Origin of the sequence: Clostridium cavendishii DSM 21758 (assembly GCF_900141845.1) — a bacterium.
In the GTDB taxonomy this organism is placed as follows: Bacteria; Bacillota; Clostridia; order Clostridiales; family Clostridiaceae; genus Clostridium_AG; species Clostridium_AG cavendishii.
The window spans coordinates 115,343-173,013 of record NZ_FQZB01000004.1 but is presented as its reverse complement, the minus strand read 5'-3'; the positions used below and the strand labels follow the sequence as shown (position 1 = coordinate 173,013).

General features: G+C 26.6%; 48 protein-coding genes, 1 tRNA gene, 1 pseudogene and 1 other annotated feature (2 of these 51 running past the window's edge). Of the genes and pseudogenes, 40 read left to right on the top strand and 10 right to left on the bottom strand.

The genetic code is table 11. The features are described 5' to 3' along the window. The 5 genes from BUB01_RS02820 to BUB01_RS02800 all read left to right on the top strand — a co-directional run. Positions 1–1,403, top strand: partial view of an ABC transporter ATP-binding protein gene (locus BUB01_RS02820; RefSeq protein ID WP_072985096.1) — the 3' portion only. It extends 460 nt beyond the left edge of the window; the window shows 1,403 of its 1,863 coding nt (coding positions 461–1,863); its start codon lies beyond the left edge, outside the window; its stop codon occupies positions 1,401–1,403. Between the two features lie 376 nt (positions 1,404–1,779). Continuing rightward, positions 1,780–1,977 (top strand): DUF4250 domain-containing protein, encoded by a 198-nt coding sequence (locus BUB01_RS02815; protein ID WP_072985094.1) that lies wholly within the window; start codon positions 1,780–1,782, stop codon positions 1,975–1,977. A gap of 39 nt (positions 1,978–2,016) precedes the next feature. Then, a complete protein-coding gene (locus BUB01_RS02810; RefSeq protein WP_072985092.1) occupies positions 2,017–2,970 on the top strand; it encodes a carbohydrate kinase family protein in 954 nt (317 codons plus the stop codon). 245 nt (positions 2,971–3,215) lie between these two features. Then, the gene (locus BUB01_RS02805) at positions 3,216–5,102 is read left to right on the top strand and encodes a sensor domain-containing protein (protein WP_084108226.1); all 1,887 of its coding nucleotides are present in this window, start codon (positions 3,216–3,218) and stop codon (positions 5,100–5,102) included. Positions 5,103–5,222: 120 nt separating this feature from the next. Continuing rightward, positions 5,223–5,471: a binding site (T-box leader), on the top strand. A gap of 131 nt (positions 5,472–5,602) precedes the next feature. Beyond that, positions 5,603–6,112: a tryptophan transporter gene (locus BUB01_RS02800; RefSeq protein WP_072985090.1), complete on the top strand. Its 510-nt coding sequence runs from the start codon at positions 5,603–5,605 to the stop codon at positions 6,110–6,112. 75 nt (positions 6,113–6,187) lie between these two features. Here BUB01_RS02800 and BUB01_RS02795 read toward each other — a convergent pair whose 3' ends face one another. Next, on the bottom strand, positions 6,188–6,490 hold the full coding sequence (locus tag BUB01_RS02795) for a hypothetical protein (protein ID WP_072985087.1): 303 nt from the start codon (positions 6,488–6,490) through the stop codon (positions 6,188–6,190). 220 nt (positions 6,491–6,710) lie between these two features. Between BUB01_RS02795 and BUB01_RS02790 the strand changes: the two genes are divergently transcribed. Together BUB01_RS02790 and BUB01_RS02785 are read left to right on the top strand one after the other, a co-directional pair. Further along, the gene (locus tag BUB01_RS02790) at positions 6,711–7,859 is read left to right on the top strand and encodes a DUF2334 domain-containing protein (RefSeq protein ID WP_084108212.1); all 1,149 of its coding nucleotides are present in this window, start codon (positions 6,711–6,713) and stop codon (positions 7,857–7,859) included. Positions 7,860–7,992: 133 nt separating this feature from the next. Further along, positions 7,993–8,994: an N-acetylmuramoyl-L-alanine amidase gene (locus tag BUB01_RS02785; protein WP_072985083.1), complete on the top strand. Its 1,002-nt coding sequence runs from the start codon at positions 7,993–7,995 to the stop codon at positions 8,992–8,994. Between the two features lie 108 nt (positions 8,995–9,102). On the opposite strand, the gene BUB01_RS02780 is transcribed toward BUB01_RS02785, so the two are convergent. Continuing rightward, positions 9,103–9,609: an amidase domain-containing protein gene (locus BUB01_RS02780; protein WP_072985081.1), complete on the bottom strand. Its 507-nt coding sequence runs from the start codon at positions 9,607–9,609 to the stop codon at positions 9,103–9,105. A 100-nt stretch (positions 9,610–9,709) separates the two neighbouring features. Continuing rightward, complete coding sequence (locus BUB01_RS02775) at positions 9,710–10,441, bottom strand: polysaccharide deacetylase family protein (RefSeq protein ID WP_072985079.1); 732 nt, start codon at positions 10,439–10,441, stop codon at positions 9,710–9,712. Positions 10,442–10,674: 233 nt separating this feature from the next. Here BUB01_RS02775 and BUB01_RS02770 point away from each other — a divergent pair, with 233 nt between their 5' ends. Both BUB01_RS02770 and BUB01_RS02765 read left to right on the top strand, forming a co-directional pair. Next, complete coding sequence (locus tag BUB01_RS02770; protein WP_072985077.1) at positions 10,675–10,941, top strand: hypothetical protein; 267 nt, start codon at positions 10,675–10,677, stop codon at positions 10,939–10,941. 34 nt (positions 10,942–10,975) lie between these two features. Further along, positions 10,976–11,860: a LysR family transcriptional regulator gene (locus BUB01_RS02765; RefSeq protein WP_072985075.1), complete on the top strand. Its 885-nt coding sequence runs from the start codon at positions 10,976–10,978 to the stop codon at positions 11,858–11,860. Between the two features lie 99 nt (positions 11,861–11,959). Here the strand turns inward: BUB01_RS02765 and trhA are convergent, their stop codons facing one another. Continuing rightward, positions 11,960–12,622 carry a PAQR family membrane homeostasis protein TrhA gene (gene trhA / locus BUB01_RS02760; RefSeq protein WP_072985074.1) on the bottom strand — a complete coding sequence of 221 codons (663 nt, stop codon included), beginning with the start codon at positions 12,620–12,622 and terminating at the stop codon, positions 11,960–11,962. A gap of 231 nt (positions 12,623–12,853) precedes the next feature. On the opposite strand from trhA, the gene BUB01_RS02755 reads away from it, so the two are divergent. From BUB01_RS02755 to BUB01_RS02685, 15 genes are all read left to right on the top strand, one after another. Continuing rightward, a complete protein-coding gene (locus BUB01_RS02755; RefSeq protein ID WP_072985072.1) occupies positions 12,854–13,438 on the top strand; it encodes a DUF1836 domain-containing protein in 585 nt (194 codons plus the stop codon). A 114-nt stretch (positions 13,439–13,552) separates the two neighbouring features. Then, positions 13,553–14,278 carry a SpaA isopeptide-forming pilin-related protein gene (locus BUB01_RS23415; RefSeq protein ID WP_072985070.1) on the top strand — a complete coding sequence of 242 codons (726 nt, stop codon included), beginning with the start codon at positions 13,553–13,555 and terminating at the stop codon, positions 14,276–14,278. Positions 14,279–14,608: 330 nt separating this feature from the next. Next, positions 14,609–15,478 carry a methionyl aminopeptidase gene (locus tag BUB01_RS02745; RefSeq protein ID WP_072985067.1) on the top strand — a complete coding sequence of 290 codons (870 nt, stop codon included), beginning with the start codon at positions 14,609–14,611 and terminating at the stop codon, positions 15,476–15,478. A gap of 880 nt (positions 15,479–16,358) precedes the next feature. Continuing rightward, positions 16,359–17,282 (top strand): DUF2935 domain-containing protein, encoded by a 924-nt coding sequence (locus tag BUB01_RS02740; protein ID WP_072985065.1) that lies wholly within the window; start codon positions 16,359–16,361, stop codon positions 17,280–17,282. 668 nt (positions 17,283–17,950) lie between these two features. Continuing rightward, a complete protein-coding gene (locus tag BUB01_RS02735; protein WP_200802828.1) occupies positions 17,951–18,277 on the top strand; it encodes a PadR family transcriptional regulator in 327 nt (108 codons plus the stop codon). Beyond that, entirely contained in the window at positions 18,274–19,452 is a 1,179-nt protein-coding gene (locus tag BUB01_RS02730; RefSeq protein ID WP_072985063.1) for a DUF2812 domain-containing protein, read from the top strand. The genes BUB01_RS02735 and BUB01_RS02730 overlap by 4 nt, the downstream gene beginning before the upstream one ends. 121 nt (positions 19,453–19,573) lie before the next feature. Further along, a complete protein-coding gene (locus tag BUB01_RS02725) occupies positions 19,574–20,107 on the top strand; it encodes a YcxB family protein (protein WP_072985061.1) in 534 nt (177 codons plus the stop codon). Between the two features lie 156 nt (positions 20,108–20,263). Next, positions 20,264–21,820 carry a tetratricopeptide repeat protein gene (locus tag BUB01_RS02720; protein WP_072985059.1) on the top strand — a complete coding sequence of 519 codons (1,557 nt, stop codon included), beginning with the start codon at positions 20,264–20,266 and terminating at the stop codon, positions 21,818–21,820. Between the two features lie 93 nt (positions 21,821–21,913). Next, a complete protein-coding gene (locus BUB01_RS02715; RefSeq protein WP_072985057.1) occupies positions 21,914–22,147 on the top strand; it encodes a TIGR04540 family protein in 234 nt (77 codons plus the stop codon). A gap of 8 nt (positions 22,148–22,155) precedes the next feature. Then, positions 22,156–22,485, top strand: coding sequence for a hypothetical protein (locus tag BUB01_RS02710; RefSeq protein WP_072985055.1), 330 nt, complete (start codon positions 22,156–22,158; stop codon positions 22,483–22,485). Between the two features lie 365 nt (positions 22,486–22,850). Then, positions 22,851–23,753, top strand: coding sequence for an SPL family radical SAM protein (locus BUB01_RS02705; RefSeq protein ID WP_072985053.1), 903 nt, complete (start codon positions 22,851–22,853; stop codon positions 23,751–23,753). A 633-nt stretch (positions 23,754–24,386) separates the two neighbouring features. After that, positions 24,387–24,626 carry a DUF3892 domain-containing protein gene (locus tag BUB01_RS02700; protein ID WP_072985050.1) on the top strand — a complete coding sequence of 80 codons (240 nt, stop codon included), beginning with the start codon at positions 24,387–24,389 and terminating at the stop codon, positions 24,624–24,626. Between the two features lie 198 nt (positions 24,627–24,824). After that, on the top strand, positions 24,825–26,975 hold the full coding sequence (locus tag BUB01_RS02695) for a YhgE/Pip domain-containing protein (protein ID WP_072985048.1): 2,151 nt from the start codon (positions 24,825–24,827) through the stop codon (positions 26,973–26,975). Positions 26,976–26,988: 13 nt separating this feature from the next. After that, positions 26,989–29,139 carry a YhgE/Pip domain-containing protein gene (locus BUB01_RS02690; protein ID WP_072985046.1) on the top strand — a complete coding sequence of 717 codons (2,151 nt, stop codon included), beginning with the start codon at positions 26,989–26,991 and terminating at the stop codon, positions 29,137–29,139. A gap of 75 nt (positions 29,140–29,214) precedes the next feature. After that, the gene (locus BUB01_RS02685) at positions 29,215–29,865 is read left to right on the top strand and encodes a peptidylprolyl isomerase (protein WP_072985039.1); all 651 of its coding nucleotides are present in this window, start codon (positions 29,215–29,217) and stop codon (positions 29,863–29,865) included. 669 nt (positions 29,866–30,534) lie between these two features. Here BUB01_RS02685 and BUB01_RS02680 read toward each other — a convergent pair. Further along, entirely contained in the window at positions 30,535–32,577 is a 2,043-nt protein-coding gene (locus tag BUB01_RS02680) for a methyl-accepting chemotaxis protein (protein WP_072985037.1), read from the bottom strand. A gap of 196 nt (positions 32,578–32,773) precedes the next feature. On the opposite strand from BUB01_RS02680, the gene BUB01_RS02675 reads away from it, so the two are divergent. Next, entirely contained in the window at positions 32,774–33,493 is a 720-nt protein-coding gene (locus tag BUB01_RS02675; RefSeq protein WP_072985035.1) for a hypothetical protein, read from the top strand. A 277-nt stretch (positions 33,494–33,770) separates the two neighbouring features. On the opposite strand, the gene BUB01_RS02670 is transcribed toward BUB01_RS02675, so the two are convergent. Next, positions 33,771–35,813 (bottom strand): methyl-accepting chemotaxis protein, encoded by a 2,043-nt coding sequence (locus BUB01_RS02670; RefSeq protein ID WP_072985033.1) that lies wholly within the window; start codon positions 35,811–35,813, stop codon positions 33,771–33,773. A 758-nt stretch (positions 35,814–36,571) separates the two neighbouring features. Then, the gene (locus tag BUB01_RS02665) at positions 36,572–38,290 is read right to left on the bottom strand and encodes a methyl-accepting chemotaxis protein (protein ID WP_072985031.1); all 1,719 of its coding nucleotides are present in this window, start codon (positions 38,288–38,290) and stop codon (positions 36,572–36,574) included. 260 nt (positions 38,291–38,550) lie between these two features. Here BUB01_RS02665 and BUB01_RS02660 point away from each other — a divergent pair, with 260 nt between their 5' ends. The 9 genes and pseudogenes from BUB01_RS02660 to BUB01_RS02620 all read left to right on the top strand — a co-directional run bounded on the left by BUB01_RS02660 (position 38,551) and on the right by BUB01_RS02620 (position 49,678). Beyond that, positions 38,551–39,714: an iron-containing alcohol dehydrogenase gene (locus tag BUB01_RS02660; RefSeq protein WP_072985029.1), complete on the top strand. Its 1,164-nt coding sequence runs from the start codon at positions 38,551–38,553 to the stop codon at positions 39,712–39,714. 202 nt (positions 39,715–39,916) lie between these two features. Then, the gene (locus BUB01_RS02655; protein WP_072985027.1) at positions 39,917–45,229 is read left to right on the top strand and encodes a diguanylate cyclase; all 5,313 of its coding nucleotides are present in this window, start codon (positions 39,917–39,919) and stop codon (positions 45,227–45,229) included. 222 nt (positions 45,230–45,451) lie between these two features. Continuing rightward, complete coding sequence (locus BUB01_RS02650; protein ID WP_207649970.1) at positions 45,452–46,225, top strand: nitroreductase family protein; 774 nt, start codon at positions 45,452–45,454, stop codon at positions 46,223–46,225. 159 nt (positions 46,226–46,384) lie between these two features. Beyond that, positions 46,385–46,459 (top strand) — tRNA-Glu (locus BUB01_RS02645). A gap of 369 nt (positions 46,460–46,828) precedes the next feature. Continuing rightward, positions 46,829–47,845 carry an Ig-like domain-containing protein gene (locus tag BUB01_RS02640; protein ID WP_072985025.1) on the top strand — a complete coding sequence of 339 codons (1,017 nt, stop codon included), beginning with the start codon at positions 46,829–46,831 and terminating at the stop codon, positions 47,843–47,845. Positions 47,846–47,911: 66 nt separating this feature from the next. Then, positions 47,912–48,114, top strand: a pseudogene (locus BUB01_RS02635) (BhlA/UviB family holin-like peptide). Between the two features lie 15 nt (positions 48,115–48,129). Beyond that, positions 48,130–48,852: a peptidoglycan recognition protein family protein gene (locus tag BUB01_RS02630; protein WP_072985023.1), complete on the top strand. Its 723-nt coding sequence runs from the start codon at positions 48,130–48,132 to the stop codon at positions 48,850–48,852. Between the two features lie 27 nt (positions 48,853–48,879). Next, positions 48,880–49,197, top strand: coding sequence for a hypothetical protein (locus tag BUB01_RS02625; RefSeq protein ID WP_072985021.1), 318 nt, complete (start codon positions 48,880–48,882; stop codon positions 49,195–49,197). A gap of 13 nt (positions 49,198–49,210) precedes the next feature. Then, the gene (locus BUB01_RS02620; RefSeq protein ID WP_072985020.1) at positions 49,211–49,678 is read left to right on the top strand and encodes a hypothetical protein; all 468 of its coding nucleotides are present in this window, start codon (positions 49,211–49,213) and stop codon (positions 49,676–49,678) included. Positions 49,679–49,787: 109 nt separating this feature from the next. On the opposite strand, the gene BUB01_RS02615 is transcribed toward BUB01_RS02620, so the two are convergent. Continuing rightward, positions 49,788–50,168, bottom strand: a complete 381-nt coding sequence (locus tag BUB01_RS02615) for a hypothetical protein (protein ID WP_072985018.1) — start codon at positions 50,166–50,168, stop codon at positions 49,788–49,790. Positions 50,169–50,758: 590 nt separating this feature from the next. Between BUB01_RS02615 and BUB01_RS02610 the strand changes: the two genes are divergently transcribed. From BUB01_RS02610 to BUB01_RS02595, 4 genes are all read left to right on the top strand, one after another. Further along, complete coding sequence (locus tag BUB01_RS02610) at positions 50,759–51,799, top strand: Ig-like domain-containing protein (RefSeq protein ID WP_072985016.1); 1,041 nt, start codon at positions 50,759–50,761, stop codon at positions 51,797–51,799. 184 nt (positions 51,800–51,983) lie between these two features. Next, positions 51,984–52,484, top strand: coding sequence for a hypothetical protein (locus BUB01_RS02605; RefSeq protein WP_084108203.1), 501 nt, complete (start codon positions 51,984–51,986; stop codon positions 52,482–52,484). A gap of 74 nt (positions 52,485–52,558) precedes the next feature. After that, entirely contained in the window at positions 52,559–53,068 is a 510-nt protein-coding gene (locus BUB01_RS02600; RefSeq protein WP_072985014.1) for a DUF3267 domain-containing protein, read from the top strand. A 167-nt stretch (positions 53,069–53,235) separates the two neighbouring features. Then, positions 53,236–53,439, top strand: a complete 204-nt coding sequence (locus BUB01_RS02595) for an alpha/beta-type small acid-soluble spore protein (protein WP_072985012.1) — start codon at positions 53,236–53,238, stop codon at positions 53,437–53,439. A gap of 610 nt (positions 53,440–54,049) precedes the next feature. On the opposite strand, the gene BUB01_RS02590 is transcribed toward BUB01_RS02595, so the two are convergent. Then, entirely contained in the window at positions 54,050–55,189 is a 1,140-nt protein-coding gene (locus BUB01_RS02590; RefSeq protein ID WP_072985010.1) for a metallophosphoesterase, read from the bottom strand. 327 nt (positions 55,190–55,516) lie between these two features. On the opposite strand from BUB01_RS02590, the gene dut reads away from it, so the two are divergent. Together dut and BUB01_RS02580 are read left to right on the top strand one after the other, a co-directional pair. Next, positions 55,517–55,954: a dUTP diphosphatase gene (gene dut / locus BUB01_RS02585; RefSeq protein ID WP_072985008.1), complete on the top strand. Its 438-nt coding sequence runs from the start codon at positions 55,517–55,519 to the stop codon at positions 55,952–55,954. Between the two features lie 139 nt (positions 55,955–56,093). After that, positions 56,094–56,531 carry a hypothetical protein gene (locus tag BUB01_RS02580; protein ID WP_072985006.1) on the top strand — a complete coding sequence of 146 codons (438 nt, stop codon included), beginning with the start codon at positions 56,094–56,096 and terminating at the stop codon, positions 56,529–56,531. 87 nt (positions 56,532–56,618) lie between these two features. On the opposite strand, the gene BUB01_RS02575 is transcribed toward BUB01_RS02580, so the two are convergent. After that, positions 56,619–57,671, bottom strand: partial view of an ABC-F family ATP-binding cassette domain-containing protein gene (locus BUB01_RS02575; protein ID WP_072985004.1) — the 3' portion only. Its footprint extends 867 nt past the window's final position; only the last 1,053 of its 1,920 coding nucleotides appear in the window; the start codon falls outside the window, past its right edge; it ends in the stop codon at positions 56,619–56,621.

Here is a 57,671-nt window from a genome sequence, read left to right as displayed (position 1 = left end):
ACCATGGTGAAGTGTTATCTCGTGTTACTAATGATGTTGATACACTTAGCCAAACTCTTAATCAAAGTTTAAGTCAGATTATTACTTCAGTTGTAACTGTAGTCGGAATACTTGGCATGATGCTTAGTATTAACTGGCAATTAACCCTTGTAGCACTTTGTGTAATTCCGTTATCAATGATACTTATAGGGGTCATAGTTAAGAATTCTCAAAAGTTTTTTAAGCAACAACAAGATTATCTTGGAAATTTAAATGGTCATGTTGAAGAAATGTATAGTGGCCATGTTGTAATGAAAGCTTTTAATGGTGAAAAAGAGAGTGTTAAAAAGTTTAATAAGATGAATGATAAACTTTTCACTGTAGCATGGAAATCACAATTTTTAACTAGCATAATGATGCCTCTAATGGGTTTTGTAGGAAACTTAGGTTATGTAGCAGTATGTATTTTTGGAGGATGGCTTGCAGCAAAAGGAACTATACAAGTTGGTGATATTCAGGCGTTTATTCAATACGTGCGTCAGTTTAATCAGCCTTTAACTCAAATTGCAAATATTTCAAATATACTTCAACAAACAGCAGCTTCTGCTGAACGTGTTTTTGAATTTTTAGAAGAAAATGAAGAAGTTCCTGAAACAACTAATCCAGAGGCAACTGATAATATTTCTGGAAGTGTTGAATTTAAAGATGTACATTTTGGATATAATGAAGATAAAATTATAATAAATGATTTTTCAGCTTCAATAAAACCAGGGCAAAAGGTTGCTATTGTAGGACCTACTGGTGCTGGTAAAACTACTATGATAAAACTATTAATGCGTTTTTACGATGTAAATAGTGGAGAAATCCTTATAGATGGTCACAATATAAAAGATTTTACTCGTAATGATTTACGTTCAATGTTTGGTATGGTTTTACAAGATACTTGGTTATATAATGGCACAATCATGGAAAATATTCAATATGGACGTCTTGATGCAACTAAAGAAGAAGTTATAACAGCTGCAAAGGCTGCACATGTTGACAGTTTTGTTCATACTCTACCAGATGGATATGACATGGTATTAAATGAAGAAGCTTCTAATGTATCACAAGGTCAAAAACAATTATTAACTATAGCAAGAGCTATACTTGCTGATCCTAAGATACTTATTCTAGATGAAGCTACAAGTTCTGTTGATACTCGTACTGAAGTACAAATTCAAAAGGCTATGAATAATCTAATGAAAGATAGAACAAGTTTCATAATAGCTCATCGTTTATCAACAATACGTGATGCAGATTTAATACTTGTTATGGCTAATGGAGATATTGTTGAACAAGGCACTCATACTGAGCTTCTAGCTAAAGAAGGTGTATATGCTAATCTTTACAATAGCCAATTTGATATTGAGGAAGCTATTTAATTAAATTTAATTTTAAATATAGAGGCCCTATAAAGTAGAAGTTTTCATTTTTACTTTATAGGGTATAATTAATATAGGATAAAATATTAGTTATATATTCTAATGTATAGCTTATTATACATTAAAAATGCTATTGAATTAATAGAAATTTAATAGTGTTTTTTGTTAGTAATAATTAAATTTAGAGAAATAATAATATATAGAACTATGTTCAGATTCATTTTTGGCTATTAAAAGTTTAAATAGTCTTGTATTTTATATATTTTTATATAATAATTATATTAATAAATGAAACTCCTATTCACTATTATTCATAGGAGTAAGTTCAAATAGTAAAATTAAAATTTGGATTTTTACTTATAGTTGGGAGGTAATTATGTTAAACAATGAAAATATTGGGACTATGGATATAAATATATTATTAAGCATTGTTAATATGAAGCTTAGGGATAATTATCCTTCTATTGAAGCTTTATGTTATGATATGGATATAAGTGAAGGAACTTTAATCAATAGGTTAAATGAAGATAAATACATATATCAAAAAAGTAATAATCAATTTATAAAAAAATAGCAATAAAAAAGGCTAGCATTTTTAGGAGGAATTTTGGACATGAACGTAAAAGAGCCATATTTATTAGTTTTCGGAGCATCAGTTGTAGATATTTTTGGATTTAGTAGTGCAAACTATAGACCATATAACTCTACACCAGGAAAGGTTAAAATGTCATTTGGAGGAGTTTGTAGAAATATTGCTGAAAATATGGCAAGAGTAGGCGTAAATACACAATTTATATCTATATTAGGAGATGATGAAACCGGGAAGAATATGTTAGAGCATGGAGCTGAAATTGGTTATGATATGACTAATTCTATGATAATAAAAGGAAAATCAACACCTACATATTTAGCTATATTAGACGAAAGAGGTGAAATGGTTTCGGCTATAGCTGATATGAGTAGTATAGATGCTATGACTACAGAATTTGTAGATTCTAAGAAAGAGCTTATAGAAAATGCAGAATATACTTTTTTAGATGCAGATAATCCTGTTATTATGGAGTATTTACTTACTAATTTTAGACACAAAACAAATTTTGTTTTAGATCCTGTTTCTGCAGAAAAGGCTAGTTGGGTTAAACATTTAATAAAATATTTTCATACAATAAAGCCTAATAGACATGAAGCGGAGATACTTGCAGGTTTCCCAATACAAGATGATGATGATTTAAAAAAGGCTTGTGAATATTTTATAGGATTAGGAGTTAAAAAGGTATTTATATCTTTAGATGAGGATGGAATATTTTACTACGATGGAAAAGAATGTGGTAAGACTAAAGCTAAAAATGTAACAGTGAAAAATGTTACAGGTGCAGGAGATTCTTTTGTTGCAGGTCTTGGATATGGATATATGAATGAACTTAGTATTGAAGATACAGTTAAATTTGCTATAACTATGTCTAACATAACTATTTCGCATGAAGAAACTATACATCCTAGTATGAGTTTAAAGTTTGTAGAAGAGAGTATGGGCAATTTTGAGTGGATATCTAAAAAGATATTATAAAATTTATGTTAATTTATTGAAGTATCATTTTAATATATTAAATTTTTTACTATAATTAAATTATGGAAAGGAGTGAATTTTATGAAGGTGAAAAAAGGAAAATTGGCATTATTAGTATTAGCATCTACAGCATTAGTTGTATCATTAATTGAAGATAAGAAAAAGAAAAAGAACTCCGAAAAATAGGGTTAAGATAGATTGATATTAAAATTGATTTACTAAAGGATTTATGTGGAGGGACTATTTTGAATAATGAGAGTAAAAAAGTAATGGCATTAATTTTTATAATTATAGTTCTTACAGGAGTTTTATGGGAAACAAAAGGCGATAGTCGTTATATTATAATAGAAAGTATTCTTATCTTGATTGTGATGTGTTTATATATTTTAAAGTTATACAATGAAAAGAAAATGTTAAAAAATTCAAATGATAAGTTGTTAGAACAAAATAATAAATTCATACAAACTATTGATGGTATAGGAGATACTCTAGTATATTGTGATAAAGCCAATGGCAATTTTGATATAAGTTATAATGTTAGAGAATTACTTGATATAGATGAAAACGACAATTTAAATATGACTTGTTGTGAAGATTGGTTTAAATATGTAATAGAAGATGATAGAGTTAAATTAGAAAAATATTTTTATAAATTTTGTAATGATAAAGAAGGAACCTTATTTGAAGATAATCACAGAATAACTACTAATAAAGGTGAAATAAAATGGATTAGGCTTAAAGTTAATGCTAGAAGAGATGAGTTTGGTAAGGTTACTAGTATATCAGGAAGTTTATATGATATAACAGAAAAAAAAATGAATGAAGATAAAATATTATATATGAGTTATTTCGATGGAATTACTGGTTTATATAATAGAAATTATTTTAAAAAACATGCAAAAAAATTTATAAAGAAAAATAAGGGGAAAAAAGCAGCATTAATATTTATAGATATTGACAATTTTAAATATGTAAATGATTCTTATGGGCATGATTACGGTGATGAACTTCTAAAGAAGATAGCAACAAGTTTTGAAAAAATGATAAATAAAGATAAAGATATGCTTTGTAGATTTGGTGGAGATGAGTTTGTAATATTTATAAAGGATTTTGATGATATATCGGAGATTCATGCTGTAGCGAAAAACCTTATAAATATATTTAATAGACCTATTAAGATAAAAGAAAAATCAATTTATAGTTCAGCAAGTATAGGTGTAACACTTTTTCCTACAGATGCAGATAATTATGATATGCTTTTAAAACAAGCTGATGCAGCTATGTATAAGGCGAAAGGAAATGGAAAAAGTAGATATCAGTTTTTTAATGATGAAATTTCAGAGGAGCTTGCTAGAAATTACAGTTTAGAAAAGGGATTAAGAGACGCTTTAGAGGATGATGAACTTTATGTTCAGTTTCAACCTAAGGTAGTGTTAGAAGACGGGAAAATAAGTGGATTTGAAGCCTTAATTAGATGGAATAGTAAGGAACTTGGGTTTGTAAGTCCATCAGAATTTATTCCAGTGGCCGAAAATACAAGATTAATAGTTCCTATAGGTAGATTTGTTATAGAGGAAGTATTAAAAAAATGTAAAGAATTAATTGAAATTGGATATTCTGATTTTAAAATAGCGTTAAATCTTTCTGAGATACAATTAAGAGATGGTAATATAGTAGAAGATTTTAGAATTTTGTTAGATAAATATGAAGTAGACCCTAGTTTTATTGAGGTAGAAATTACAGAAAGTATACTTATGAAGTCATTTGATGAAAATATAAAAACATTGCTTAAAGTTAAAGAATTAGGTATGAGTGTAGCTTTAGATGATTTTGGAACAGGGTATTCTTCACTTAATTATTTGACTAAATTACCTATAGATGTTTTAAAGATAGATAGAAGCTTTGTTACTGAGATAGGTGATAATGCTAAAGGTAAATGTATAGTTGAAAATATAATACAACTTTCGCATAAGCTTGGGATACAAGTTGTAGCTGAAGGAGTAGAAATAAGAGAACAAGTAGATTATTTGAAAGATATGCTATGTGATTTTGTACAAGGGTATTATTATAGTAAACCTCAAAATTTCGATATAATATTAAACCTTATGGAAAAAGGATATATAGAAGGTTAGTACATATAAAGTGAATTGTTATTGTGTTAAACAATTCACTTTTTATTTGATATTATTTAAAAAATAAAATGAATTATTGACAAAAAGATAAAATGAATGTATAATAAAGTAAATTAATAAAGAAATCCAGTGATGAGGAATAGTAATTATGAAGTTAGCTTTAAGAGAGCTTGGGATGGTGTGATCCAAGTAGTTTTAATTAATAATGAATGGACCTTCTAGGAGTAAATCGAAATCCAAAGGGAGAGTAGTGGTTATCGTAAGTCCTACGTTATAAGGAATAGGGTATGTTAGTACCTGAAAGAATTAAGAGGCATATTTTATATATGCAAATTAGGTGGCACCACGGATAATATCTCCGTCCTATTAGTTTAGGACGGAGTTTTTTTATTTGGTGAAAAATTATAAACTTAAGGGGGTGATAGTAATGCCATGAAATATAAGTTCTTTTATAAGAAATAAAATGGTAAAATTTATTAATTTAAAGGGAGAGATTATATATGAATACAAAGAAAATGATATTAAATGCTATACTTTTAGCTATAGGGGCATTACTACATCAAATAACACCAAGTTTTGGAGGAATGCAACCTGATTTTGCTTTAGCTATGTTATTTATAATTATAATAATGAATAAAGATTACAAGACAACATTAATAGCTGCTGTAATAACAGGAGTATTTACAGCTCTTACAACAAAGACTCCAGGTGGGCAACTACCTAATGTTATAGACAAACTAATAACAGCGAATATTATTTATTTTATATTAATACCTTTAAGAAATAAGCTTAATAATAATTTAAAGATGGGGATAGTATTACTATTAGGTACAATAATAAGTGGTACAGTATTTTTAGAAGCACTAGCGATTCTAGCAGGATTACCAGCGCCTTTCAAGGTATTATTTATAGGAATAGTATTACCAGCGGCACTTATAAATCTAATAGCTGGTTTAGTTTTATATAAATCGGTAACCTTAGCACTTAAACGAAGTAATATAAAAGCATAAGTCAAAATAATATGAATAAGGGAACTTTAAAAAGTTCCCTTATTCATTAACAATATAACTAACTAAGAATTAATTTTATTCATACTTAAATTTTACTATGATTTCTTTAATTTCGCCTTTAGAATTTTTTCTTATTTTAAAGTCTTTTATATCAGTAAAATCATTTTCTAGCTGATAATTTAATTCATTAATTGTAGCTTTAGCCTTTTTAGTCAAATCATTATCTTCTATTACTACAAATCTTTCTTTTTTAGTTGTTATTTCATTTTGAACATCATCAACAACAACAAAATATTTATCGCCTTCTTCAATTACTAAATATTCTTTTCCTAAAGTGATTGATGAACAAAGGTTATTGTTTATACATTTAACTAACATAGTATACCCCCTATAATAAATTTATTAAGTTCAATATACCATAATATTTAAAAAAGTAGAATTGCTTTATAACCTTAAAAGCGTATTTTGTGAACTATTACAAAATAGAGTTGAAAATCTGTATATATTATACATTGAATAGTTAGAATATTCAAAAAGTAACCACTGAATAAGAAAATCATATAATATTTAAAGAAATAATTTGTTTGGAGATTTAATAGTGAAAAGGGGAGACTTAAGTTTAATTTATAAAAAGAATAAACTTCCGGGAAATTCAATATATCTAAAGAAAAATAGGTTTTTTGTAGAAATTAATGAATTTATAAAGCTTATAAATGGTAAATGTGATATATTTGGAAGAAAAATATATATAAATTTAAAAAAACAGCAAATCATAGTTTTAGATTTAGATTATATGCGATGGGAACCTAAAAATGAGAAAATATATATTTCCCTTTTTGATATTGTAGACGCTTTAGAATTGATAACTATTTGGAATTATGAACAAAATATAATACAATTAAAGGATTTAAAAAAGAAGAATACTTATAAACATACTAGCAAAGGAAAGGAAAAAGCATTAGTTAGGCTTGAAGATTATACAGTAGGAGATGAATATGATACAGAAGAAGCTATATTTAAGGCAATGGCAGTTTTTGATTATCTATATGATAACAATATTCCATTTTCGATAGCATGGATATGTAGGTTTATAGATCCTAGTAAAGGAATAGATAGAGATTTTTTAAAAGAAGATAATACAAAATTAGCACATTTTATTTATTCATTAGATTATGCAGTTTCTAGAGGTGCTACTATAGGATTACACGGATATACACATCAAAGCAAAGATGAAATGTCTGGAGATGGAACTGAATTTAGTGAAGAGATAAATACAGAAAGGGAGGATATTCTGCCTAGGATTGAAGCCGCTGTTAATACAGCTAAGGAAATGGATATACCAATAGGATTTTTTGAATCACCACATTATGCAAGTACAAATTTTCAGCAAAGTGTATATGAAGAATATTTTGATTATATATATGAACCTTATGTAGGTATATGGGGAGATAAGGTTACCTTAAGTCCAAGAAATAATAAAACTCTTTATATACCAACACCTTTAGGTTACTTAGAAGATGAAAACATTGATGATATGCTTGATAAAATAAGAGATAATGATGATTCGATTTTAAAAAGCTTTTTTTATCATACTTTTAAAGAAAATAAATTTATAAAAATTATTAATTCAGATAATTTAATAGAAATAGAGTACAATGAAAATTCATATCTAAAACAGATAATAAATGAAATATTTAACGAAGATGGTTATTTTACAAAGATTAATAAATTAGAAGCAGGTGATTAAAGTATTAATATAATAATAAAGTTACAATGATTATTATTACCTTATCACAATAATAGAACACACCATATGAAAGAACTGCATAATATGTATATATATATGTTGAAGAAACATTATAAAGGAGGAGAACTTAGGTATGTATGTAGCGAATGGTTCTACTATAAGTGGTGATGCAGGGCATAATTGTTATCCAGATAGTGGTGCAGTTGGGATAAGAGTAGAAGATAATTGTACAAGAGATGTTTGGAAGGCTATAGAAGCTAAACTAAAGGATTTAGGTTATGGAGTAGTTGATTGTACTCCATGGGGAGAGAGTTTTAATACTGTAGGAGAGTCTTTATCATATAGGGTTAGACAAGCAAATAATAGTGATTCAAGTTTACATTTATGTATTCACTTTAATGTAGGCGGAGGAAAAGGTGTAGAATGTTGGATAAGTGATTATGGTGGAAGAGCTGAAAAATTTGCAAGTCAAATATGTGATGAAATTTCAAATCTTGGCTATTATAATAGAGGTGTAAAAGTTGGAAATCTTTATGTTCCTAAATATACAAATATGTCTTGTGTTTTAGTCGAATGTTCATTTTTAGATTCATCTGAGGATATGAATAGATATAATGTTAACGATTTTGCAAATGCAATAATAAAAGCTATTACAGGAAATTCATCAGGTGCAACAGGTGGAGGAGACTCAAGTGGTTCTGGAGATAATTCTGGAAATGTTGATAATAATTATTCACCTAATGCTATAGTTAGATATGATTGGCTATACACAAGGGATGCAAATGGAAATATAGAAGAAGGTCATAGAGTTGATATAGGGGATAAGATAGAAGTTTTGGATGTAGGGTATACTAAACAATTAGACTATATAATTTATCCAACTCCTTGGGGAGTTAGAAGAGCTTATGTAACCAATGGTGAATGGATTGGTTATCTAAATGAAAATAATGGGAAAATGAATGTGGATGCCGATGGATATGACTCTCCTAATGGTTCAGTTATAGGAAGTATATATGCAGGAGAATTAGTAACAACACTTCAGGAATCAGGAGATTGGGTTAATATAGTTTATTCTACTAATAAAGGAAATAACACTAAATCAGCCTGGGTTAGAAAATCACAAGTTAAATACTAAAAAATAATTGAGAATTAAAAGTAAGGATTAGAAAGTTATATATTATATAACTTATACTTCTTAACTATTAATTCTCAATTTTTATAATTGAATTACAGCGTAAGAAAATTATAAAAATATTTTTAAATAATGAATATTGAGTTTATAGTATTCTTCTCTTATAGGGGTATCTAATTTATTATAACTATGTTGAGATATTAATGGTATTCCTTCATCTGTAAATTTAGTTATTATAGAAGAATGGAAGACATGATTGTTTAAGTCAGCAAAGAATATTAAATCACCTAAAACCAGTTTAGAAATATCTTTTATTTCTTTTGCTTTTACACCATAGCCATTAATTTCACCATTGCTTTTTAAGAACCAATAAAGTGAATGAGCAACAGTCCAGTTTAAAGATGCACTATAAAATGGATGATGATTTAGTTTTTTATAAAACCATGGATATGGAGAATATAGAAGAGGACAACCACCAGCATAAAGGCATTGAGATATAAAATTTGCACAATCATCACCAATATCATCTTTTTTAGGATTTATAAAATGGTACTCTTTATTTGGAGTAAGTGCATATTTTTTTGCGTAAGCTACAGCTAAATTATTATTATATTTCACTTAATACACCACCTAAAATTTTATGAAAATAAAATTAAAAAGAATAAAGCCCTCCTAAATAAATATTATAATAATATTTATTTAGGAGTGGCTTTTTAAATTACTTTTTTTTACGAACTCTATAAAGTTCTGGTGTAGATTCATCAATTACTTTAAATTTGTATCCATTATCTTTATAATATTTTAATATATCAGGAAGAGCCTTAGCTGTATTTTTATTTACATAGCCACAATGCATTAAAACTATTGCCATATCTTTTTTACTTTTAGCTCTTTGTGCTATCCTGCCTGGATCAAGTCTAGGATTCATACCGTCAGTACTATCAACATTCCAATCATAAATTTTAAGATTTTTTTCATGCAGTTTATCTACCATAGTGCTTGTAAGCTTATAAGTGTTGTTGTTACAACCAAATGGAAATCTTAGAATATTAGGCTTACAACCTGTAGCACTTTCTATTGCATTTTGAGCTTGTAACATTTCATCAATAAAACTTTCAGAGTTTCTATAAATTTTATTTTGTTCATGTGTAAAGGTATGTAAGCCTATTGAATGACCTTCTTTAAACATTCGTTTTAGAAGTTCTTCTTGACCTTTTACCATATTACCTATTACAAAAAAAGTAGCTTTAGCATCATATTCTTTTAATGTATCTAATATCTGAGAAGTCACTTTTCCTCCTGGTCCGTCATCAAAGGTTATGTAAACTATTTTTTCAACACATTTACTATCTTCGGTACTGTCTTCAGTAGCAAAAGTTTTTGTGTTTGGAATATATATTATAGATATAGCAAGCACTAAAAAATAAACTAAAAATTTTTTGATCTTCATAATCTATCCCTCCAATTCTTTGTACTAATTTATTATTAGCAAAAATAAGTTTATTATTAGTGGTTTTTACAGTAAATAAATATATGATAATATCTAAAAAGTAGTGTATAATTTAACGTATAAAACTTATGAAAGGTTTGTGATATTTAAACAAAAAGTTAATTTTATAATTTTCAAAAGATTTTAATAAGTTTACGTGATATAATTTGTAAAAAAGAAAAGGAATGAATTTTATGAAAGAAGCAATATATAGAATAGGAAGTATAGTTTTAATTGTTGGAATTATATGTCTTATAGGATGGGTAGCAATAAGTGTATTACCATTTATTTTAGCTATAGTTGTAGTAATATGGATAATCAGACAATTTAAAAAGAGAAATATATCAAATCAAAATAGTACAGATTTTTATAATAATCAAACTCAAAAACCAGAAACTATAAATAGACATAATAATATTAGCGAAGTTATAGATGTAGATTATGAAGAAGTAGATAAATAATATAAAGTTTTAACTTCCTTAAGGAGGAAGAGTTGTGAATTTTAGAAAGCTTAGCATTTTCTATGAAACAGCTTTGAATTTAAATATGACTAAGGTTGCAAAAAAATTATATATAAGCCAGCCATCTATAAGTCAAGCTATTTCAGAAATAGAGCAAGAACTGAATGTTAAATTATTTGATAGAATAAATAAAAGATTGTATTTAACACATGAGGGTGAAATATATTTAAATTATGCTAGAAGAATATTAAATCTTCAGCAGGAAGCAATAGAGGCTATAGAAAGTATAAATAAAGGTGAAAAAGGCAAGATTGTAATAGGTGCCAGTACAACTATAGGAGCGTATATTTTACCGAATTTTATAAGAAAGTTTAGTGAAGAATATAGAGGCATAGAGATATCTATTATAATAGAAAATACTAAACATATAGAAGGATTGCTTTTAGAAAATAAAATAGATTTTGCTTTTGTAGAAGGACAAGTATATTCAAATGAAATAGTAAAAGAAACTATTTGGAAGGATGATCTTATATTTATTGCTAGTAGTGACAATAAGATTAATAAAATAAAAGAACCTGATTTAAAGATAATTGAAGATTATAAAATAATTATGAGAGAAGAAGGCAGTGGAACTAGAGATATAGTTGAGGTTTATCTAAACAGTAATAACATAAATTATAATATTGCTATGCAAATAGGACATAGTGAGGCTATAGCTAGTATAGTTGAAGCTGGTATAGGACTTGGTTGCATATCCTATAAGTGTGTAGAAGAAAAAATAAAAAATGGAACATTAAAAAAAGTAAATTTTAAAAATTTTAATTTGAGAAGAGATTTATATTTGGTAAAGCATAAGGATAAATTATTAAATCCAAATATGCTTACGTTTATAGATGAAATTAAGAAAGTAAGAATTTAAAAAAAGATACAGTTTGTATTTAGAATGCAGACTGTATCTTTTTTATTTTAGCATTATAAAGGGGAGTTGTAGAAATTATATAAAGCTCTAAAATATTTTCTAATTAAGTACATAAGTAAATATACAAAAAAAGTGGGCTAAGCTACCAAGTAGAATGAATATATGAAATATTTCATGGAAACCTAAATGCTTGAAGGTTAAAAATTTAGGTTTTGCGCCATAGATAATGCCACCTATAGTATAAAGAATTCCACCACCAATAAGCCAAGATACTCCAACAAATGAGATAGAAGTATAAAGTGGGTATATTACAAAGACAGCCATCCAACCCATACCTATATAAAGTGCAGTTGAAATCCATCTAGGACATTTAAACCAAATCATTTTAAATAAAACTCCGCCTAAGGTTAAGGCAGCAATTGCAGTTGTAAATATTATTCTGGTAGTACCATCTAGCGCTAACAAGCAAAATGGCATGTAGCTACCACCTATTAAAATGAAAATCATAGAATGATCTAGCCTTCTTAAAAAAGATAGTATTTTATCAGAGGCTTTTGCTAAATGGTAGGTAGCAGAAGCTGTATAAAGAAGAATTAAGCTAACACCAAAAATTATTACTGATGTAAGAGCTAGGGCAAAATTATTTGAAATCAAGGGGGAAGAGTTTACCTTTACTATCATCGCTATTAAGCCAACTATTGATAATAATGCTCCGAAAAGATGAGTAAAACCGTTTATTGGTTCTCTGAAGAATTTTTCCATATATATATACCTCCTTAAAACTTGTACTACGATACATAGTTTTCAAAACTATGTTTTGTTATATTTAAATTATGCATTTAATATAAAATAAAGTCAATAGCTAAAAAATGAAGATTTAGATAAAATTTATTTATAAATATAAGAATATCTTGATTTTTCTTCAAAATACTATTAATATTAACGTAGGGACAACAACAAGTAGTTTTAAAAACTATGTAATGGAGGATTACTATGGATATTAAAAATTTGGACATTTTTATTGATGAATTAAAACTAGACGAAAATATAACTTTAAGTGAAATACCAGAAATTGATTTATATATGGATCAGGTGATACAGTTATTTGAAAATAAGCTTTCTTCATCGAAGAGAGGTGATGAGGATAAAATACTTACTAAAACAATGATAAATAATTATGCAAAAGGCAAACTTTTAATGCCGATAAAAAATAAAAAATATACAAAAGAACATATTATATTAATGAGTTTAATTTATAATTTAAAAGGAGCATTATCTATAACGGATATAAAAACACTTTTAAGCGGAGTTATAGAAAACTATGAAAATGCTGAGGAAAAAGATATAAATCTTAATAAGATATATAAAATGTATTTAGCTAGTTCTTCAAATAATACAGAAGTATTTAAAGAAAATATAAAAAATGAAATAAATATTATAGAAGATAAGTTTAAAAGTAGTGATGAAATTTTTGGAGAGTATGAAAAGAATCTTTTGTTAGTATGCTCTCTTATAAATATGTCTAATATGTATAGAAAGGTAGCAGAAAAAATAATAGACAATGGAATTAAGTTTTAGATTAGGTGAAATTATATCCAATTTACTTTGATAAAATAGATTTGTTATTTTTACTCACATCATAGCATATAAAGTCATAATATGTACAGAGAATGAAAATAAGGAGGGAAACTTATGAGTTTTTCAGTAAATGACTTGTATGACTTTAACTATGGAGATGAGGCAAATTCAGTTTTAGATTTATGTGACCAAGTACATGGTGATTCTTATGATGATAAACCATGTCACAAACCGGAACCAAAATGTTGTAAACCGGAACCACCATGTCACGAACCGGAATCAAAATGTTGTAAACCGGAACCACCATGTCACGAACCAGAATCAAAATGTTGTAAGCCAGAAAAACCATGTCCAAAACCAATTCCTAAAAAGGGAAAAATCTTAGTTAAGGTAAAGTTAAACTGCTCTGATGGTGAAGCTCTAGGTGGTGTAAGGATTAATCTTTATAGATTATGTGGATGTTCTCCAGAGTTAGTAGCTTCTAAAAGAACTGATTCTCATGGAAAAGTTGAGTTTAAGTGTTTAGAAGATGGTGATTATAGAGTTATAGAAATAATAGATAAATGTTTCTTTGAGAAACCAGAATATTATCCATGGAATGAAATATGTATAGATGGTTGTAATAAGCATGGAGAAATTTTGATTATAAATAAATTGAAGAAAATAGAAAAGCCATGTTGCAAGCATGAAGAATGTGGCTGCAGAAATTTTGACAATTGTTGTGGAAATTTTAATGGCTGTGGCTGTGGCGATTTTAATGGTTGTGGCTGTGGTTTTGGAGGTAATAATTTCTGTGACAGCTGGTTAATATTACTATTACTTTTTGGATTCTGTTGGTAAACTATATAAATCCTTTAACGTTTAATATTTGATGTTATTTTAACCCTTAGAAGTATCTAGGGGTTAATTTTTATAGTTGTTTTTAAAGGATGTAAAATATATAATTAAGTAAATAAAATCACTGTTTGCTATCTTTCGTAGAAGTAATATTACAGAGTAAGTTAGTAATATCTAAATTTAAATTTTGATATCTATTCAAGTTAAAATAACCAAATTAGAAATTTAAATTTCCACTTAAATGATAGAATTTATTAATTAATAATACATAGGGTAACTATAAGTGATATAATAGAATTATAAAGATTTTAAAATTTTAAGGAGATTAGAAAAATGAATTTTGGTAGAAATGATGAATGTTGGTGTAAAAGTGGCCAAAAATATAAAAAGTGTCATATGGAATTTGATGAAAAGTTAAGGAAACTTAGAAATCAAGGTCATATAGTACCACCAAGAAATATTATAAAAAATCAAGAACAAATAGATGGAATTAAAAAAAGTGCACAAATTAATGATGGCGTTTTAGATTTAGTTGCAAAACAAATTAAGGCTGGAATGTCCACAGCAGAAATTGACAAATTGGTATATGATTATACAGTAAGTCATGGAGCTATTCCTGCGCCATTAAATTATCAAGGTTTTCCTAAAAGTGTATGTACATCTATAAATGATGAGGTATGCCATGGAATACCTAGTGAAGATATAATACTTAAAGATGGAGATATTGTAAATGTAGATGTATCTACTATATATAATGGGTATTATTCAGATGCATCAAGAATGTTTATAATAGGAGAAGCTAGTGAAGAAGCTAAAAGATTAGTTGAAGTCTCAAGAGAAGCATTAAGAAGAGGTGTTGAAGCGGCTAAGCCTTGGGGGTATTTAGGAGATATAGGTGAAGCTGTTCAAGAATATGTAGAGGCAAATGGATATTCTGTTGTTAGAGATTTTGGTGGTCATGGTGTTGGAATTCAATTTCATGAAGATCCTTTTGTAGCTCATGTAGGAAAAAGAGGAGAAGGAATGGTTTTAGTACCAGGTATGGTATTTACAATAGAGCCTATGGTAAATCAGGGAGCATATCATATATTCGTAGATGCTGACAATGATTGGACTGCTCTTACAGAGGATGGTTCACTTTCAGCACAATGGGAGCATACTGTACTTATTACAGAAACAGGGGTAGAGATATTAGCTAAATAGAAGGTTATAAAAAAGGTGATTTCAAATTTGATTTAAATATAGTTAATATAGATATGGAATATATAAAAGTTCACTTAACTATAAATCCCAATTTGTGTGATGAACTATATATTTACGTGTATAGTATAAATTAAGAAAATGTAATTGCTGTATTAAAGTAATATTTTATGACAATACGGAATTAATATTTTACATTGTATATTTTTGATTTTTGTGGTAACGTTGGGATTATTAAAGACGAATCAGTAACTTAAATGTTAAAAGGGAGTAACCTAACTGCCTGTATTGGGGATAAAATCAACACACTGACCTTTTGATCTAGCTTTATCATGGCTTATTTTAGCCAAGTGAGACTTTTAACACAATGTTTTTATTATTGTATTAAAAATTTTTTAGTATAATTATTTATTCTAAAAGAGATTTTAAGCAAGATAGAATTTCATTGTGTTAGGGGTCTTTTTTATTTATATATTTTAATTTTATAGGGAGCTCATTAAATGTCAGAATTTATATTTATGTTTTTCGGAACACTCACATTTTACAACGCTGTACCAGCTTGGTTAATTAGTCCTATATATTGAATTATATTTCATTATACTTATAATACTAATATATATAATTGGTGTTAAAGTTGTATACAATGGTCAAGCATGTGATATAGCTTTAGAAAATAAGGATGTTTCAAAAAACGATAATAAGTAAATATTTTAAAAAAAATAATATTGATTTTTTAAATTTGTATTTAAACGAATAATGAGAATATAAGAAGTATTACTGAGAGCTTATTATTAAAGGTGTGACTATTTGGCAAATAGTCACATTTTATTTATAAAACTAGTATAATGATATTAGTGAATTAGTATATTAAGGAGTATCAAGTATGCCATCTAGTGCTGAATTTATAAGACAATCTTTAGAGTTACATCTATTTTTTTCAAGAATTATGAAAGAGCATTCATTCTTTCTACAATTAGGTTTCACACCAAGGGACTCAAATTTTATGCGTACAGCAGATATGTTCAGGATGGAGTTTGACAAACTTTTAGAAGAGGCCATATATCTTTCTAACGGCGTTGTTAGCCGTAGTGTGTTACAGTCTGGTGAAGTAGTAACACCATTTACGTTAAAAGCTGAAATGGCTTCAGCATATCTTACAGGAGTAAACATTCCAACTGGTTTGACACAAGAAGAAGCAGGATTGGAGGATGCTTCTTTAAGGATAAGCAATCCCATGCTGGAAAAAAGAGTATTTATGATTAATGAAAGAGCTATAAGATTAGTTTCAGATTTAATACACTTTAAGACTAGGATATTATCAGGAGTTCTATCATGTAAGATATTCACAAGTAATTATCCATTACTTATAGACCATATTTTAAGGGAAGCAAAATTTTATCTTAAGCTAATTCAAAGACTTCAAAATGGTGAGGATATTAATTTGGAAAAAGAGGCTTATGAGCAAGAAGTTTTCTGGAATAGAATTATGGCTGAGCATTCCAAATTTATTCGTGGCTTTCTTGACCCTACGGAAAACGAGCTCATATATACAGCAAATAACTTTGGAAACCAATTTGATAAACTGACTAAAGAGGCGATAGAAGCTATGAATGCTTCAATGTCAATTTCAGAAGTTACAGATGATAGCCTAAAGGCAACTATAGACATTAGCAAGTTTAAGGCACAAGGTACTGAAGGTTTAGTCAATTGTAAAATTAAATCCATAATAATTCCACTATTAGGAGACCATACTTTGAGAGAAGCAAATCATTATTTGCGCTTATTAAAAATATTTAAAGCAGCATAAGTATAAATAAAATATTGTTATGAATTATTCTTATAGGTTGAATATATATTAAAAAAACTATGTATACGAACTTTCCTGATTGAATTGTAATAGTATATTATGAAATCAGAAGTTGTTGCAGTAAAAAGTTTTAACTTTAATATAAGGACAGAAAAGATATTAGAACTAATTGTTCAGCAGAATTACATTTTGGACATCCATTAGGTAAATCAATAATTTTTCATTTTAAATTTATCACGAAAGCAGCTTTAGAAGATTCAAAAGAATTTGAACGGGGTGTTAAAGTAATTGTTGAAAATAATAAAATTTTGCAGGAACTACTGAATTACTTAGGTTAAATCAAACTTGAATTACTTGTAAGTGCTTAGATATATGTTATTTTTAGACTCAATATCACAATCAAGCCAACTTATATTACAAATTAAAGTCCAGCAATAATCTGCTGGACTTTCTTAATATCACATACTACACATATAGAGTATATAAAAAAATTAAAAAGTTTTTAAAATCTGCTCTTGATAAACATATTTAAAATAATCTTTTTGGTACTATACAAAATTTAAATTAATAGGAAAATATAGTTGATTAGTATGTCACGACGTGATATAGTTTAAGTATGACATATCGAGACGTGACATATAGCAATGTGACTATTGGGAGGTGATTATTTGACGGATAAAATAATTAAAAAATATTTACCTATGACGGAAACAGCCTTTTATATCTTACTATCCCTTTATAAGCCTACACATGGGTATGGAATAATATTAGAGGTTGAAAATTTAACAAATAAGAGGATAAGTTTAGGTTCTGGAACTATCTATGGAACCTTAAGTAAGATGCAAGCGGATGGGATAGTTGCAGTATATTCCAATAGTGAACGTAAAACTATTTATGAAATAACTGATTTAGGAAAAGAATTAATAAATTTAGAATTTAAAAGGTTAAAAGAATTAAATAGTAATGCAGAAGCATTAGGGGGGTACTTTAAATGATTAAAAGGGTATTTAGAGGATTTTGGAGTATTGATATTTTAAAAACAGAAGAATGGTTAAAGGAGATGGCAACTAAAGGTTATGAACTTGTAGATGTTAACTTTAACATAAGTGTATTCAAATTTAAAAAAGGTGTAAGCAAAGAGATAAGTTATAAAATAGAGTTTAAAGAAAATAAAGAACTTTTAGAAAGTGTAAAAAGAGAAGGCTGGCAAATTCTTTCAAAATCTAGTAGATGGAGAGTATTAAAAAATGAAAAACCAATTGAGGAAATAAAAGTTTTTCCTGAAAATTTTGAAATGATTAATAGATTTAATATTTTAAAAAAAGTAGGTTTTATAATTTATACTGATATAATTTTTGTAATATTATCGAGTATTTATTTATTAATGTGCCATATCCTTGGTGGAAAGTCTAATTTTATATATATTTCTGGTGAAAATATTAATTTTACTAAAAATATGTTTAATTTCTTTGTTACACCTATCAATATAATAATCCTTTTAATTGCTATATTATTTTATAAAAAAATTAATAAAGTAAGTTTAGAATATTCTTTGGCAAATAACATAATTGAAAAGGGATATTTAAAAAAATCATCAGGGAAAAGAAAAATTAGATTTAAACCATTATGGATGTATGAACCAGATAGAATTGAGGAATGGTTACAAAGAATGGCTTATGAAGGGTTTGAACTTAAAAGAATTTTGCCACAGTGTATATTTATATTTTATACTACAGATAAAAAGAATCTTAAATATTATATTGATTTAAAGAAAAAAGTTGATTTTGGTTATTATAATATTAATAAAGATGCAGGATGGCATAATGTTCATATGGCTAAAATATTAGGAGATAATTATACCATTTGGACTAAAGAATGTATTGGTGATGAAGTTCCTAATATGTATACTTTCCATAGTGAAAGAGTTAAAATAGCTAAGGAGATATATGGTAAAAACTTTCCTTTTTTGATATTATTAGCAGTAATTTATCCATTGATGATTAAAGATATGTTTAGTGAATTAACAAATGGGAAAACAGAAATATTTTTTATTATATTTTTTATTATGATTTTATATTTTTTTATATATTTGATTGTAAGTCTTATAAAAATTAAGAAATATTATAATAGGATTTTGGATGAAAATAAGGAGATTAAATCGGTTGTTTAAATAATTTATAATTACCATTATATAAATATAGAGTTTTGCAAGAAAAGAATGATTTAGAAGCAAATGTTTGATATAATATAGTAAATGATTACACAAGGAAAAGATAAGTAGGGGGAGAAACATGGAGTTAAAGTACGAAATTTCAAAAGAAGACTATATTAATTTTAATAAGAATTATATAGCAACTACAAAAGCTTTAAGAGCAAATTTAAATAGGCAAAGATTTGGTAAACCTTTAGTTTATATGATTTTTGCAGTGTTACTTTCAATGAGTACAAAAGTACCAAGAATTTATTGGTTAGGTGGTTTTGGAGCCATTTCAGTAGTATGGATATTAGCTTATCCTAGGTTTGTTAATAAGAAAATAGAAAATGATGCGGACAAGTTATTAAAAAAAGAGGAAAATAAACGTATTTTAGGGAAAAGAGCACTTAAAATATCAACAACAGGAATATCAGAATATGTAGACAGTAATGAAACTAAAGTGGTATGGAATGAAGTACAAAGAATAAATGCTGATAATAATTATATATACATTTATGTAGGACAAAATTCAGCTTTTACTATACCTTTAAATGGAATAGAAGTTACTAAGGAAAATATAATAGAAGAGCTAAAAAAGTATGTTGATGAACAAAAATTTTCAATAATATAATAATAAAATCTCTGCTTAATTTTAAAGTGGAGATTTTTTTACATACAAAAAATTAAATACTTAAAGCATTGAAGGTAAAATTTATTTAATATAGTAAAATTAGAGAATTAATATCATATACTAATAATAAGACTACTGTATGTGGAGAACATAGTAATGAAAAAAAGACTTAGAACTTATAATCAGGAGCCAAGAAAAGTTTTAGATTTTAAATATGGCGATATAACTGGTGATGGTGTTGTTGATGGCGTATATTTAATGGGAAATAAACCTTATGGAATGGATAATCCTTTTGAAGCTGATATAAAGCTTTTAGTTATAGATAGGAATACAGGTAATGAGGAAAGTATAGAACTTAAGGATGAAAGTGGATATGGATTTAGTTTGCTTTTGGGTAATTTTACATCAAAAGATAAAGTAGATATTTTAGTTAGAGGTAGCACAGGCGGTTCTGGAGGCTATACCTACAATCATATATTTTCGTATATTGATGGCAAGTTTAAAGAGATTTTTAATGGTGAGAAATTCTATTCAGAATATAATACAAAAGCTAACTATATAGATGATTATAAGATTTATATTATTTCACAAAAGGCAAATAAAAAATATACAATAGATATAAAAGATACAGACAAAACATATTTGGATATGGTCTATGATGAAAAGGGTAAGGTTAAAAGAGGATATGAGATAGGGATATCAGCTATAAATGCTGCTTACCCTATAGTATCAGAACAAGATTACTTAGATGCTTTATATATTTTACAAAGAATAATTGGACAGAGTAATTCTAATGATTTGGGAGTAGTTCAAACGCTTATTAGATGGGAAGACGGAAAATTTAAGTTGGTGAATCAAACTATAGGAGTGAGTGGGAGTGAGTTAAAGGGAAATAGAAAATCAAAAGAAAGAATTAAGAGAAATGTAAAACTAAGGCAGGAAGATAATAAAACAGAACAAACTTATAAAAAATACATTAAGGAAATAGTAAAAGCTATTCCAGAAGTGGAAAGTATAATATTTATCAATAATGGAATTAAGGAAGTTCCGATAACTTTTGGTGACTTAGATAATGATGGTGAGGAAGAAATTGTAATTGCATATAAATATGAAGGTGAGGCTTATGTTGCTATTATAAAGCAAGCTAAGGAAGGATTAATAGTTTTAGATAAAATAAAGGGTAGTGGTAGCTATGTTAGAGATATAATAATAGCTCCAGTTATAGGCTATGGAATGAGAGAACTTATAATAGGATGGCAAATTGGTGGTGTTTGGCAAAGGTTAGATATTAGAAAATGGAATGGAGAATGTTTTCAAAAAATATTGTTTGAAGATATAGATTATAGCAAAATAGATGTTATTGATTTAAATGCTGATGGTAAAAGTGAAATAGCCTTATGGTATCATGATAATGGAGAAGTATATAGAATTGAGGTTTATAATTTAAATAATAATATGTTATATATTGATAAAGATGTTTATCCAGAGTATTTTAAAAGAATAATTTTTTATTATAAATCTTTAACAAAAAAGAATCCAGATTCAGCCATGCTGTGGTATCAGCTTACAAAGGCTCAAGTAGAAGCAAAAATGTATAATGAGGCAAAAGAATCTATAGAAAAAAGTTTAAATATAAAAAGTGATTATCCATCAAAAGAAGAGTTATTAAGTTTGAAAGAAAAAATACAAAATAAGCTTACTACTAAAGTTTAAAAAAATATGTAAATTTTATAATAATTTATGTTTAATATGAGGTGCCTTTGGTATATAATAAAGAAGATTATTATATTTTTAAGGAGTTAACAGATGAGAGCAGTTTATAGAAATCCAAAAGAATTAGCAACATGTTTGAAGGACTTAGTAGATACTTATTTAGAGGATCTTATAAGCTACGAAAACTTTTCAAAAAAAGTTATGGCAATAGTTAATGCTAATGAAGGTAGTGTTTATAAAGAAGGGCATATGCCTGTAAAGCTTATAAGAACTTTAGGTGAGGAAAGAGCTCAAGTAATAGATAAGGTAGTTGCTGAAAACAATTAAGGTGTAATATGAAAAATGAAGTTAAGGCAGCAGAGATAGCAATGGAGCTTGGATTATATTTGAAGGTAGTTACCTCTATAAAAAGTTTTGAAAATTTTAATAGCTTTTTTAATATATATACTGATTGTGATGAACCTTGCAGAAGGGTAGTCATCTTAACAAAAGATAACCTAATTGAAGAGGTATATGATGAAAATCCAAGTGAACCTATAAGTAAAGATAAACTTATAGATGGAAACCTTTGGCTTGATGAATATCCATTAACTAAAAATCCAAATGCTATTGAAAAAGAGAATATAAGTGTAGATAGAGAATTAGTAATTAGTCTATTTACATAAAATATTTAGAATAATAAATAAATTAAAATCCTTCCTACGGAATTCGTAGGAAGGATTTTTTTGGATTAGCAAAAATATATAGTTGAAGTAGCTTTTTAGTGTTAAATAGTTAAGGTTTTTAAGTTTATAATTATAAATATTTCTTAAGAATGTATGTTTTGGTATAATGAATTAAGGCAATAATTTAAAATATAAAATTAAGTATATAGGTGAAGTATGATAATAATTATATTAGAGTATTATGTAAATGCAATTAAAAGAAAAGAGCATTAGAAGTTATTTAAGGTTATAAATATATTTTTGATAAGGAATAAGACATACATATGTCTTAATATATTTGTTACCCTATATTAGAGGTGAATTTATTGGAATTTATAGAGGCAAAAAGCTTAGTATCAAATTATATAGATGATAATCCTTGGTTTGGGATAAATTATAACATGAACATATATAAGGGGTGCTGCCATGGGTGCATATATTGCGATTCAAGAAGCGAATGTTATGGAATTGTTGATTTTGATAGGGTAAGAGCTAAAAAAGATTCAACTTTAATTATTAGGAGAGATCTAAAATCAAAAAAGAATAAGGGTGTTATACAAACTGGTGCTATGAGTGACCCGTATAATCCATTTGAAGAGAAATTACTTTTGACAAGAGAAGGGTTAAAACAAATAAACGAGAATGGTTTTGGAGTTTCAATAATAACTAAGAGCCCACTTATTACTAGAGATATAGATATACTTAAGCAGATAAAAAAGCATTCACCGGTTCTTGTTAAAGTGACAATAACAACATTTGATGATGAGCTTTGTAAGCAAATAGAACCTAATGTAGCAGTTAGTTCAGAAAGATTTAAGGCAGTAAAAGAACTTTCTGATAATGGGATATATACAGGAATACTATTAATGCCAGTATTACCTTTTATTAATGATACTGAGGAAAATATAAAGAATATAGTAAAAAAGGCTCATGAAAGTGGAGCAAAATTTATATTTGCTTATGGTATGGGCTTAACATTAAGGGGAAATCAAAGAGAATATTTTTATGAAAGATTACTAAAAGCTTTCCCAGAGAATAAAAACTTAGTTAGAAGCTATATTGAAACTTATGGTAATAGATATGAATGTTCCTCACCTAAAAGTAATCAATTGTGGAAGATATTTAAAGCTGAATGTACTAAGTTTAATATATTATATAGAATGGAAGATATTATAGTAGGTTATAGAAATGGTTATGAAGATAAACAAATAAGCTTTTTTAATAATTAATAATAGATTTATTGTATAAAAATAGCAATCAAATTTTAAAATAAATTTGATTGCTATTTTTTAGATAAAGCACTTAACAATCTTCACTAGCACCAACATAAATAAAAATTATCAATAACTTTGATAAAAAGAGGATACCAAATAATAATCTTTCGACTATTAATTAGCAATTCTTTACTTATGAAGATGTTTTGCTCGACTATATAAAATATTTATATAACTATATATAACCTTTCGGCTATATATAACCAATTTTTATCAACACTCTATATAATCTTAGCTCGACCTTATATCATAAGTTGGAACCTTTATTTAATCAAATTAATCGACTAAATAAAAGCTTTTCCTAACAATATAAAATCTTCTCTCCGACTAAGTATAAGCTAAAGGTTTCTAAAATCTTTAACCTATAAATAATCTTTGACCGACTTATATATACCTTTTGCTAAAAGCATATATAAATCTTGGCTCGACTGTTAAGCACCTTATGATATTATCTTAACCATTTATATTTAATATATACTGGAATTTAGAGGGAAGTTTTAAAAGATTAAATTCATTGTTTTGAATAAAGTATAAATATATTATGTATTGTTTAAAATATGTTTATAGTAAGGAAAGGAAGTGTTGATTATGTCAATTGATACTGTATTTGCACATACAATAACTGAAATTATAAGAAATAATAAAGGTGAGATAACAGCATATAAATTAGAAAATGGAGAAAGAATCTTAAAGGAAGAGGCTATTTCTTTAGCAAGACAAGGTGTAATTAAAGGAATACAAGATATAAGTTCAAAAAAAGAAGATAGCGTAAGTTTACCAGATGGAGATGGAAATAATAATTTAGGAGAGTTGCCTATAATTAAATAAGAATTAATTTGAAGTAAAACTCTAGCATATTTAGTTAGAGTTTTTTAATGTATAAAAACTTAGAATAGAATTATAATAAGAGTCTTATTAATAAAAGTTATCTTATATAAAGTTTTATTAATTTAAAATCTAGAGATTAATTAAAAGAGTTTATATAAGTTAGTTTTGAGGTTCAAAAGATAAAAGGGGATAAATATTATGAAAAAACTTATGAAGGTTTTTAGAAGTGATCTTATAAGTATTGTAAAAAACCCTATAGCATTGATTATTGTTATGGGAATATGTGCTATTCCAGCATTATATGCATGGGTTAATATAAAAGCTTGTTGGGATCCTTATGGTACTACAAGTAATATACCGATTGCAGTAGTAAATAATGATAAAGGTATTACTATTGCAGGAAAAGAAGTTAATGTAGGAGCAGATGTAGTTAAAAAACTTAAAGATAACAAAAAGGTAGGTTGGAAATTTGTTTCTGAGCAAGAGGCAGATATGGGAGTTAGAGATGGTACCTATTTTGCAACTATTGAAATACCAGAGAGTTTTTCAAAGGATTTAAGTAGTATAACTGCAAATAATAGTAAGAAGGCAGAAATAATTTATAAAGTTGATACTAAAGCTAATCCGGTAGCTAGTAAGATAACAGGAGTAGCTGAAGGAACGTTGATTGATGAAATTACTTCAAATTTTGTTCAAACCGTTAATAAAGAGGCTTTGGAAAAAGTAAAAAGTTATAAAGAAGATATGAATAAAAATCGTGATGATATAATTAAGCTTAAAAATGCGCTTATAAGAGCAGGCAGAGATATGGACACTATAATAAGTGTTTTAGAGAATGTAAATGCAAATTCAAAAAATTTAAATGTATATTTAACAGAAGTTAAAAATACTATTCCTGCACTTACAAGTGGAATGACTGTACAAGAAGGTACTATTAAAAGTACAGAAAATTTGATACAGAATACAAATAATAATTTAAATTCAACATTTAAAAGTTTTAAGCAAAGTTTAGAAGAAATTAAGGTTAGCATTGATAAAATAGTTACCATATTAGATACTATACAGGTTTCTAATAATAGTTCTCAGATAAGTAGTTCATTAAATGCGGTTAGTAATAATATAAATTCAGCTAATAATAATATAAATTCTAATTTAGAGTATCTTGAAACTATGAATAAAACAAAAGAGACTCCAGAGGTATCTCAAACTATAGTTAACCTAAAAAATTTGCAAGATAAATTAAATGAACAGAATAAAGTTGTAACAGAAAAGGCTAATGAAACAGACAAAGGTAATATACCTAGTCAGGCAGTTATAAATCAATTAAAAGAAAATTTAAAAAAAATATCAAATAATAGTACTAATTTAATAAGTGCTGTTGAAAAGAATACAATGCCAGTTTTAAATGATATATCAAAGAATTTAGTAAACGCTACAAAAGATGCAGCAAAATTATTAAAGACATCACAAATTGCTGTAGATGGGATAAATACACTAATTAGTTCATCTGCTGATGGAAGTAAGCTTGCAGCAGACGTATCAGGAGAAATATTAGAACAATTAAATCAATATAAGGATGAAATTAAATATATAGGAGATCAATTATCAAAGGTAGACGATAATGATTTAGATACTATAATTGCTATATTAAAAAGTAATCCTGATTTAATTGGAGAATTTATAGCAAATCCATTTACTATAAAAGAAGTTAAAGTATATGAAGTTCCTAATTATGGTTCATCTATGGCACCTATATATTCAGTATTAGCCCTTTGGGTAGGTGGTTTAATTTTAACTTCAGTACTTAAAACAGAGAGTGTTAAATTTAAAAAAGATGAAACTTTAACAATAAGACATAAATATTTTGGTAAAATGTTAACATTCATTTTTCTTGCGATAATACAAGGTGTAATAATAGCATTAGGAAACATATTTCTTCTGAAAATTTACTGTGTAAATCCATTTCTAATGGTTGTATTTGCAATATTATCTTCAATAACTTTTGCAACAATAATTTTTACTAATGTATCTTTGCTTGGTAATCTCGGAAAGGCTATAAATATTATATTAATGATAGTACAACTAGCAGGATGCGGTGGAAGCTATCCTATACAAGTAGATCCTCTCATTTTTAGGATTCTTCAACCTATATTTCCTTTTAGTTATGCAGTTGGTGGATTTAGAGAAGCTATTGCTGGTCCATTAGTTAGTAGTGTTGTTTTAGATATAGTTATGTTAACAGCCTTTTTCATTTTATACATAATTATAGGTTTTACGTTTAAACCACGTTTACATAGTATTGTAAAAAGGTTTGAAAAGAAATTCAATCAATCTGGTATAGGTGAATAGTGGGGGTGAAGTAATGAGGATGCTATTTAGGATATTTAAAAGAGACTTAAAAAAAATAAAAACCAATTATGCAGCTATTATTATAGTAACAGGTCTTTGCATTATACCATCTCTGTATGCATGGATAAATATTGCTGCTTCATGGGATCCTTATGCTAATACAGGAAATTTACCAGTTGCTATTATAAATAAAGATGAGGGAGCAATAATAAATGCTACAGAAGTAAATGTTGGTGCACAGGTTATAGAAAAACTTAAAGAAAATAAATCTATAAAGTGGGAAATGGTAGATGAGTGGCAAGCTAATAATGCATTGAATGAAGGAACTTATTATGCAATAATAGAAATTCCACAGAATTTTTCAAGTGGCTTAGTAAGTTTAACAACAACTAATCCTAGAAAGCCAAGTATTATTTATAAGGTAAATGAAAAAGCAAATGCAATTGCGACTAAGATAACTAACGTTGCTAAGGATAAATTGACCAAAGAAATAAAAGAGAATTTTATAAAAAGTGTTAATGAAAAAACTTTTTCTGAATTTAATAAGGTAGGTTTACATCTAGATAATACGAGACCAAAGGTATTAGGTATAAAGGATGTAGTAAATACTGCAAATAGTCAACTTGGAGAAATTAAAAAATTTATAGATACTTCTAGTAATAATGCAAAAGATTTGAATGAATATATATCAAAAGTAAAGAATGATTTACCTAATATAACAAGTCAAATAAATAACTTGGAAAAGGTTACAGAAGCTAGTCAAAAATTAGTTAATGCAACAAGAGATAATCTTATAAAAATTAATGGTGATATAAACTCTAATATTATAGATTTACAAGTTTTGGTCCAAAAGATAAACATGGCGTTAAAAGATCTAAAAGATTCAACTATTTCGAAATTAGAGAATGAAAAAAATCTAAATGAAGCTAAAACCTCAATAGATAACATTAGTAAGTTAATAGATTCAAATATTAAAACTCTAGAGGAAATTAATAAAAATTTAAATGATAGTAATTTAAAATCACTTATTCAATCTTTAAATAATGCCAAAATAGTAGTAGATAATGAAAAGAATGTTATTAGTAATTTACAAAATAGTATTCTTAATGGTGGAACTATTCAAGAAAATAGTCAACTTATAGATTCTATAATAAAAATTAATGATGAATTAACTAATAAAATAACATTAATATCAAACGAATTTTATAAAAATGGAACAAACTCAATTAATAATGCTGCTAATATTATGAATCTTGGATTAACTCAAACAAATTCCATATTAGAAACTACAAAAATAATAGTACCCCAATTAAACGCATTAGCTAATTATGGTATAGCTTCTAGTAATCAGGCCATAAAAAATGCTGAAGACTTAAAAATAAAAATTTCAATAATACAGGATGAAATAAATGATTTAAGTTCAAAGTTAAACGCTTTAAATGAGGAAAGCTTAAATAATATTATAGAGATAATGCAAAAAAATCCTAATGAAATGGCTAATTTTATAGCATCTCCAATAGAAGTAAAAGAGGAGGATGTATATGGGGAAGGAATATTTGGAGTAGGACTAACACCATTTTATACAGTACTTGCAATATGGGTGGGTGCTCTTTTAACAGCAGCATTATTAACTACGGAGTGTGAAGATTTTGACAGTGGAGCACAACCAAACATATTACAAAGGCATTTTGGAAAGATGATTTTGTTTGTTATTATAAATTTAATTCAAGCATTAATAGCAACTTTAGGAGATTATTTTATACTAGGTGTTAAAGCGTATAATTTATCATTGTTATTTGTATTTTCAGCTTTGACAGCAATAGCTTTTACAATAATAATTTTTACACTTGTATCATTATTAGGTAATGTAGGAAAGGCAATTGCAGTAATTATAATGGTATTTCAAATAGCTGGAGCTGGTGGTATTTATCCCATACAAACAAATCCAGAAATCTTTGGAGTTTTATATCCAATATGGCCTTTTACATATGCAATAAATGGTTTTAGAGAAGCGATTGCAGGTCCGGTTTGGAAAACTGTTGACACTAGTATTACTGTACTTTTAATATATTCAGCAGTGTTTGTTATTCTTTCAGTATTTAAGAAACCATTACATCATTTAACACATTTTATGGAGCATAAATTTAAAGAGTCAGAGTTATAAGGTTATTTACATAATACACTAAATAAAGCTATAATGTTAAATATAAGTATACAAATTGGATGAGAGGGTGGATTTATGCAAAAAAGAATAATTAATAGATATGGTATATTAATAATCATGATTATTTTAAGTATGTTTACTATAGTATCATGTGGAAAAGAAAATACTGCTAGTAAACAAGTGAAAAATGAGAAAAGGGAAGCTCCAAAAGAGTTACCTATAGCTACAATAGTAATAAAAGATTATGGAACTATAGAGGCTGAATTATATCCTCACATAGCACCTAATACAGTAAATAATTTTATAGAATTATCTAATAAAGGTTTTTATAATAATTTAACATTTCATAGGATTATAAAAGATTTTATGATACAAGGTGGAGATCCAAATGGAAATGGTCAAGGTGGACCAGGATATAGTATAGAAGGTGAATTCACGGAGAATGGATTCCAAAATGATTTGAAACATGAAAAGGGAGTACTATCAATGGCGAGAACTAATGAGCCTAATACTGCTGGAAGTCAATTTTTTATAATGACAAAAACAAATAAAGGACTTGATGGTAAATATGCAGCGTTTGGAAAAGTAACTAAGGGGCTAGATATACTTGATAAAATTCAAGTTGTAAAAACTGATTCAAATGATAAACCGGAAACTCCAGTAGTAATAGAGAGTATAAAAGTTGATACTAAAGGAATAAAGTACGAGGCACCTAAGAAAAATTAAAATATTGATGGAAAAATACTGAAATCCTATGTTAAATTTAATATAGGATTTTAGTTTTATGCTATTTAAATAATTAGCATAATAAAAATCAAGAAAACATTTTAACGTAGATTTTGAAATATATATATTAATTAAAAAAAACAGTAAACAATTTACTTTTCATAATAAATTGATTACTGTTTTATTTTATAAAGCACTTAACAATCTTTGCTAGTACCAACATAAATAAAATTATCAGTAACATTGATAATAAGAAGATACCAAATAATAATCTTTCGACTATTAGTTAGCAATTCTTTACTTATGAAGATATACTTAGCTCAACTATATAGAATATTTATATAACTATAGATAACCTTTCGGCTACATATAATCATTTTAACACTTTATATAATCTTAGTTCGACCTTATATCATAAGTTGGAACCTCAATTTAATCAAACTAATCGACTAAATAAAAGCTTTTCCTAACAATATAAAATCTTCTCTCCGACTAAATATAAGCTAAAGCTTTTTAAAATCTTTAACCTATAAATAATCTTTGACTGATTTATATATACCTCTTTAAGAAGCATATATAAATTTTGACTAGACTGTTAAGCACCTTATGATATTATCTTAACCATTTTGATTAAGTATATACTGGGGATTAGAGGAAATAGTATTTTTATTAAATTTTGAATTCACTTACTATATTATTTAATGTTACTGCTAAATCAGCTTGAGTTTCAGCAACCTCGGCTACTTCATCAGTACTTACCTTAGTATCATGTACAGTACCAGCTATTTCAGAGGCACCAGAAGCTACTTCTTCAACAACAGCAGAAACTGACTCTAAAGATTTTATTAATTGTTCTACTGAATTTGATACATCTTCAATATTTGTTGTAAAGCTAGTTATTAATTCAGATACATTATTTGCATCTTCTAATGAAAGATTAGCTCTATTTATCATTTCATTATAATCTGCAGTAACTTTTTTATCTATAAATTCTAATATTCCGCCTGACGTTTGTGACATATTTTCAAAAGCATTTTTAACTTGTCCAACTATATTTTGGATATTATGGACAGTTTCAGTTGATTGAAGTGCTAATTTCGCAACTTCGTCAGCTACAACAGCAAAGCCTTTACCGTGTTCACCAGCTCTAGCAGCTTCTATAGCTGCATTTAAAGCAAGTAAATTTGTTTTAGAAGCAGTTTCTTCTATGATTGCAGCCATATTGGTAATTTCTTCCACTATTTTTCCATCTTCAATAGCTGTCAAAATAGCAATTTCTTTTTCTTTATACATATCTAAAGTGATTTTTTTTGAAGTTTCGGATTCTTCCTTCATATTCAAAGCTCTAGTTTTGATCTCCATAGCAGAATTATTTCCATCTTTTGCTTTTGAATTAAGTTTTAATATAGAATTTTTTATTATTTCACTTGAAGAGTTCATTTCTTCTGTAGAAGCACTAGTTTCTTCCATAGCTGCTGCTATTTCTTGAGTTCCAGCATTAATAGTTTGAATTTGTTTATTAATTTCAGAGATTACTGCTGATAGTTCTTCGCCACTTGCACTTACATTTTGACTATTTGATGAAATATTAGTTACTATATTATTTAAATTACTATTCATATCATTTATTGCTTCAGCAATTTGACCTATTTCATCTTTAGAATTAACACTTAATTTAGAAGTTAAATCTCCTTTAGCAACTTTTTTAATGATTTCTAATAATTTAGGAATATCTTTTAATATTTTAGTAGTAACAAAATATAATGCTAAAATTAAAAGAATTAAACCACCTATATAAGTAGAAAGTAAAAGTATGTTAAACTTTACAAGCTCTTTTTCTACTTCAGATTTTGAGATAACTGTTCCAACAGACCAACCATTGGATTTTATAGGAGCATATGCGGCATAAAGTTCAGAATTATCTAAGGTATAAGTAGCAACATTACTTTCACCTTTAATCATTTTTTTACCTACTTCACCAGGTGTACCAGCATATTCAGTAAATTTATCCTTTAAAATTTTTGTTTCATCAGGATGATACATAAATGTTCCAGTTCTGTCTAAAAGGAAAGTATAACCTGTTTCACCAACCTTATATTGTTTCATAATTTCAGGTAATTTATCAATTAAATAATCTACAGCAACAGCACCTATAGATTTTCCATTATTATCTAACATAGGATATGCAATTGTAATAACCATTTTTCCTGATACTGCGTCTTTATATGGTGCAGTATAATATAAATTACCTGCTTTTAAAGTTTCGGAGTACCAAGGTCTATTATTGACATCCCAATCAATAGGACTGTCTTCACCAGTTTCATCAATTAGATAACTTGCTTTTTCAATTACCATATATACTGAGGATGCATTTTTATCAGTTTCTTTTATGCTTTTTAAACTTTTAACAACGTTTGTAAAGTTAGGATTTGTTTTAACATCATCTCTAGTTTTAACTTCAGTCATTAAATTTTTGATAGAGGAATTTGTTGTCATTTGAGTAACTAATGTTCCGCCTCTTTCAAAAAAACTATTAACATCTTTAGATATTATTGTAGCATTATCTTCTAAAGATTTATTAATATTTTTAGTTAAAACATTTTTGTTATAGTAATTAACTATAACTCCTGTAATTGTAAAAACAAGCACAGTTATAGCAATAAGACTAGTTAGTACCTTTAATAGAATACTTTTGTTAATTTTGTTAATCAATTTTTATCACTCCTACTTTTCTTTTGGTAATACATTTAATTATCGATATTAAATTCATTATATTAATATTTAAATATTTCCATGTATACATAACACATAGAAAAGACTTTATTTAAAATTAAATATTTTTTTAAATATTATATTATGAGTTTTATATGAATATATTGATATATATATTTATATATAGGAGGTCAAAATGAATAGTGATAGGGAAGAGCTGAAAAAAGCGACTTCTGGTGAATTAAATTTTGATGAAACAGAACCATATGAACTTGAGTATGAAATTCAACAGCCAAATCCTGAGGAAATTGAAAGTGGAATTCAAGATGGAATCTTAGAATCAAATATAGATGAGAATGTAAATGAAAGTAAAAAAGAAATAAACAAAGAAAAAATAGAAGAAAGTAAAGAAATAAATATAGAAAAATTATTACAAGATATTCAAAATTCAATTAAATTAAATAAAACATTAGTTCAAAATAATTTAAATACAAATAGTAATAGTAAAAGTAAAAAGAATACAACTAATACAGATGCTACAGCTAGTAACACAGATACTACGGCTTCTCCGACTATCAGTGAATCTCTTGCTAAAACATTGGTAACATTGACTACTATAAATGGAATCAAAGATCAAGTATGTTTATTACCATTAGATTTTTGTATGAGAAATTATTTTAATAACTGTGTACTTCCATTAGTTTCTACGTTAGATTTTATATCAAGAACGTCTTTTAATTTATCAGCATCAGTTGGGGTATTAACAAATTCACCAATTGTTCCAGTTAAAAGATCTCAAGTTAAAGATACAATAGAATTAATATATTGTATAAATGCACAATGTGAAGATGTTTATAGAATTGCATGCAAAAGAATAGAGATATTACTTGAATATGCTAGATGCAATAAAATATAACAATTTTGATTATATAAACAAAAAACAGTAATTAAATTTATTTATTATAAATTTGATTGCTGTTTTTTAAAGAAAGTATTTGAAAGTTTTAAACATTATAAATGAAATTAGTATCAATTCTCATGAAAAATAGATCAAATAGTAATTTGATGATTAATATATTTTTATAAAGTATGTATAAGTCTTTATTTAATTATTATGTACTTTATTAGTGATATATTAAGTGTATATTAGAAATTAAGAATAAAATGCCTGTCCTTATTGGACAGGCATTTCATTAAAATTTAAATTCATTTACTATATTGTTTAATGTTACTGCTAAGTCTGCTTGAGCTTCAGCAACTTGAGCTACTTCATCAGCACTCACTTTAGTATCATTTACAGTACCAGCTATTTCAGAAGCACCAGATGCTACCTCTTCAACTACCGCAGAAACTGCTTCTAAAGATTTAACTAATTGTTCTATTGAGCCTGATACATCACCAATATTTTTTGAGAAGTCATTTATTAATTCAGATACATCATTAGCATCTTTTAGTGAAAGGTCAGCTCTGTTTATCATTTCATCATAATCTAAAGTAACTTTCTTATCTATAAATTCTAATATTCCACCTGCGTTTTGAGATATATTTTCAAATGCAGTTTTAACTTGTCCTACTAAGTTTTGAATATTTTGAACAGTTTCAGTTGATTGAACAGCTAGGTTTGCAACTTCACCAGCTACGACAGCAAAGCCTTTACCATGTTCACCAGCCCTAGCCGCTTCTATAGCTGCATTTAAAGCAAGTAAGTTTGTTTGATCAGCAATTTGGCCTATGATTCCAGCCATACTATTGATTTCTTCTACAATTTTACCATCTTCAATAGCTCGTAGAATAGCTATTTCTTTTTCTCTATACATGTCTAAAGCAGCTTTCTTTGAAATTTCTGATTCTTTTTTCATATTTAAAGCTCTATTTTTAATTTCAATAGCAGAATTATTTCCGTCTTGCGCTTTTGAGTTAAGATTTACAATTGCACCTTTTATTAATGCACTTGATGAATTCATTTCCTCTGTAGAAGCACTAGTTTCTTCCATAGCTGCTGCTATTTCTTGAGTTCCAGCATTAATAGTTTGAATTTGTCTATTAATTTCAGAAATTACTGCTGATAATTCCTCACCACTTGCACTTACATTTTGGCTATTTGCTGAGATTTTTCCTACTATATTATTTAAATTATTATTCATATCATTTATTGCTTCAGCTATTTGACCTATTTCGTCTTCAGAGTTAACATCAACTTTGGATGTTAAATCTCCACCAGCAACTTTTTTAATAACTTCTAATAATTTAGGAATATCTTTTAATATTTTACGAGTAACAAAGAATAATGCTACAATTAAAAGACCTAAGCCAATTACATAAGTAGTTATTAAAATAGTATTAAATGTTACAAGTTGTTTTTGCACTTCTGATTTAGTAATAACAGTTGCAACTGACCAACCATTAGATTTAACAGGAGCATAAGCAGCATAAACATCTGAATTGTTTATAGTACAAGTAGCAACACCATTTTCACCACTGATCATTTTTTTACCAATTTCTCCAGCTGTACCAGGAGCATCAGTGAATTTTTCTTTTAAAACTTTGCTTTGATCAGGATTATACATAAATGTTCCAGTTGTATCTAAAAGGAATGTATAACCTGTTTCTCCAGCCTTATATTGTTTCATAATCTCAGGTAATTTATCAATTAGATAATCTACACCTACAGCCCCTACAGATTTTCCATTAGCATCAAATATTGGATAAGCTATTGTAATAACCATTTTGTTTGTTAATGCATCTACATATGGTGCAGTGTAATATAAACCTTTTGCTTTTAAGGTATCCCAGTACCATTGTCTTTTATTAATATCCCAATCAGCAGGGCTATCTTTACCGTTGTCTACAAATATATAGCTTGGTTTTTCTAATGCTATATAAACAGCAGAAGCATTTTTATCTGTTGCTTTTATATTTTGTAAGCTTTTTAGAACAGTAGCATAGTTTGCATTTGCTTTTATATCAGCTTTTGTTTGAACAGCCTCAGCTAATGAACGAATAGAATCATTTGTAGCCATTTGAGTAACTAATGTACCACCTTGTTCAAAAAAACTGTTTACATCTTTAGATATAACTGTTGCATTATCTGTTAAAGACTTATTTATATTCTGATTCAAAACATTGCTATTGTAGTAATTGACTACAACTCCGGTACCTGCAAAAACGAATATAGTTACGCCAACAAGACTAGTTAAGACCTTTAATGAAATACTCTTTTTAATTCGTTTAATCAATTCTAAACACCCCTAATTTATATATTTTTTCTTTTGTTTATATTCTAATTATCGCGGCCAAATTTATTATATTGAGAAGTAAATAGTGGTACAGATTATTTATAATTAGAGATTTAGGTAAATATAACTAGACTAATTATAAAATATATAATTTAAAATAATCAAAAAAAAAACAGCAACTAATTTATTAATAATATAATAAATTAATTACTGTTATATATAAAGCACATAACAATCTTAGCTAACACCAATATAAATATTAAAAAATTTATTATTAATAGATGAATATAATACCAAATAGTAATCTTTCGACTATTATTTAATAACTATTCAACCATTAAGATGCTTCGCTCAACTATATAAAATATTTATATAACTATATATAACCTTTTGGCTATATATAATCACAGTTAACACTATATATAATCTTAGCTCGATTTTATATCATAAGTTTTAACCTAAATTTAATCAATTAAATCGACTAAATAAAAGCTTTTCCTAACAATATAAAATCTTCTCTCCGACTAAATATAAACTAAAAAATAAAATTTTTAATCTATAGATAATCTTTGATCGATTTATATATATTTTTAAAGAAAACATATATAAATCTTAACTCAACTGTGATGTGCCTTATGATATTATCTTAACCATTTGTATTTAATATATACTGGAATTTAGAGTAAGAAAATTTAATATAATATATAGCAAAGCAGTAGACAAAATTTATCTACTGCTTTGCTATCTTAAATTATTAATTAAATTTTAAATTTTCCTATTTCTTCATTTAGTTTATCTGTACTTTGTTTAGTATTTTCTACTTCACTTAATATATCCATAGATTTTTGTGTTATATCTATAATTTTTTCTGCAATGTTTGTTGTACCATTAGCTCCTTCATCAGCAGCTTGAGCTACTTGGTCGATTGTTCTTACCATATCTTTAACTGATTCTAATAAATTCTCAGCTGTAGAACTAAAGTTACTTACAAGTTCATCAACAAAGTTTGCATCATTGCTATACTTTTCAGAAACTTCAAGCATTGTATTATAATCTTTTTGTACTTCTACTTCCATGAATTTAAGTAAACTATTTGAACTTGTTGCTAAATTATTTACAGATTCAGTAACTTTTTCAGTTATACCTTGAATCTCTGCTACAGTTTCTTTTGATTTTTCAGCAAGTCCTCTTATTTGTTCTGCCACAACAGCAAATCCTTTACCAGATTCTCCTGCTCTTGCAGCTTCAATGGCAGCATTTAAGGCCAAAAGATTGGTTTGTGTAGTTATTTCCATAATTGATTCTGAAAGGATATTTATTTGTTCCACTACTTTTGAACTTTCAATAGCTTTTTCTAGGTTTGATTTACTATCTAAAAATATTCCTAATGCTCTATTTTGAGAATCAGTGAAATTACTTTTAATAGCAATAGCTCTATTATTTATTTCTTCAGCAGCTAAAGATCCCTTTTGAGCTCTTCCTGCTATATCTTCAATAGCTCTATTTATTTCTATTGAGGAAGCGCTCATTTCCTCAGTTGATGCAGATGTTTCTTCCATTCCAGCAGATAATTCTTCTGTTGTAGCTGAAACTTCTTCTATATTAATATTAAGATTTTTAACATTACTTGAAACAGTATCAACAACATGCTTAATATTTTCAGATTCTTGTTTTACGTTGCTAATTAATGCTTGTAAAGAATATTGCATTGTATCAATCGTATTTACAATATCACCTATTTCATCTTTTCTGTTCTTAATATTTGTATCAAATTTTAAAGTAAAATCTCCTCGAGAAATATTCTTTAAATATTCCATAGCTAATTTTAATGCCTTTACAATAGAATTTGAAATAACAACTGTAAGAAATATTGATCCTAATATAGAAACAATGAATACTGTTATGAATATTATTACTGCATTTTTATAATCTGTTTTATTTTGATTATATAAATTTTCTGCTAATTTAGTATTATATACAGCTAATTCTTTTAAGTCTTTTTGAAAGCTTTCAGCAGTACTTTCAACTGAAGCAAATGCGTCTAAGGCTTCTTTAGATTTACCGTCAATTGAAAGTTTTGTAATATCATTTATAGATTTTTTATATGGTACAAGTTCTGATTCAATATTTTGTATTAATTTTTTTTCATAATCATCAGTTTTTGTCTTTTTGTAATTTTCCCAGTTATTATCAAAATTTTCTTGTCTTGTTTTAATATCATCTAACTTTACTGATTGCTTATTTTTATCTCCGACATGTAAAATGGCATAATACATATCAGCTTCTATACCTCTAGATTGGTTTCTATTATCATTCAACCATTGAATTGATAGTAATTTTTCTTTATATAATGTTTCAACCATGTTGTTAGATTTAAGTAAATAGTAGTAACCAACTCCGCTAATTGTACAAATTAGAACAAACATTGAAATTGAAAACATCAAAATTTTTGTTCTTACTTTTAAATTATTAATCATTTATCTGAACTCCTTTTTATAAGTTTATATTACAATTTTCGATAAAAATCGTCATTTCTTTAATGGAATTTTAATTATATGTTTGAAGTGATTTTTATATTTTTAAAATTTGAAAAAATTATTAATAAGTTTATTGAAAAACATTTGTAAAGAATTTTAAGAAAATTAATATTTAGTATTAATTACTAATAGTTTTAAAATTCAATTCATTAGTTTATAATGGATATATATAATAAAGTGAATAAATGGAGGAAATGGATATGAAAAAATTCAATTATTCAATACCTACTGAGATTTTCTTTGGAAAAGGTCAAATAAGCGTATTAGGAAGAGAAATAAAAAAATATGGTTCTAAGGTTTTATTAGTTTATGGTGGTGGAAGTATAAAGAGAAACGGAATTTATGATAGTGTTTTAGAAATCTTACAAAAAGAGCAAATAGAAGTCTGTGAGCTTGGAAGTGTAGACCCAAATCCTAGGATAAATAGTGTAAGGAAAGGTGTAGAAATCTGTAGAGAAAATAGTGTGAATTTTATTCTAGCTGTAGGAGGAGGAAGTTCAATAGATTGTGCAAAGGTTATAGCAGCTGGAGTTTCTTATAAAGGAGATGTTTGGGAATTAGTAGTTGATCCAAGAAAAGTAGAGGATGTATTACCAATAGGTACTATACTAACTTTAGCAGCAACAGGTTCAGAAATGGATGGATTTGCAGTTATATCTAATCTAGAAACAAAAGAAAAATTAGGAACTGGTCATGATAAAATGAAGCCTAAGTTTTCAATTTTGGATCCAACATATACTTATACAGTACCTAAAAATCAAACAGCAGCAGGAACAGCAGATATTATGAGCCATGTTTTTGAGGTGTATTTTAGTGATACAAAGGAAGCTTTCCTTCAAGATAGAATGGCAGAATCAATACTTAAAACTTGTATAAAGTATGGTAAGGTAGCAATTGAAAATCCACAAGATTATGAAGCGAGGGCAAATTTGATGTGGGCATCTAGTTTGGCAATAAATGGACTCTTAAGCTATGGTAAAGATACAAATTGGTGTATACATGGAATAGAACATGAGTTAAGTGCTTATTATGATATAACACATGGTGTAGGTCTTGCTATAATAACTGTGCCTTGGTTTAATTATATATTAAATGATGATACTTTATATAAATTTGTAGAGTATGGGGTTAATGTTTGGGATATAGATAAAAATTTAGAGCATTATGAAATAGCCAAATTAGCTATAGAAAAGACAGCTAACTTTTATAAAGAGTTAAATATCCCTATGAGTTTAAAAGAGCTTAACATCACAGATGAGAATTTTGAGAAAATGGCAGAAGGTGCTGTAAGGTATGGGAATATAGGACAAATAAAATCTTTAAATAAGCAAGATGTAATAAATATATTAAAGAAATCTTTATAAGTTTTACTTAGCTTAATTAGATTTATTGATTAATGTTATAAATTGATAAATTAAAGTTAAGAAGTTATTATACTTAATCTTTAAGTATATAATAAATAATATATACTAATACTAAGTTTTGAAAAGTCTATAAGTTTATACTTATAGACTTTTCAAAACTTTAAAATCTTTTACAGGGTTATTTTTATGGAGGTGTTTAATAATGAATTTAATAAATAATAGATACAGGGTTGTAGGAAATATAAAAAAAGATAATCTCTTAACATCGTACATAGTTATAGATGTTATGGATAACTATAAAGTACAGCAGCTTAGCATTATTAACTCTGAAGTTATAACTAGAAGTAAAATAGATTTTTTAATAGAAGAATTTTTGTCATTAACCAATATTGAGAATAGTAATATAATTAAGCTTTTTAATTTTGGATTAATTTACTCTATAGATGGTAAGAAAATTAATAAAAAGGAATACTTTTACACAAAAGAATATGCTGAAAATAATATAAGCTTTAATAGTTTAGTTAAGCAAATAAATGAAGAGGAAGTTTTAAATATATTTATTAAGTTATGTAAAGGTATTAATTATTTACATGTTAGAGGCTTTGTTTATGGAGAATTAAATATACAGAATATAGTTATAAACAAAAAAAATAATATATATAATATATTACTTAAAGATATACCTACAATAGAAATTGAAAAAGAAGAGTGGAAACAAGATAATATTACAGATGTTTTTAAAAATAATGAAAGTATAACTGATAATAAAAAGGATATATATGCTGATATATATGCTTTAGGAATACTTTTAATAGCTTTATGTGGTGAAAATATTTATGATGAATCAGATATAAATAAAAAAATAGATAATTTGAAAAATAAAGTTTCAATAGGAAATGATTTTTATAAAAAAATTATAAATATAATAGAAAGAATAATTTTTGAAAAGAGGAAAGATCGCTATGAGACAGTAGGAGATATAGTTAATGATATAAATACAATTTTTAATAAGAATTATTTAGCACTTGAAAAAAATGATATAGAAAAACTTATATTTAAAACAAAAATTATAGCAAGAGATTATGAGATTAAAAAGGTAATAAGTGTTTTTAATGATAGTATTCATCATAAAAGCATAAATAATAATATAGTGGTGCATGGTGAACAAGGAATAGGAAAAACAAGATTATTAAAAGAGTTAACTTATATTTTTAATATGAAAAAAATTGATGTTTATTCAAGCTTTTTACTAGGAAATAAAATTAATAGAAGTAATATAGCACTAGTTGAAATATTTAAAAATTTAGTAGCTGAATGTGATAATGAAATTGTATATAGATATGAAAGTGAACTTATAAATTTTATTCCAGAACTTGCAGAAATGAAAAATATTGATAGAGCTGAAATATTAGAAGGTGAAAAAGAAAAATATAGATTAATAAGTAGATTATATAGTTTTATTAAAGAAGCAATAAAAAATAAAACTATAATCTTTATAATTGATAATGCACATTGCCTAGATGAATTTTCTATTGATTTTTTAGAATATTTCAACAGTCAAACAGTTAAAGATAAAAATATAATAAGTATAATTTCTTATAATGACACAGAATATTTTTCAAATAATAGATTTTATAATTTTATAAATAAGAATAATAACTATATAGATATAAAACTTGAAGCTTTTAATAGTGAATATACTTCAAAAATGATTCAAGAAATACTTAGCATAAATGAAGTTCCTAGGTCATTTGCAAATATAGTATATAATAAAACTTATGGTAATCCTTTATTTATAGAAGAAACATTAAAAGATTTCCTCTCTAAGAAGTTGATTTATGTAAATGATGACTATATATGGGAAACTTTATATGATAGTTTTGAAGAGTTACCAATTGCACCTACGATGGAACAAGCTCTTTTAAATCAAATAAAAGAAATTGATGATATAAGTTATGAAATCTTAAGTAATATGTCAGTTTTCAATATAGATATACCTATACAAATTATACATGCTTTTAACAAATCTTATAATATAGATATAGAAAAATATATAGATGCTTTAATAAGTAAAGGAATACTTTCTAAAAAGGCTGATAATAGAGGGTGTACTTTTAATTTTTCAAATAAAGTGTTGAAAAATCTTATTTATGAAAGGATAGATATTAAAAATCTTAAAGATAAACATAAACAGGCAGCTGAAATATTAGAAGAAGTATTTAAAAATGATGATGAAATAATATATCACCTAGAAAAGTCTGGAGATAACATTAAAGCTAGAGAATATTGTATAGAAAATGCATATAAGATGGAAAGACTTAGAATAATGGATAGGGCACTTTCAAACTATAAAAAGGCTCTAAGCTTATTTTCTGAGGAAGAAAATATTATAGCTAAAATAGATATAGTTATAAAAATAGGTGACTTATATTCTAATGCTGGTAATTTATCAAAAGCTATAGAAATATATAATGATGTATATGATTTTACAATTCATGAGGATAACAAAAAATTACAAGTAGATATGCTTAATAAACTTGCTAGTGTTTATCAAAGAAAAAATGAATTAGAAAAAACTTTAGAATTTATAAATAAAGCAGATGTTATTTTAAAAGAAATAGATTATATAAATGGTTATTTAGAGAATAGAAGAGCATTAGCTATCATAACTAGTATGAGTAGAAATTACGAAAAAAGTATAGATATATGTAAGGAATGTATAAGTTTATGCACAGACGAACACTTACAATTTAAAGCTTTTATGCATAATATTCTTGGAGTAATATATTATGAACAATCTAAAATAAAGGATGCTGTTGAAAATTATAATTTAAGTAGACAATATTTTGAGCAAATAAATGATATTTCAGGTATGGTTACGTCATTAAATAATATAGGAGTAATTTATTCAGATTATTATCAAGATAGTGAAAAAACAATAAAATATTTTACAAGGGTATTAGAAATGGCTGAGGAAAATAATATTATAAGTATGAATATATACTCATTAATAAATTTAGCTTCGGCATATTTAGAAAATTTAGATTATGATTTAGCTCTTAAATATTTTAATGAAGCTTTAGATAAGACAAGAAAAAGTGAAATAGAAACAAACGTATTTTATATTTATAATTGTATAAGTTATGTACTTTTAAAGTTAGATAAATATAGAGAAGCTAATGAATATTATATAAGAGCAGAAAAAGAGTTAATTGAACATCCAAATCAAGGGAAATTGATAAGTATTTATTACCAAATAGGAGCAGAGCTATATTATAAGTTTGGAGAAATAGATAAATCTTATGATTTATTACAAAAAGCATTATATGTATATAATAACGATAGAACTACCCAGTTTAAAAATGCTAATATGCTTATATATATATTAAGTGTTGAAAGAGCGAATAATTTATCAGAAATACAAAAAAGTATAGAAGGGTTTAAATTTATAATAGAAAGTTACGGTAGCGCAAATAAAAGTATTGATTCATTATATGATATGTGCATTGTGCTTATTAACAAGGGATTTAAAAATGATGCTATAAATTTATTAAATGAAAATATTTTAGATGAGAATGTTGTAACAGTTGATAGCGTAAAGCTTAAGGGTATATATTTAAGAAATCTTATTAAAAGAAGAGATAAGATTATTAATGAGATAAATACTAATTTAGAGCTTGCAAGAAGGATAAAGGATAAATTGCTGAAGTGGAAGATATTGAGTGATGTAGGTGATTACTATATTAATAAAAAAAATTACTTTTATGCTGCAAATTATTATTTTGAAGCATGTGAAATTATAAAAACTAATACACTTCAAGTACCAGAGGATAAAAGAGTTAAGTTTTTTAATTATCATGATATGATTAACCCTTTTTATAAGTTTAATGAAATTAAAAATTTATATACAGCTATTCCTGATAAAAATAAAATTAGTCATTCTGCTTTAAAAGATTTAAATAATCTTTTTAGCTATGACAAATTTGTAGAGATATTAAACAATGATAATTTTATTAGTTCTGCAAAAAACATATATAGGTCAATTCTCCCAGAAGGAATTAGTAGTATAAGAGATCTTATAATAAATATGACTGATGAACCAACAAAAATTTTAGATATTATTATTAAGATTTTAGCAAGTGATGTATTGGCAACTAAAGGATTAATAATTTTGAGAGATGACAATGTTAATTATTCAGTAATTGCATCAACTAATGAGGAGAATGATTTAGAGGGAATAAAAGTATTTTTAGAAAAAGTTGAAGACACAAAGAAATCATTAGTTATAAGTGAAGCAGCTTATGATAAAAATAATATAAATTTAAAGTGTTTACCTAAAGGGATAAAAGCTATAATGTGTATATTCATTATGCCCAAGGTATATATATATATGGAATCTGAAACCATATTAAATAATTTTAATGAAAATAGTTTATCAAAATGTATGGAATTAAAGCAATTTATAAGATTTATTATAAACACATATAAATTGAAGCTTACAGCAAATATTGATAAACTTACACAAACATTAACTAGAAAAGCTATAGAAGAGGTTTTAGAGAATCATATACAAATGGCTAATATGGGAAATGGGATTTTTTCTATAGTAATATTTGATTTAGATAATTTTAAGGGGATAAATGACAAGTTCGGGCATCAGACTGGTGATGACGTATTAAAAAAAGTCACTAATGTTACAATGGATTCTATAAGGGATGGGGACGTTTGTGGTAGATATGGTGGAGAAGAATTCATATTAATCCTTAAAAATGCTGATAGTAACTTAGCATTTCAAATAGCAGAAAGAGTTAGAAAAAATATTGAAAATAAAGATATATTAGGTGATAAAAGACCAGTAACAGTAAGTATGGGAATTGCTACATATAAGGAACAATCTGAATTTAAACAACAACTTATAGAGAAGGCAGATCAAGCGCTTTATGTAGCAAAGGAAAATGGAAAAAATAGATGTGAAATTTGGAAAGAGGATCTTGATAATAACAAAAAATATACGAATAAATTATCTGGTATAATAAATGGAAATTTGGTTCAAGATTCAAGAAAAGTATTAGTCATGGTAGACTTTATAGAATTAATTAAGGAAATAGATACTACAGAAAATAAGATTTTTAATTTACTAGGTAGGATAATTGAAATTACAGAGGCAGAAAAAGGGTTGTTTTTTAAGGTAAAAGAAGGAGTTATTAAAGAAAAATATTCGAGAAAAATCTTTGAAGATGCTTGGAGTAATATAAGAAATTTTAATGAAAAAATGGTTGCGAATGTTATAACTACTAAGCAAGAAATATGTACTATAGATTGGGATGATATAACAGGTTATGATCCTATTACTGGAATTCCAGAATGGAATTCTGTAATAATAGTTCCTATGATAAAATCAGGTGCAGTAAAGGGAGTTATTTATTTGACAACATCTATAAAAATTAAAGAGTTTAAGTTTGAAGATTTAAATTTTGTTAAGACTTTAGCTCAATTAGCTGTAGCAATATTATAGATAAAGTATAAAGATTTTCTTAGAATAAAGATGTGAAATGCTTTCAAGGTAATTTGCATCTTTTCTTCTTTTATGCGAGGAATATATTGGATTTAATTAGTTAGGTTTTTAATAAAATTATAAAATGTGTAGTTATGAATTTTCTGAAAATATATTTTTAAAATGTAAATAAAAGAGTATAATAAAATTAAAAACCGAGTAATATAATGGAATAGATGGGATGTGAGTAGGGTGGAGCTTAAGGAATATTGGTATACTGAAATGAATAAAAGAGTATCTAGAAGAAGTTATATTAATGAGGATATAGAGATAAAAAAAATAGAAGCTTTACAAAAATTAATTTATAAAATTAATAGCAACGCAGATTTAAATATACAATTAATCAAGGACTGCGAAGAAGTTTTTAAGGGTTTTAAAGCATCTTATGGAACTATAAGCGGAGCTAAGTATTGTTTAGCATTAGTTGGAGATAGTAATGATAAAAATATAGAACTTAAGTTAGGCTATTATGGTGAGGCTTTGGTATTAGAGGCTACCTCTTTAGGACTAGGAACCTGTTGGATTGGTGGAACTTATAATAAGAAAGCGCTAGAAAATATAATAAGTATTAAGGATGATGAAAAGTTATATATTACTATAGCCCTTGGCTACGTTAAAGATGAGAAGAGTTTAAAGGAAAAAATTTTAGGAAAAGTAGCTAAGGATAAAAATAATATAGAAGATTTAATAACTCTTATAAATTGTAGCATTCCTCAGTGGTTATTTTTTGCATTAGGATCAGTAAGAAAAGCTCCTTCAGCATTAAATAGACAACCGTGGCATTTTGAATATGATGGTAACAAAGTTAGATCATATATTAAAGAAACCAAATCTAATTATGAAAGAATAGACTTAGGTATAGCATTGATACATTTTGCATTAGGTGCAAAAAAACTTGGTGTTGATGTGACTTGGGATTTAAAAGGCGATGAGGCTGTATATATAGAAAAACAATAATATAAATAATCATTTTAATGTATAATATATAAGCTAACTTTTATAGTTAGTTTATAATTTTGAAATTAATCAATATATTAATAATTAAATAATATAAAGTCAGATGAAGAAAATATTTGCAATTTATAAATTATGTGATATAATAAAAAAGTAAGTTATGGCTCATTGGTCAAGAGGTCAAGACGCCACCCTCTCACGGTGGAATCAGGAGTTCGATTCTCCTATGGGCTACCATTAAACTCTTAAAGCTTGTAGATACTAGCTTTAAGAGTTTTTTTATTTTGCTTAAAAAGCGTTGATAATATAATTTTTACACAATTTTCACACTATAAATTTTATAGGATACTTAAAATATCGACTGATTTTCTTTTGAGGCTATTCTTCATACGGTATATGAAGATAGTAAGTTTTAAGTAAGAAACTTAGGTTGCTTTTGGTTAAAATCCTTCAAAATATTAGCATTTTAATTTCAATAAGAATTTATTATATAAAATTTACTTTATTTATAAAATATAAGGAAAAATGTAGAAATATTTTCCTTGAAATTGAAAATTATGTAGTTATATAATAGTAACTGTAGTAATTTTTAAGGGGGAAATATAAATGAAAAAGAAAATTAGTTTAGTTTTAAGTATTATTTTAGCATTTACTTTTTTTAGTTTTTTAAATCCAACGAGTGTTAGAGCAAAGAATTTAAATGATACAACTGAGAATAGTGCTAAGTTTGGAACGCAACTTTTACAACCTGAAAATGGATGGAAAAGATATGATGATACAAATTCATATTTTCAATATAATGGGGAAAGTTGGGTTGCTGCAGAAGATGGAGGTGGTTATGAGGGTAGCTATCATGTAGCAAAAACAGCTGGTGATAAAGTTTTATTTAAATTTTATGGAACTCGTTTTAGAATAATAACTAATATTAATAAAGATAGAATAAATGATGACACAAATCAGGTAAAAATAGATGGCACAGTAGCTAGTAATTTTAATGAATATAGCGAAAGCTCGATATACAAAGCTTTAGTGTTTGAATCATTACCATTATCATTAGGATATCACACTGTTGAAATAGAGGTAAATGGTCTTTTTGTGTTTGATGCTATAGACATAGATGAAAAGGGAGAATTAAAACCATATGTAGATTCAATAACATTAGATAAATCATCAATAAGTTTAGTAACAGGAAAATCAGAGCCACTAATAGCTACAGTAAAACCAGACAATACAACAAATAAAGAAATTGAATGGTCATCAAGTGATAAAGGTATTGCTGAATATAAAGATGGAAAAGTAGTAGCAAGTAAAAAAATAGGAACTGCAACAATAACTGCTAAAGTTAAAGGCACTGATTTAAAAGTAACTTGCGAAATTAATGTAACCGAAGATAAAAGTAGATCTATATTAGCTATAACAATGGTAAATGGAATAACTAAAGAATATGATGTATCACCAGATGAAATATCGGCTTTTGAAAAGTGGTTCGATTCAAGTAATGGTAAGGGACAAGTTAGATATGGATTTAATAAAAAAATAAATCCATACAAAACAGTAAAAGAATATGTAGTATTTGATAAAATAGCTTCATTTGAAATTAGGTCATATGAAGCAGATAAATAAGATATTAAGAGCATCTATAAGGGTGCTCTTTTTTGTATTTCTTAGAATATTGAGGTGAGGTGTACTATGAATGAATTATTAGAATTATCCGTAAATCAAGGGCTAGGATACGGACTTTTTGTTTTTCTACTCCTGTATGTCTTAAAAACTACAGGTGAAAGAGAAAAAGGTACCAGGACCTATTGGATAAACTAAGTGAGAATTTCAATATAGTTGAAAATGTCCAAACTGATGTTAAAGAAATAAAAGATCACATATTCAAAAAGTAAAGGGAGATGGAAATATTGAAAAAACAATTTAAAATCTTATCAGTATTGGTAGCTTTATTGGCTACCTTTTCTTTTTCTTCAATTATGGTACAGGCTTTACCAATTAATCAGCAATTCATAAATAATAATAGAAGTTATAGAAGCCTAAGACCTATAGGAATTGTAATTCATGGTACTTGTAATGAAGGTGCGACTGCACAAAATAACAGGGATTATTTTAACAGGGTATATGTAGGAGCTTCGGCGCATTATTTTGTGGATTGGAATGGAGTAATACAAATTATTCCAGGTAATGAACAGGCATGGCACGCTGGAGGTTATGCAAATAGAAATTATCTTAGTATAGAGATGTGTAATCCTAGAAGCGGTAATATAGAACAATTCAATGAGGGATATAAGAATACAGTTGAATTAGCAGCAAGTATATGTAAATCTAATGGATGGAATTCAGCTAATAATATTTTTAGTCATAAGTATATAAGTGATACTTATAGGCAGACAGACCATCAGGACCCATATTCTTTTCTAATTCAATACGGTAAGTCTTGGAATACTTTATGTCAAGATATTCAGAATGCTATTAATGGACAAAGTATAAATATAACTAGTCCTAAAGAAGAAAGTAAGCAAGTTAATACAAAGCCTATAGTAGGGTTTACTTATGCTAATAATGCAAAAGTAGAAGGAGACTTTTTATATGCAAGGGATTCAGAAGGGAATGTAATTCCTGGCAGATGAGTATCAAGTGGAGATAACATAACCGTATTGGATATCAGTCACAGCAAACAATTACTATTAGTTGAGTATCCAACTAATTCAGGAGTTAGACAAGCGTATGTTAAAAATGTACCTTCTTTAGTACATTATTATTATGAAGGACAATATAAAAACGGGAGTACTAGAGAACTTGCATATTTAAATAATGAATGTTCTAATAGATTCGGTAGTTTAGATGCATGGGAAAATGCAACACCTTTATTTAGAGATAAAAGTGGACGACTTAATCGGGTGTATTCAACTAACAAGGGGAAAAATACAAAAAATGGATTTGTAAAATATAACGAGCATTTCAATAAATTTTAGGGAGGAATAGAAAATGGAAGAACAACTTTTAAATCAAATAATACCAATACTAATAACCGCTATAATAGGGATTATAGCAACTGTAATTAAAATTGTAGGAGATGCTGTAATAGAGCTAATTAAGGCAAAAAAAGAAGAGGCAACCCAAAAAATTATACAAGGACAGCATGAAAAAGAAGTTAAAACAGCTTTAGAGGTATGGAATATAGTAGAAGAACATTTTAGAATAACAGAAGTTATAGGAGATACTATTCAACTTAAGATTATTATGTTCAATGATTTATTATTAAAGAAATTACCTGGATTAACTCAAGAACAACTAGACTATTTAAGGCAAACTATAGCAGGAGAATTTAATAAAGGTAAACAAATTCTTGCAGAAGATAAAGCAAAACAACAAGCTCAAATAAATACACAATTACAACAAGAGAATGAAGTATTGAAGAATAAGTTAGCTACAATTCAAAATACAGTAGCATAATCAAAAGCTAGAAAAGAAGCAGAGAAGAAGTTGTTCGGAGACTTCTTGGAATGGTATAATAATGAATATAAAAAATAAAGCGTAGAATTAACTACGCTTTATTTTTTTATTACATATACAAACGTAGGTTATCATACAATTTTACATAATTATTATAAGTTATCATTAATCTGTCAGTTTCAAGCTTTACACCATAACTGTTTTGTAAAGTTCTTAATGAAATTTTAAGTTCACCCCATCCTCTTGCAAATGATGCTTCTTTAGTGCTATTATTCCAAGATACATTAATGTCATCATACCCACATGCACTTGTTACATTTTTATATCCTGACCAAGATGGTATTTTAGTAGAATAATCAGTAGCATATGCATACGTTGTCTGAATTTCATCCTTTTGAATTTCATTTGCTTTAACAGTTGTTGAAGTAAATGTTAAAGCAGATGCCAATAATGTACCTGTTAAAATTGATGTTAGTAAGATTTTTTTCATTTAAAAATTCCTCCTTTTTATTTTGATTACATAAATAGAATATCATTAGATTGATTTTATGTAAATATATTCAAGAGATACAAAAAAGTTACAAAAAGATTACGGAAAGATTACAGAAATTAGCATTCTTATATTGAGAAATTAAAAAAGATTAAAACCAATAAGACATGTCAATACTTCAACTAATTTAAAATCAGGAGTTCGATTCTCCTATGGGCTACCATTAAACTCTTAAAGCTTGTAGATACTAGCTTTAAGAGTTTTTTTATTTTGCTTAAAAAGCGTTGATAATATAATTTTTACACAATTTTCACACTATAAATTTTATAGGATACTTAAAATATCGACTGATTTTCTTTTGAGGCTATTCTTCATACGGTATATGAAGATAGTAAGTTTTAAGCAAGAAGCTTAGGGCGCTTTTGGATAAATTCCTTCAAAATAACAACATTTTAATTTTGATAAGAATTTATTATATAAAATTTACTTTATTTATAAAATATAAGGAAAAATGTAGAAATATTTTCCTTGAAATTGAAAATTATGTAGTTATATAATAGAACTATAGTAATTTTAAGGGGGAAATATAAATGAAAAAGAAAATTAGTTTAGTTTTAAGTATTATTTTAGCATTTACTTTTTTTAGTTTTTTAAATCCAACGAGTGCTAGAGCAGAGAATAAGGATGTTGTAGTTGGAGAAAAGAATCTAAATAGTACGAATCTTGGAGATCAACTTTTACAGCCTGAAAAGGGATGGAAAAGATATGATGACAGTAATATAAATATAAATTATATAGGGAACTGGAAAAAATTTAACCATGAAAGTTTATATAATAAATCAAGTAATGAAAGTGATACATCAAAAACTAATAAAGTAAAATTCAAATTTTCAGGTAATAAATTTAGAATAATAAGTTGGAATAGCAATACAGATTCTAATATATCTTCTGAAGCTAAAATAAATATTGATAATGAGAAAAGTGGTAAGATTAATTTCAAAGTTGGAACAGTAATACAAGGCTCAGTCTTAGTTTATCAAAATTTAGAATTAGATAATAAAGAACATATAGTAGAGATTATAAATGAAAGTAATAAATATATATCTATAGACGCAATAGATATAGATGAAAATGGAGAGTTAAAACCATATGTAGATTCAATAACATTAGATAAAACATCAATAAGTGTTATTGCAGGAAAAACAGAGTCACTAACAGCAATGGTAAAACCAGATGATGCAACAAATAAGGAAATTGAATGGTCATCAAGTGATAAAGATATTGCTGAATACAAAGATGGAAAAGTAGTAGCAGGTAAAAAAATAGGACATGCGACAATAACTGCTAAAGTTAAAGGTATTGATTTAAAAGCAACTTGTGAAGTTAATGTAACAGAAGATAGAAACAAAGCAATATTAGCTATAACAATGGTAAATGGAATAACTAAAGAATATGATGTATCAGCAGACGAAGCAGCTGCTTTTGAAAAGTGGTTCGATTCAAGCAATGGGAAGGGACAACTTAGATATGGATTCAATAAAAAAATAAATCCTTATAAGCAAGTTAAAGAATATGTTGTATTTGATAAAATAGCTTCATTTGAAATTAGGTCATATGAAGCAGATAAATAAATTAAGTAAGGTATTAAGAGCATCTATAAAGGTGCTCTTTTGTATTTTTAAATTATAGTTTTAGAGAGAAATTTTATGAATTTATGTTAAATTATCTTAATAATCCAAATAAAAAGAATTTTCCCTTTTTGTGTACAATATATATAATTGTAAAAAGAATTAATTTCTAAAGGGGGAAATTATTATGAAAAAACTCACAAAATCTTTAGCATTTGTATTTTTACTATTTGCCTTACTAACTGGATATAGCGTTCAAGCATTTGCTAGTACAAGCTCCTATAAAAATACAATAGATTCTTTCAATGTAACCACAAATTCAAAGTACCAACCATCTGGTGGTAATACGTACTGTAACATCTTTGCTCAAGATGTTATGAAAAAATTAAGTACTCCATTACCTAATGGTACATGTTCTACTATGCTTAATGCATTGTCAGGTAACAAAAATCCTCATTGGAAGTCTATTACTGCAACTCAAGCTCAAAGTCGTGCCAATAACGGTTATAGCACTATTGGCATAACTAGTGACCATATAGTTGTAGTTTACCCTCATGGTAATACTGCTTCTACTGTAAAGGATGTTTATATGTCTATGGCTGGTTATAAATGTTTTAATGACACAAAGATAACTTATGCTTGGAAAAGTACCAGATTGTCAGAAGTTAAGTTTTATTCTTATTATTAAATTTTAAAATATATAATAAATAAAAAGTTTAATAAAAACAAGACATGGCAATACTTCAATTAAGAGGTGTTGCTATGTCTTTTATAATTACAAAAAAAATTCATATAATTGCTTTAATAATAGCTTGTGTAATAACAATATTATGGATTGACAGTATAATGGAATTTAATAATAATATCACAAATCAATACGGTGAATCAAAATATTATTTAATTATAGTATTAGCTACAATTATTAATACAATAGTTCATGAATTGTTACATGGTTTAGCTTATTCAATATTTGGTGGTAAGTTCAAAATAGGATTTAAAGGTATATATGCATATACACAAGAAACTACAGGAAGAAAATTTTCAGTAACGCAGTTTGCTATTATATTATTAGCTCCAGTAATGATAATATCCATATTTTCTTTATTAATGCCATTAACAGGAGGATTAGTATTCTTTATAAATTTAATTGGTAGTACTGGGGATTTAATTATGGCTTTTTGGTTAATTAGAGTAAAGAAAAGCTCATTAATAATAGATACTGATAAAGGTTTTGATGTAATAGAAGATAATATTATTTTTGATAAGAGGTAATTTTGTATTTCTGAATAACGTATCTTTTTGCATTAAGTTTAGGAATTTCTGTTCAAAATTACAGAATAAACTCGTTAATGCTAATATTTTCATAGGCTATTATTTACTAATGTTGGTTAAGCTAATATTGTAAAAGAAAAAGTGCTATTTAAAGGAGGAAAATAAATATGGCTTCAAGCAATAAGAAATTAGTACCAGAAGCAAAAAAAGGTTTAAACAGATTAAAAAATGAAGTTGCGTCAGAAGTTGGAATGGAAGATTATGAGCACCGAGATAAAGGAGAAATTTCTTCAAGACAAAATGGAAGTATTGGTGGAGAAATGGTAAGAAGAATGGTACAAAGTTATCAAGAAAGTCTTATAAATAGGTAATTAGAAAAAATAAGATTTAGAGGAGTTAGTATTATGTTTAAAGGTAATAAAGAAGAAGAAAATAAACAAAAAATCAATATTGGAACTAAGAGAACAAATAATAGTAAGTATCAAGAAAAAAACAAAAAACCTAAAAATAAATAATCGAACATATAAGAATGATTTAATAATTTCTAAAGAATTAAATGAAAAATAAGCCACTTAATGAAAATAAGCGGTTTATTTTTACTAATTTTAATACATAATATTAATTTTATTTAAAAAAAAGTATTTAATTACAAATTAAAGTGTTGTATAATATAATATACAAATATTCATATTATTTACATTAATGGGGATGGGGGTGTATTTTTAATAAGAGTAAATGTTGGGTTTGGGAGATAAAAATATAAATAAGGGGTTAGTGTGTATGAAAAAATCGAATAATGTTTTTTACTTAAAAAATACGAGAAGATACAGGTTTCTCAGAGTAATTAAACTTATATTAAGAGAAACTTCAAAAATGAGAGAGAAGGTTGTTAGATAAAAATGAGAACTTGTAACGAAGAAGAATTTTATATAAGGGCATATCAGCGTTAGAGAAATTTGTTGATATGCCTTTATAATATTTTTAATTATGAAGTTTTATATTAACTATTTCAGAACGACTACCTATTCTTATAGGTGGCCCCCAGGTACCGTAGCCTGAAGATACTACTATATTAAAGTTGTTTTTCTTTTTATAGCCGTAATCTATTTCAAAAATATTTTTTGTTATAAGGTTAAAAGGTGCTATTTGGCCTTTATGGGTATGACCAGAAACTTGTAAATCTATATTTGTATCTTCACTTTCATTCATACTACTAGGATTATGATCAATTACTATTACTGGCTTATTATTATCTATAGTTTTAATTATATCTTTCAAATTTTTTCTTTTATCTTTAATCCTGCTAATAGATATATCATCTCTACCAACTATATAAAAACTATCATTAATAAGTTTATAATCATCTCTTAAAACAGTAATTCTTTCGTTTTTTAATAAAGAAGATAACTCTTCAACTTTATTGTCAAAAATATCATGATTTCCTAAAGCAAAAAATATACCATATTTACTTTTTATTTTACCTAATTCAGAAGCCATATTGTTTTCAGAAAATGGTTTAAGAGAACTATCTATTAAATCACCAGCAATTAATACTATATCAGGATTTAAGCTGTTTATTTTAGAAACCATATTTTTAAGTCTATAATTGCCAATAATATCACCAAGATGTATATCAGATACTAACACTATATTAAGTTCTTTTTCTTTAATTTGTTTATTTATTTTTATATTATAGTCTTTAACATAAGAATTATTTGCATTAAAATTACCTACGCTTATTAAAGCTAAGATTACAACAACAAGTAATATACTAAATATTAAGTTGTTACTTTTAAGTTTTGGGAAAAAATTTAGTTTTCTATTTAGAATTAAAAAAATATCTGTAATAGCAAAAATTATTAAAAGGTAAATAGATATAGCCATATAATAAATTCCAATATACATAAGTGGACTAGATAATGCTTTTGGAAAATATTTATTTAGTAATGAATAAATTATATAAGAAAAAGCTATTAACCAAAATAAAGTCCAAAAAATTTTACTGTTTATTTTATAAATATTTGATATTCTTAAAAAAATACGTTTTCCCATATAATAATTTAATGATATAAAAGTTATAAATATTAATATCAGAATGCATATATTTTCAAATGTATTCATAAAGCCCTCCTATATTTAATATATAAATTAATTATAAACTAATTATTCTATTGATGAAATAATAAACACAATTAATTATTAAGTGTTATCATTTAATAATATTTAATGAGATATTTATTAATTTAAATTAGTAAAAGCATTTTTTTATAGGTGGCTTCATTAAAGTAAATTTATATTAATTAATTTTAATAGAAATATTTTTATAGAGTAAGTTCAACTAAAGGCCTAATGCCTTAAGTTAAGAGTTAGAGTAGCACTTAATTTGCTCATAAATAATATAAATGTTATAATTACCTAAACTAAAAATTATGGGAGTGATTATTCAAGATGGATAAATATTTATTAAAAGTACATAGAGTAAATAAGGAAGCAACATTACCTTGCTATGCTAATCCTGGTGATGCTGGTTTAGATTTATATTCAGTAGAGGAAGTTATAATAAATCCTACCGAGACTAAGCTTATAAAAACAGGTATAAGAATAGAACTTCCTCCATATACAGAGGCTCAAGTAAGACCTAGAAGTGGACTTGCATTAAAACATTCTATAACTGTTTTAAATACTCCAGGAACTATAGATGAAGGCTATAGAGGAGAAGTTGGTATTATTTTAATAAATCATGGAAAAGAATCTTTTAAGGTTGAAAAAGGCATGAAAATAGCTCAAATGATAGTAAATAGAGTAGTCCCAGTAGAAGTTAAAGAGGTAGAAGAACTTTCAAATACAGTAAGAGGTGAAGGTGGATTTGGATCTACAGGAATGTAAAAATTATTAAAATTTTAATTTAAAGTTTTAATTTTTAATAATTTGTGTCTTACAATATTGTAATGTTAATGACTTTGAAACAATTATAAAGTATAATTAATACTAAGGGGAAAATTAATTATATTAGGGGAGTGGAAATGTGTTAACTGCTAAATATATATTAAAGACACAAGTTTTATCATTAATGTTTGCAGTTTTTGCTGAAATTTTTATAAGCATTATAATTTGTACAAGATGTTTAACAAATAGAAATGTAACATTAGTTTTAATATTTTTGTTACCAATGGTACTTTTAATTGTATATACTTATGTAAGTTATAAAAAGTTAGATGGTTATTTAAGAACGTCTATGCTTATTATATTTCCTAATTTTATTTATTTAATTTTGATAAATAAAATTATAGCACTGATTTATTTGGGAAGTACACATAATTTTCATCATGGTACAAGGTTTTATTTAATAGCTATGCTTCTTATACTTATAACTTGGATTAATGTTATACTAGGAGTCTTTATAGGTACAAATTTAAAAATAAATAAGATAAATAAAATAGATAAAATAAATAGAAATGTCTAGTAACAAAATGTTTGTCGTTACTAGACATTTTTTATTTAGATTTTTTTATTATTTTTGTAATTTATCGTGAGAAAAATCTATTGACAATTAATTGGATAACTCTTCCCAAGCTTCATAAAGAGAATCTATTTCTAATTGAAGTTTAGATATAGATTTATTTACAGCTTCGCTTTTAGTAGGATTTGAATATACTTCTTCAAGACAAAGTTGCTCTTGAAGAGATATCATTTCTTCTTCTTTATCCGAAATTTCTTTTTCTATATTTTTTAATTTAAGAGTAAGAGCCTTAGCTTCTTTTTCAGCTTCTTTTTTCTTTCTTCTTTCATCTTTAATTTGAGTTTTAGTTTTACCTTGAACATCTTCTTCTAGTCCTTCATATCTACTAGGATTTTTTTTCTTTTCAGAGTAATAATTATAATTACCTAGGTATGTATTTATACCATTCTCTTCAAGTTCATATATTTTAGATATAACTTTATTTAAAAAATATCTATCGTGAGATATAACCATTAAAGTACCGTCATAGCTTAATATAGCATCTTCTAAAGCTTCTCTAGACATAATATCTAAGTGATTAGTAGGTTCGTCTAAAAGAAGAAAATTTGATTTAGATAACATTAATTTTAGTAAGTTTATTCTACATTTTTCTCCACCACTTAGAAGTGATATTTTTTTAAATACATCATCACCAGTAAATAAGAAAGCAGCTAAAGCAGTTCTTACTTGTGTAGTTGTCATGTCAGGAAAACTGTCCCAAATTTCGTCTATTATAGTTTTTTCAAAATCCAAATCAGATTGTTCTTGATCATAGTAACCTAAAAATACATTTTTACCTAAGATGCTTATCCCATTATCAGCTTTTACTGTTTCCATTATTATTTTAAATAGAGTAGTTTTTCCTCTACCATTTTCACCTATTAATGCAATTTTTTCGCCTCTTTTTAAATCAAGATTTACATTATTGAATAGGATTTTTTCACCATAAGCTTTAGACAGATTTTCAGCATGAAGTACATCATTGCCTGACTTTATAAGAGTTTCAAATTTTATTCTAGAAGCCATGGCTTCTTTTACTGGTGCATCTAATCTTTCAATTTTAGCTAATGCTTTTTCTCGACTTTCAGCGGCCTTAATACTTTT

Bases quoted from the DNA above. Each gene is read 5' to 3' on its own strand.
- BUB01_RS02815 (WP_072985094.1), top strand. From the start codon at position 1,780: ATGTTAAACAATGAAAATATTGGGACTATGGATATAAATATATTATTA.
- BUB01_RS02810 (WP_072985092.1), top strand. From the start codon at position 2,017: ATGAACGTAAAAGAGCCATATTTATTAGTTTTCGGAGCATCAGTTGTA.
- BUB01_RS02800 (WP_072985090.1), top strand. From the start codon at position 5,603: ATGAATACAAAGAAAATGATATTAAATGCTATACTTTTAGCTATAGGG.
- BUB01_RS02795 (WP_072985087.1), bottom strand. From the start codon at position 6,490: ATGTTAGTTAAATGTATAAACAATAACCTTTGTTCATCAATCACTTTA.
- BUB01_RS02785 (WP_072985083.1), top strand. From the start codon at position 7,993: ATGTATGTAGCGAATGGTTCTACTATAAGTGGTGATGCAGGGCATAAT.
- BUB01_RS02775 (WP_072985079.1), bottom strand. From the start codon at position 10,441: ATGAAGATCAAAAAATTTTTAGTTTATTTTTTAGTGCTTGCTATATCT.
- BUB01_RS02770 (WP_072985077.1), top strand. From the start codon at position 10,675: ATGAAAGAAGCAATATATAGAATAGGAAGTATAGTTTTAATTGTTGGA.
- trhA (WP_072985074.1), bottom strand. From the start codon at position 12,622: ATGGAAAAATTCTTCAGAGAACCAATAAACGGTTTTACTCATCTTTTC.
- BUB01_RS02755 (WP_072985072.1), top strand. From the start codon at position 12,854: ATGGATATTAAAAATTTGGACATTTTTATTGATGAATTAAAACTAGAC.
- BUB01_RS23415 (WP_072985070.1), top strand. From the start codon at position 13,553: ATGAGTTTTTCAGTAAATGACTTGTATGACTTTAACTATGGAGATGAG.
- BUB01_RS02745 (WP_072985067.1), top strand. From the start codon at position 14,609: ATGAATTTTGGTAGAAATGATGAATGTTGGTGTAAAAGTGGCCAAAAA.
- BUB01_RS02740 (WP_072985065.1), top strand. From the start codon at position 16,359: ATGCCATCTAGTGCTGAATTTATAAGACAATCTTTAGAGTTACATCTA.
- BUB01_RS02730 (WP_072985063.1), top strand. From the start codon at position 18,274: ATGATTAAAAGGGTATTTAGAGGATTTTGGAGTATTGATATTTTAAAA.
- BUB01_RS02725 (WP_072985061.1), top strand. From the start codon at position 19,574: ATGGAGTTAAAGTACGAAATTTCAAAAGAAGACTATATTAATTTTAAT.
- BUB01_RS02720 (WP_072985059.1), top strand. From the start codon at position 20,264: ATGAAAAAAAGACTTAGAACTTATAATCAGGAGCCAAGAAAAGTTTTA.
- BUB01_RS02715 (WP_072985057.1), top strand. From the start codon at position 21,914: ATGAGAGCAGTTTATAGAAATCCAAAAGAATTAGCAACATGTTTGAAG.
- BUB01_RS02710 (WP_072985055.1), top strand. From the start codon at position 22,156: ATGAAAAATGAAGTTAAGGCAGCAGAGATAGCAATGGAGCTTGGATTA.
- BUB01_RS02700 (WP_072985050.1), top strand. From the start codon at position 24,387: ATGTCAATTGATACTGTATTTGCACATACAATAACTGAAATTATAAGA.
- BUB01_RS02695 (WP_072985048.1), top strand. From the start codon at position 24,825: ATGAAAAAACTTATGAAGGTTTTTAGAAGTGATCTTATAAGTATTGTA.
- BUB01_RS02690 (WP_072985046.1), top strand. From the start codon at position 26,989: ATGAGGATGCTATTTAGGATATTTAAAAGAGACTTAAAAAAAATAAAA.
- BUB01_RS02685 (WP_072985039.1), top strand. From the start codon at position 29,215: ATGCAAAAAAGAATAATTAATAGATATGGTATATTAATAATCATGATT.
- BUB01_RS02675 (WP_072985035.1), top strand. From the start codon at position 32,774: ATGAATAGTGATAGGGAAGAGCTGAAAAAAGCGACTTCTGGTGAATTA.
- BUB01_RS02665 (WP_072985031.1), bottom strand. From the start codon at position 38,290: ATGATTAATAATTTAAAAGTAAGAACAAAAATTTTGATGTTTTCAATT.
- BUB01_RS02660 (WP_072985029.1), top strand. From the start codon at position 38,551: ATGAAAAAATTCAATTATTCAATACCTACTGAGATTTTCTTTGGAAAA.
- BUB01_RS02655 (WP_072985027.1), top strand. From the start codon at position 39,917: ATGAATTTAATAAATAATAGATACAGGGTTGTAGGAAATATAAAAAAA.
- BUB01_RS02640 (WP_072985025.1), top strand. From the start codon at position 46,829: ATGAAAAAGAAAATTAGTTTAGTTTTAAGTATTATTTTAGCATTTACT.
- BUB01_RS02620 (WP_072985020.1), top strand. From the start codon at position 49,211: ATGGAAGAACAACTTTTAAATCAAATAATACCAATACTAATAACCGCT.
- BUB01_RS02615 (WP_072985018.1), bottom strand. From the start codon at position 50,168: ATGAAAAAAATCTTACTAACATCAATTTTAACAGGTACATTATTGGCA.
- BUB01_RS02610 (WP_072985016.1), top strand. From the start codon at position 50,759: ATGAAAAAGAAAATTAGTTTAGTTTTAAGTATTATTTTAGCATTTACT.
- BUB01_RS02605 (WP_084108203.1), top strand. From the start codon at position 51,984: ATGAAAAAACTCACAAAATCTTTAGCATTTGTATTTTTACTATTTGCC.
- BUB01_RS02600 (WP_072985014.1), top strand. From the start codon at position 52,559: ATGTCTTTTATAATTACAAAAAAAATTCATATAATTGCTTTAATAATA.
- BUB01_RS02595 (WP_072985012.1), top strand. From the start codon at position 53,236: ATGGCTTCAAGCAATAAGAAATTAGTACCAGAAGCAAAAAAAGGTTTA.
- BUB01_RS02590 (WP_072985010.1), bottom strand. From the start codon at position 55,189: ATGAATACATTTGAAAATATATGCATTCTGATATTAATATTTATAACT.
- dut (WP_072985008.1), top strand. From the start codon at position 55,517: ATGGATAAATATTTATTAAAAGTACATAGAGTAAATAAGGAAGCAACA.